The following is a 56,909-nucleotide window of genomic DNA, read 5'->3' on the forward strand; positions in this document are numbered from 1 at the left end:
GCAACGCCGTTCCTCAACGAGCTGCGCGAAGCCGTCGGCCTGCGCTCCTTCGTCAATCAGGTTCAGGTTGCTGCGACGACCAAAAAGAAAGCCGCGAAAGCCGCGCGTTTCGTCAGCTTCCGCGAAGACGACGGCAGCTTCCGTTTCCGTCTGCTGGCAGCCGATGGCGAGCAACTGTTGCTGTCGCGCAACTTTGCTGACGGCAAAGCCGCAGGGCAGGTGACCAAACAGCTGCAATCCGGCCAGCCACTGGACGTGCGCAGCGAAGACCTGAGCTTCAGCGTCTGGCTGGACCGCGAGTGCGTTGGCGACAGCCCGGCATTCGCCGACGCTGCTGCGCGGGACGCGGCCATCGAGGCTCTGCGCGTCGCGCTGACCCCGGTTCAGGACTAATCGGCGGCACGGTCCGACCAAGGGCCGATTGCCATTCCCACGGGCCGTCGCTACAGTGACGGCCCGTTTTTGTTGCCTTGCTAACGAATTATGACGCCCCTAGAACGATACCAAGCTGATCTGAAACGCCCGGACTTCTTCCATGACGCCGCGCAGGAGACTGCTGTGCGTCATTTGCAGCGTCTGTACGACGATCTGATCGCCGCCGATCAAAACAAGCCGGGCCTGCTGAGCAAGCTGTTCGGCAAGAAGGATCAGACGCCGGTCAAGGGCCTGTATTTCTGGGGCGGCGTGGGTCGCGGCAAAACTTACCTGGTCGACACCTTCTTCGAAGCGCTGCCGTTCAAGGAAAAGACCCGAACCCACTTCCACCGCTTCATGAAGCGCGTGCACGAAGAGATGAAAACCCTTGGCGGCGAGAAAAACCCGCTGACCATCATCGCCAAGCGTTTTTCCGACGAGTCGCGGGTGATCTGCTTCGATGAATTCTTCGTTTCCGACATCACCGACGCGATGATCCTCGGCACGCTGATGGAAGAGTTGTTCAAGAACGGCGTGACCCTGGTCGCGACCTCGAACATCGTCCCGGACGGTCTGTACAAGGACGGGCTGCAACGCGCGCGCTTCCTGCCGGCCATCGCGCTGATCAAGCAGAACACCGAGATCGTCAACGTCGACAGCGGCGTCGACTACCGTCTGCGTCACCTCGAACAAGCGGAGCTGTTCCACTATCCGCTCGACGAAGCTGCTCACGAAAGTCTGCGCAAGAGCTTCAAGGCGCTGACGCCGGAATGCACGGCTGCGGTCGAGAACGATGTACTGATGATCGAGAACCGCGAGATCCGTGCCCTGCGTACTTGCGACGACGTGGCCTGGTTCGACTTCCGCGAACTGTGCGACGGTCCGCGTAGCCAGAACGACTACATCGAATTGGGCAAGATCTTCCACGCCGTGCTGCTCAGCGGTGTCGAGCAGATGAGCGTCACCACCGACGACATCGCTCGTCGCTTCATCAACATGGTCGACGAGTTCTACGACCGCAACGTCAAGCTGATCATTTCCGCTGAAGTCGAGCTGAAGGATCTCTACACCGGCGGCCGTCTGAACTTCGAATTCCAGCGTACGCTGAGCCGTCTGCTGGAAATGCAGTCCCACGAATTCCTGTCGCGGGCGCACAAGCCTTAAGCAGAATCGCGAAACAAAAAAGGGCCTGCAATTGCAGGCCCTTTTTTATGTCCAGAATTCACCGCAATACCCTGTAGGAGTGAGCCTGCTCGCGATAGCGGTGGATCAGTCACATAAATGCTGCATGGACGGACGCAATCGCGAGCAGGCTCACTCCTACATCGGTTTGTGTAGGGGCAGAGGGTTACGCAGCCTGCTGAAACTGCTGCCGATACTGATTCGGCGACAGCTCGGTGTGCTGACGGAACAACCGCGCAAAGAAGCTCGCATCGTCGTAACCGACCTCATAACTGATGGTCTTGATGCTCTTGCGGCTGCCGGACAGCAAGCCTTTTGCCGTCTCGATGCGCAGGCGTTGCAGGTAATGCAGCGGCTTGTCGCCAGTCGCAGTCTGGAAGCGTCGCATGAAGTTACGAATGCTCATACCGTGCTCGCGGGCGACGTCTTCGAAGCGGAACTTGTCGGCGAAATGCTCTTCGAGCCAGTGCTGGATCTGCAGGATGATCACGTCCTGATGCAGTTTCTGCCCGCCAAAACCGATGCGACCCGGCGCGTAGCTGCGCTGCACTTCATAGAGAATATCGCGGGCCACGGCTTGTGCGACGTTGGCCCCGCAGAAGCGCTCGATCAAGTAAATGTAGAGGTCGCAGGCCGAGGTGGTGCCGCCGGCGCAGTACAGGTTGTCGGCATCGGTCAGGTGCTTGTCCTGATTGAGATAGACCTTTGGAAAGCGCTCGGCGAAGGCATTGAAGAAGCGCCAGTAGGTGGTCGCTTCCTTGCCGTTGAGCAGGCCGGCCTCGGCCAGCCAGAACACCCCGGTGGCTTCGCCGCATAACACCGCACCGCGGGCATGCTGTTCACGCAGCCAGGGCAACACTTGCGGATAACGGCCGCACAGCGTGTCGAAATCGTCCCAGAACGCCGGGAGGATAATGACATCGGCGTTTTCCAGGCCGCCGTCGACCGGCATCACGACGTCACTGAAACTGTTCACCGGTTTGCCGTCGGGGCTGACCAGGCGTGTTTCGAATGCCGGTGTCAGGCCATGGCCCAATTGTTTGCCATAACGCAGGCTGGCCAGATGGAAGAAATCCTTGGCTTGCATGAGAGTGGAGGCGAAAACCCGGTCGATTGCCAGGATGCTGACGCGCCGCAAGGGCGTGGAGACTTGCTTGGACATAATTCAACTTTTGTTTTGTTTTTATAAGGGAAAGTGGTCACCAGACGGCTGGATCGTCTTATTTTTTGTCGGATGTGTCCAGTGTCCTGTGTCAGAGGGGAGGCTTAGTCTCTGAAGGTCATCTCCCACCAACAACAAAGAAAGGTGCCGCATGATCCCCAGAACCTTGTTCAGCTCCGAGCACGAATTGTTTCGCGACAGCGTACGAACCTTCCTCGAAAAAGAGGCGGTGCCGTTTCATGCGCAATGGGAGAAGCAAGGCTATATCGACCGCAAACTCTGGAACAAGGCAGGCGAGGCGGGGATGCTCTGCTCGCACCTGCCGGAAGAGTATGGTGGGTTGGGGGCGGATTTTCTTTACAGCGCGGTGGTGATCGAGGAGGTCGGTCGATTGGGTTTGACCGGTATTGGTTTCTCGCTGCATTCGGACATTGTCGCGCCGTACATCCTGCATTACGGCAGTGAAGCGCTGAAACACAAATACCTGCCTAAACTGGTTTCGGGCGAGATGGTCACGGCCATTGCCATGACCGAGCCGGGCGCCGGTTCCGATCTGCAAGGCGTGAAGACCACCGCTGTTCTGGACGGTGACGAATATGTCATCAACGGTTCGAAAACCTTTATCACCAACGGCTTTCTGGCGGATCTGGTGATCGTGGTCGCCAAGACCGACCCGAAGGCCGGCGCCAAGGGCACCAGCCTGTTTCTGGTCGAAGCCAATACGCCGGGCTTCGACAAGGGCAAGCGCCTGGAGAAGGTCGGCATGAAGGCCCAGGACACCTCCGAGTTGTTCTTTCAGGATGTGCGCGTGCCCAAGGAAAACCTGCTGGGGCAGGCCGGGGCAGGGTTTGCTTATCTGATGCAGGAGTTGCCGCAAGAGCGTCTGACGGTGGCCATTGGCGGTTTGGCCTCAGCCGAAGCGGCGTTGCAGTGGACGTTGGACTACACCCGCGATCGCAAGGCCTTCGGCAAAGCGATTGCCGACTTTCAGAACACGCGCTTCAAGCTGGCAGAAATGGCCACCGAGATTCAGATCGGCCGAGTCTTCGTCGACAAATGTCTGGAACTGCACCTGCAAGGCAAGCTGGATGTGCCAACTGCGGCGATGGCGAAATACTGGGGCACTGACCTGCAATGCAAGGTGCTCGACGAGTGCGTGCAGTTGCATGGCGGTTACGGCTTCATGTGGGAGTACCCGGTGGCCCGGGCGTGGGCGGATGCGCGCGTGCAGCGGATTTATGCCGGCACCAATGAAATCATGAAGGAGATCATTGCGCGCTCGCTTTGATCTTCGCTGCATTGGCTGGCCTCTTCTTGAGCAGGCTCGCTCCCACAGGGGATCACCGTACCTGTGGGCGCGAGCCTGCTCGCGAAGCTTTTAACGGTCGATCAAGGCGCAGGATTCGGATGATCCTTGTGAATCGCCTCAATCCCTGCCAGCACTTCATCGGAAAGCTTCAGATCGAAACTGGCAATGTTGCTGTCCAGTTGCTCAAGCGTCGTTGCCCCAATGATATTGCTGGTGACAAACGGTTGCTGAGTCACAAAAGCCAAAGCCATCTGCGCCGGATCCAGGCCATGTTCATGGGCCAGCGCCACATAGCGGCTGCACGCTGCTTCCGACTGCGCATTGAAATAGCGGCTGAAGCGGCTGTAGAGACTCAGACGACCTTTCGGCGGGCGAGCGCCACCCTCGTACTTGCCTGAGAGGAAACCAAACGCCAGCGGCGAATAGGCGAGCAAGCCGCATTGTTCGCGGATGGCGATTTCCGCCAGACCCACCTCGAAGCTGCGGTTGAGCAGGTTGTACGGGTTCTGGATCGACACCGCACGCGGCCAGCCACGGGCTTCGGCCAGCGCCAGAAAACGCATGGTGCCCCACGGGGTTTCGTTGGACAGGCCAATGTGGCGGATCTTACCGGCCTTTACTTGCTCGTCGAGCGCCTCAAGGGTGTCTTCGAGCGGGGTCAGGTTGGCTTCGATCTTGTGTTTGTAGCCCAGCTGTCCGAAAAAGTTGGTGCTGCGCTCCGGCCAGTGCAGTTGATACAGATCGATGTAGTCGGTCTGCAGGCGCTCGAGGCTGGCATCCACCGCTGCGGTGATGTGCTGCCGGTTGTGACGCAGGTTTTTGTCGCGAATGTAGTCGATGGTGTTGCCGGGTCCGGCAATCTTGCTGGCGAGGATCCAGTCGGCACGGTCGCCGCGACTTTTGAAGTAATTGCCGATATAGCGCTCGGTGGTGGCGTAGGTTTCGGCTTTCGGCGGCACCGGGTACATCTCGGCGGTGTCGATGAAATTGATCCCGGCCTCTTTGGCCCTTTCTATCTGCGCGAAGGCTTCAGCTTCAGTGTTTTGCTCGCCCCAGGTCATGGTGCCGAGGCAGATTGCACTCACGTTCAGGTCGGTACGGCCTAGCTGGCGATAGTCCATCGGGTGCTCCTTGGGCAAAACAATCATAAAAGCAGGTTGAAATATTTTTCGCAATCTGCATAATTGCCGACCTCTTTCTGCAGTGGAAGTGATGCGCCGCCGCCGAAGAATCTTGCCGTTGAACGGACGCGCCGACCCGAGCCCCCGAAAGCGTCTGTATCCGGCTGCCTTTGACTTGTCAAAGTACGCACTATTCAGTAAGATCCGCCGTCTAATTTACAGGGCGGCCCCTGAGGCTATAAAGAATGAAAACTTTTACTGCTAAACCGGAAACAGTAAAGCGCGACTGGTTTGTCGTCGACGCTGCTGGTCAGACCCTGGGTCGTCTGGCCACCGAAATCGCGAGCCGTCTGCGTGGCAAGCACAAGCCTGAGTACACTCCTCACGTTGACACCGGCGACTACATCGTCGTAATCAATGCTGAGCAGATTCGTGTTACCGGTGCTAAAACCACTGACAAAATGTACTACTCCCACTCCGGTTTCCCGGGCGGCATCAAGTCGATCAACTTTGAAAAGCTGATCGCTAAAGCCCCTGAGCGCGTGATCGAGACCGCGGTTAAAGGCATGCTGCCTAAAAACCCACTGGGTCGCGACATGTACCGTAAGCTGAAAGTCTATGCGGGCGCTGCACACCCACATACTGCTCAGCAGCCCCAAGAACTGAAGTTTTAACGGAATAGTACATTATGTCGGCGACTCAAAATTACGGCACTGGCCGTCGCAAGACCGCAACCGCACGCGTTTTCCTGCGTCCGGGTACTGGTAACATCTCCATCAACAACCGTTCGCTGGAAAACTTCTTCGGTCGTGAAACTGCCCGCATGGTAGTTCGCCAGCCGCTGGAGCTGACTGAGACTGTCGAGAAGTTCGACATCTACGTCACCGTGATCGGCGGTGGTGTAAGCGGTCAAGCTGGCGCAATCCGCCACGGCATCACTCGCGCTCTGATGGACTACGACGAAACCCTGCGTGGCGCTCTGCGCAAAGCTGGCTTCGTTACTCGCGACGCCCGTGAAGTTGAACGTAAGAAAGTTGGTCTGCGTAAAGCGCGTAAGCGTCCGCAGTACTCGAAGCGTTAATTTCGCTTTCGCGTTCAAAAAGAACGCCCGCCTCCTCACGGAAGCGGGCGTTTTTTTATGCCTGTGATTTATCAAAGAATTGCGCTGCGACAACTTGCCACTTCCGTAGACCCCCTATACTGCAAGGCTTGAGGGTACGAGCTCCGGGTAATTCCCTTGTCAGAATTGGGGCTTTTCATTACCATCTCGGCAAAATTTTTATAAGTAACATTGATTTATTTAGTAGATGCCTGATTTAACAGGCCACAAAAGCTGATGGGAGAGGACTGAATGAGCAATGACGGCGTGAATGCAGGCCGGCGTCGCTTCTTGGTAGCAGCCACATCCGTGGTGGGTGCTGCAGGAGCGGTGGGGGCTGCGGTCCCGTTCGTGGGGTCATGGTTTCCCAGTGCCAAGGCGAAAGCCGCTGGTGCACCGGTGAAAGTGAATGTCAGCAAAATCGAGCCAGGACAGCAGATGATTGCTGAATGGCGCGGCCAGCCGGTGTTCATTGTTCGTCGTACCGAGGAAATCCTGGGGAATCTCAAGAAGATCGAAGGCCAGCTCTCCGATCCAACCTCCAAAAACTCCACGCAACCTACCTATGTCGACCCTGAAGTGCGCTCGATCAAGCCGGAAATTCTGCTGCTGATCGGGATCTGCACACACCTGGGTTGCTCACCAACTTTCCGTCCCGAAGTGGCACCTGCGGATCTGGGTAAAGACTGGGTCGGTGGCTATTTCTGCCCTTGCCACGGTTCTCACTACGATCTGGCTGGCCGCGTCTACAAGTCGCAACCCGCGCCTTTGAACCTGCCAGTTCCCCCGCATTCCTATGAGACCGATGACCTGATTGTCATTGGCGTCGATACGGAGAAAGCGTGATGAGCAAGTTCATGGATTGGGTTGATGCGCGCTTCCCTGCGACCAAAATGTGGGAAGACCATCTCAGCAAGTATTACGCTCCAAAAAACTTCAACTTCTTCTACTTCTTCGGCTCCCTGGCGCTGCTGGTGCTGGTGAATCAGATCGTCACCGGTGTCTGGCTGACGATGAGTTACACGCCGTCGGCAGAAGAAGCCTTCGCTTCCGTTGAATACATCATGCGTGACGTCGAGTACGGCTCGATCCTGCGTCTGCTGCACTCGACCGGTGCTTCGGCGTTCTTCATCGTGGTTTATCTGCACATGTTCCGTGGTCTGCTCTACGGCTCCTATCAGAAGCCGCGTGAGCTGGTCTGGGTCTTCGGCATGCTGATTTATCTGGCGCTGATGGCCGAAGCCTTCATGGGGTATCTGCTGCCGTGGGGCCAGATGTCGTACTGGGGTGCCCAGGTGATCATCTCGCTGTTCGGTGCGATTCCGGTGATCGGCAACGACCTGACCCAGTGGATTCGTGGTGACTATCTGATCTCCGGGATCACCCTGAACCGCTTCTTCGCCTTGCACGTTGTTGCGTTGCCGATCGTGATTCTCGGTCTGGTGGTGCTGCACATTCTGGCGCTGCACGAAGTCGGTTCGAACAACCCTGACGGCGTCGACATCAAGAAGCACAAAGACGAAAACGGCATCCCGCTGGATGGTATCGCCTTCCACCCGTACTACACCGTGAAGGACATTGTCGGTGTCGTAGTGTTCCTGTTTATCTTCTGCTTCATTGTGTTCTTCTTCCCGGAAATGGGCGGTTATTTCCTCGAAAAGCCAAACTTCGAGCAAGCCAACCCGTTCAAGACGCCAGAACACATTGCCCCGGTCTGGTACTTCACGCCGTTCTACGCAATCCTGCGTGCGATCCCGGACAAACTCATGGGTGTTATCGCCATGGGCGCGGCGATTGCGGTGCTGTTCGTACTGCCGTGGCTGGATCGCAGCCCGGTCAAATCGATGCGCTACAAAGGCTGGATGAGCAAGATCTGGCTGGTGGTGTTCTGCATTTCGTTCGTGATTCTCGGCATTCTCGGTGTGCTTGCGCCGACGCCGGAGCGAACCTTGCTGTCGCAGGTCTGCACCTTCCTGTACTTCGCCTACTTCATTCTGATGCCGTTCTACACCAGGCTCGAGAAGACCAAACCGGTTCCGGAAAGGGTGACTGGCTGATGAAAAAGTTATTTTTTGCTCTGATTTTTGCTGCGTTGCCTGTGCTGTCTTTCGCTGCTGAACACGGTGGTCCAGAACTGGAAAAAGTCGACATCGACGTTTCCGACAAGGCCGCTCTGCAGGACGGTGCGCGTACCTTTGCCAACTATTGCATGGGTTGCCACAGCGCCAAGTTCCAGCGTTACGAACGGGTTGCCGATGACTTGGGCATTCCTCACGAAATGATGCTGGAGAAGGTGGTGTTCACCGGTGCCAAGATCGGCGATCACATGAACATCGGCATGCAGCCGGCGGATGCCAAGACCTGGTTTGGCGCAGCGCCGCCGGACCTGACCCTGGTGGCTCGCGTGCGTGGCACCGACTGGCTTTACGGTTACCTGCGTTCGTTCTACGAGGATCCTGCACGTCCATGGGGCGTGAACAACAAGGTCTTCCCGAACGTCGGCATGCCTAACGTGCTGGTCGGCCTGCAAGGTCGCCAGGTCGTGGGTTGCAAACAGGTGCAGATCGTCGAGGATGGCAAGAAGCAATATGATCCGCTGACCGGCACGCCTCTGACCCATGAAGCGTGCGATCAACTGACCATCGTGCCGAAATCCGGTGCTCTGAACGAAGAGCAGTTCGATGAGAAGGTCAAGAATCTGGTAACCTTCCTGGCTTACTCGGCTAACCCGGTTAAGCTGCAACATCAGCGCATCGGTACTTATGTCTTGCTGTACCTGGCGTTCTTCTTTGTGTTCGCCTACCTGCTCAAGCGTGAATACTGGAAAGACGTGCACTGATACGCTTCAAGCATTGCTGTTAATCGCGCGCGCCCAAGGGCGCCTCCGATAGCGCAACTCTGGTCAGCCAGACGTTGCGGGAGGCGCCCTCTGGGCGCGCGCGTTTTTCCGGTTCCGACAAATTCAACAAGCGAGGAGGATCGCCATGGGCGTGACCAATCGGTTGGCCTGTTACTCCGACCCCGCCGACCACTATTCCCACCGAGTGCGCATCGTGCTTGCAGAGAAGGGTGTCAGCGCCGAGATCATTTATGTGGAAGCTGGTCGCCAGCCGCCTAAACTGATTGAGGTAAACCCTTACGGCAGTCTGCCGACGCTGGTCGATCGTGACCTGGCGTTGTGGGAGTCGACCGTGGTGATGGAATATCTGGATGAGCGTTACCCGCATCCGCCATTGATGCCGGTTTATCCGGTGGCGCGTGCCAACAGTCGTCTGCTGATTCACCGTATTCAGCGTGACTGGTGTGGTCTGGTGGATCTGATCCTGGATCCGAAGAGCAAGGAGGCCGCGCGAGTCGTGGCGCGCAAGGAATTGCGTGAAAGCCTGACGGGCGTGTCGCCGCTGTTTGCCGACAAGCCGTTTTTCCTCAGTGAGGAACAAAGTCTGGTGGATTGCTGCCTATTGCCAATACTCTGGCGTTTGCCGATTCTGGGTATTGAACTGCCGCGGCCAGCCAAGCCGCTGCTTGATTATATGGAGCGCTCGTTTGCGCGTGAGGCTTTCCAGGCGAGTCTGTCTGGTGTCGAACGCGATATGCGCTAAGGCTTAAGGAGCCGCTATGAACTCCAGTCGACCTTATCTGGTCCGCGCGCTCTACGAGTGGATTGTTGATAACGATTGCACCCCGCACATGCTGGTCAATTCCGAATACCCGGCGGTGCAGGTACCGCAGGGTTTCGCCAGTGACGGGCAGATCGTCCTGAACATCTCCCCCAGTGCCGTGCGTCATCTGCACATGGACAACGACGTGGTGACCTTCGAAGGTCGCTTCGGTGGCGTCCCGCACAGTCTGTACGTGCCGATCAGCGCGATCCTGGGGATCTACGCCCGGGAGAACGGTCAAGGCATGGTGTTCGATCTCGAGTCGCCCATGGATGACGAAGAAGAGATCGAGTCGGATGACGACTTGCCGCCACCGGACAGTGAGCCACCGCGCCCTAGCGGCCGGCCTAGTTTGAAAGTGGTGAAGTAATAAAAAAGGCGATCCGGTTGGATCGCCTTTTTTGTGCGCGCGTTTCGGCTGTCAGTCGATGTACTCGAACAGCTTGACGATTTTCTGTACGCCAGAAACACCCTGTACCAGATTGGTCGCCTGAGTGGCTTCCTGTTTGGTCAGCAGGCCCAGCAGGTAGACGATGCCGTTCTCGGTCACGACCTTGATGCGCGAGCCAGGAATGCTGGCGTCGGTGAGCATCTGGGTCTTGATCTTCGATGTCAGCCAAGTGTCATTCTGGCGCGCCAGGAAACCGGACGGCGGTATGACCTGCAGTTCGTTATGAACGGTTTTTACCCGTTGCACAGCGGCTGCGGCCTGCTCAGCCTTGGCTTTCAAATCTGCGCGAGGGGTTTGACCAGCAAGCAAGACAACGCCGTTGAAACTGGTCACAACGATGTGCGAATCGTTGTCCAGGGCCGGGTCGGCCTTGGCCACGTTCACGCCCACTTTGGTTTCGATCAACGAGTCGTCGATCTTGCTGCCGAAGGTGCGGGTGCCGCGGTCGTCGTCGATCGGTGCTTCACGGCTGGCATTCACCACCGAGGTGCAGCCGCTGATGCCGAGGCACAGGGTCAAGGCCAGAAGGCCAAGGCGATTAGGGGTCATTCTTCACTCCCGAACAGTTGGCTGTCGATCAGATCGCAAAGGCAATGGATCGCCAGCAAGTGGACTTCTTGAATACGTGCAGTGACATTGGCCGGTACGCGAATCTCGACGTCCTCGGGCAACAGCAGCGACGCCATGCCGCCGCCATCGCGTCCGGTCATAGCTACGACAATCATTTCGCGATCATGTGCGGCCTGGATCGCTTGAATAATGTTCGCCGAGTTGCCGCTGGTCGAAATCGCCAGCAAGACATCGCCTGGCTGACCCAGTGCGCGGATCTGTTTGGAGAACACTTCGTTGTAGCTGTAGTCGTTGGCGATCGAGGTGATCGTCGACGTGTCGGTGGTCAAGGCGATGGCCGGCAGGCTCGGGCGCTCGCGCTCGAAGCGGTTGAGCAGTTCCGAAGAGAAGTGCTGGGCATCGCCGGCCGAGCCGCCGTTGCCGCACGAAAGCATTTTGCCTTCGTTGAGCAGGGCGTTGACCATGATCTGGCTGGCTTGCTCGATGTGCGGTGCAAGTACGTCCATCGCCTGTTGCTTGGTGTCGATACTGGCCTGGAAAAGCTGGCGAATTCGGGATTGCATGTCCATCTGTGTGACCTTAAGTAGCGCGGCTGTCCGGCACATGAATGTGCAGCCCGCAAAGCAAAGAGCAAAATTTGTCGGTGGGATTGTCCGGGTCGCAACGCCGGCGATCAACTGTCGAAAGCATTCTGCAACCAGTTCAGCTGATCCGGATGGCTGTCGATGGCCACCACGTCGAAGCGGCAAGGGGAATTGGCCCAACGCGACTCGCGCTGAAGAAAATACTGTGCAGCGAAAATCAGTTTCTGCTGCTTGCGCCCATCGATGCTAGCGAGCGCGCCACCCCATTGGGTGTTTTTTCTGTAGCGAACTTCAACGAATACTACTGTATCGCCATCAAGCATGACCAGATCAAGCTCGCCGCGTTTACAAAACCAGTTCTGCGCCAGCAGGCGCAGACCTTGTTGTTGCAGATGCTCGAGCGCCTGGCGCTCGGCATCCTTACCGCTTTGCGAGCGTGACCTGTCAGGCATCAGCGTGGGGTGTCCGGCAGGCGCTGAACCTGACCGCTGACGAACTGCGCCCAAGGCAGCTGACGCACAACACGCTGGGTCTGGGTCATGCCGAGGCTGCCCGACTCACCGTCAATGCGGCTGTCCGGCAGCGCCTTGAGTTGACCCAGGCGCGGTGCCAGGCGGTAGGCATCCACACCCATCGCGTACAGGCGACCGAGACTACCGGCGGCTTGCGGCCATTGCGCAACCACTTGCTGACGCAGTGGATCGCTGTTGTCCAGCAGCCATGGGGTTTCGCAGAAGCGAATGCCGTTCATGTCGTTGTACTGATTCACGTCGCCGCTGGCGCTGTAAACGTGCGAGGTCGCGTAAACCGGAACGTCACCGGCGTACTGGAAGTTCAGGGTTGGCTTGATCTGCTGCGCCTGTTGCGGCGTGGCGGCGAGGAAGATGAATTCGATGTCCTGACGACGCGACGGCTGCGCGGCAACGTTGGTACCGGCAGCATTCTGCAGGCTCTTGGCGCGGGCTTCGCTTTGGCGCAGCTGGAACATGTCGGCGATTTGCTGGGCCAGTTGCACCGGCTGATCAACCCGTTCAGTGGCGACGATGCTGCCACCATTGGCTTGCCAGTCCTGGCTGAAAGCGCGCAGTACGCGGTCGCCCCATTCGCCTTTCGGCACCATGATCGCGGCGCGGTGCAGGCCATCGGCACGGGCGCGGCGCGAGACTTCGCGGGCTTCATCTTCAGCGGCCAGACCAAACTGGAACAATTGCGCCGGGCCTTGATCACCTTCGCTGTAGTTCAGCGCGAGGGTGGTGATCGGCAGTTGCGGGCGAGTGCTCAGCTGTTTGACCAGTGGTTTTTCCAGCGGGCCAACGACCAGTTGCACGCCGTCAGCCTGAGCCTTGCGATAGAACTCGTCCATCGAGGTCAGCTTGGAGCTGTCGTAGAACTCGATCGCTGGCGGTTTCTGCCCGGCCTGTTGAGCCTGGTAGTGCGCAGCCATGAAGCCTTCGCGCAGTGCTTTACCGACCGCTGCCAGTTGACCATCTTGCGGCAGCAGCAGGGCGATTTTGCTCAGAGGCTGGCTGGCCAGTTCCTTGAGTTTGGTCAATGGCAACGGCAGGTTGATTGCGGCCGGGTGCTTTGGATTCTGCGCGCGCCAAGTGTCGATCGCGGCTTGCTGCTGTTCCAGGGTGCCGGCGGATTTCACTGCCAGTGCCAGGCCCATCCAGCCGCCGAGATCGTCGCTGGTGTTGGGTTGCAGCTGGTCGGTCGGCAGCGAGCCAATCAGTGTCCAGATGGCTTCGTGGTTCTTGCTCGCGGCTTCGCCTTGCAGCATCGGTGCGATGAACACGCGCTCGCGAGCGGCAGCCAGGGTCTGGCCGTCGGCCTCAAGGGCGCGGGCGTGAACGGTGCCGGTGCGCACTTGCTGCTCTTCAGGCATCTCGCCCAAGTGTTGCAGGCTTGGATGGCTCAGGGCGGTCAGCGCGGCTTTCGGCTGATTGCGGGTCATGGCCAGTTCGGCATTCAGCGTGCTGGCGAAAATCTGCTGGCCTGGCTTGAGTTGCTCCATCGGCACTTGCTGCAGGATTTGCGCGGACTGACCGGCGTTGCCCTGGCGATAAGCCAGATCTGCAGCGCTGAGGCGCAACAGAGCGGCTTTTTCCGGGGTTTTCGCCTGGCTAGCCTGTTCGAGCAGTTGCTCGATGCTGGCATCCGGAGTCCGTGGAAGTTCGCCAAGGCTGGAGGAAGGGGAGCTGGCGCAAGCCGCCAACAGGGCAGCGAGGCAGAGGGCAGTGAACAGCCGCAGGCAAGCGATCATGTAAGTGTTCCTGATACTCGATCAAATTAGCGTCGAATTGTACCCAAGCACTGGCCGGGGCGCGATGTTACTGGCGTGAATCGGACAATTTAGCTGGAGTAAATGTTGCGGCGGCGCACAACTGCGTACAAATCCGGGCTCGGCTTGAACGCATCGCAAGCCTCGGGTCGCGCTACAATGGCCGCTTTTACCGATCACGAGGTGTGCGCTTTGACTGCTCCAGGTTCCCTGAATTCCGCTGCTGGCTCGCTTTATGTGGTGGCGACGCCCATCGGCAACCTGGACGACATCAGCGCCCGGGCCTTGAAGATCCTCCGCGAAGTGGCATTGATCGCTGCCGAGGACACCCGCCACTCGGCGCGCCTGATGCAGCACTTCGGGATTGGCACGCCGCTGGCCGCGTGTCACGAACACAATGAACGAGATGAAGGTAGCCGCTTTATTACCCGCTTGCTGGCGGGTGATAACGTCGCGTTGATCTCCGATGCCGGCACGCCGCTGATTTCCGATCCGGGTTATCACTTGGTGCGACAGGCTCGTGCGGCTGGAATCAATGTGGTGCCGGTGCCGGGTGCCTGCGCCCTTATCGCCGCACTGTCGGCGGCCGGTCTGCCGTCCGACCGCTTCATCTTCGAAGGTTTTCTGCCGGCCAAATCGGTCGGGCGCAAAGCGCGACTGGAAGCCGTCAAGGAAGAGCCGCGCACATTGATCTTCTATGAAGCACCGCACCGCATTCTTGAATGCCTGCAGGATATGGAAGCAGTGTTCGGCGGTGAGCGTCAGGCATTGCTCGCCCGGGAAATCACCAAAACCTTCGAGACGCTAAAAGGTCTGCCGCTGGCTGAGCTGCGCGCGTTCGTCGAATCCGACAGCAACCAGCAGCGCGGTGAATGCGTAGTGTTGGTGGCAGGCTGGACGGCGCCGGAGTCCGAAGACGCCGTCAGCAGCGAAGCGATGCGCATCCTCGATCTGTTGCTTGAAGAGATGCCGCTCAAGCGTGCCGCCGCGCTGGCAGCGCAGATCACTGGCGAACGCAAAAACGTGCTGTATCAGGTCGCGCTGGATAAACAGAAAGGCGTGTAAGCCGTCGCCCATAGCGGTCTTGAGGCTTTTAGCGCTTGTTCTTCGGGCGCTCTGCCGTTAACCTTCGCGGCGGAGAGTCGATCGGACAGTCGCTGCCCTCTATGAAAATTAGGGGGGGGAGGAAAGTCCGGGCTCCATAGGGCGAAGTGCCAGGTAATGCCTGGGAGGCGTGAGCCTACGGAAAGTGCCACAGAAAATAACCGCCTAAGCGCTTCGGCGCCGGTAAGGGTGAAAAGGTGCGGTAAGAGCGCACCGCACGTCTGGCAACAGTTCGTGGCTAGGTAAACCCCACTTGGAGCAAGACCAAATAGGGTCCCAAGGCGTGGCCCGCGCTGGGACCGGGTAGGTTGCTAAAGATGTCCAGTGATGGCCATCGTAGACGAATGACTGTTCAAGACAGAACCCGGCTTACAGATCGACTCTCCACCTTTTTCTTTCCCTGCTTGAATCATTGGCAGCAGGGCTGTGTAATATCAGCAGGCCTGGGCTGAAAGTCCGGCAGCGGCAAACGCGGTAATAGCCATTTCCCACCTCGCTTCAATCAACAGCAGAAGCGCCTTTGTAATACCGAAAAAATCTTACTCTTAACAAATCACTTTAACTTTCGAGCGCAGTTATCAGTGCTGCATCAAGTTATGGGTCGAAAGTCTGCGCCAGATTGTCGTTACACCTCCTTTTAAGCTCCTAAATCTCCGTTCTGTAAGGGTTTTCCTTTAATCCGCGCCTTGACGGTGTGGTGGGCGCATTCCTATAGTGTGCGCAAGTGGCGGAAAGTGGCATGAAGTGGGTTTTTTGAGCTCAAAACGATAAAAATTGGAGAAACGCAGACGTGTTTCGCGGAGCTAACGCTATCAGTCTCGATGCAAAGGGCCGTCTCGCCATGCCGAGCCGGTACCGTGACGAGCTCGATTCGCGTAGTTCCGGCCAATTGATCGTCACCATTGATGCCGTTGATCCGTGTCTGTGTGTCTATCCGCTCGACGAGTGGGAAATTATTGAAACCAAGTTGCGCGCACTCCCTTCGCTTCGCGAAGAGAACCGCCGCTTGCAGCGTTTATTGATCGGCAACGCCGTCGACCTTGAACTCGATGGCAGTGGCCGTTTTCTGGTTCCACCGCGTCTGCGCGAATACGCCAAGCTCGATAAGCGCGCGATGTTGGTAGGCCAACTGAACAAGTTCCAATTGTGGGACGAGGATGCATGGAACGCGGTTTCTGCCGCTGACCTTGCTGCCATTCAACAACCGGGCGCGATGCCTGATGAACTGCGTGATTTGATCCTGTGACTATTGATAGCGGCTTTAACCACATCACCGTACTGCTTGACGAAGCCGTCGAGGCTCTCGCCGTACGTCCTGATGGCTGCTATCTGGACGGCACGTTCGGGCGCGGCGGACACAGTCGGCTGATCCTCAGCCAGCTCGGCACGGACGGTCGGCTCATCGGATTCGACAAAGATCCACAAGCGATTGCCACCGGGCAAACGCTAGCGGCCGAAGACGGCCGCTTTGTCGTTGTGCAGCGCAGCTTTGCCGAGCTCGGTTCCGTCGTCGCTGAACAAGGTCTGAGCGGCAAGGTCAGCGGCATTCTGCTCGACCTGGGCGTGTCTTCGCCGCAGCTCGACGACGCAGAGCGCGGCTTCAGTTTCCTCAACGACGGCCCGCTCGACATGCGCATGGATCCGTCCCGTGGCATCAGCGCTGCCGAATTCGTCAACACCGCGCCGGCTGAGGAAATCGCTCGGGTGTTCAAGGAATACGGCGAAGAACGTTTCTCCGGGCGTATGGCTCGCGCCGTCGCCGAGCGTCGCGATATCAAGCCGTTCGAGCGCACCGCCGATCTGGCCGAAGTATTGAAAGTCGCCAACCCGGCATGGGAAAAGGGCAAGAACCCGGCCACCCGTGCATTCCAGGGTTTGCGTATTCACGTCAACAACGAATTGGGTGATCTGGAAGCCGGCCTCGAAGCCGCGCTGGACGCGCTGGAAATTGGCGGTCGTCTGGTCGTGATCAGCTTCCACTCGCTGGAAGACCGCATCGTCAAACTGTTCATGCGCAAGCTGGTGAAAGGCGAAGCCGACAACCTGCCGCGCAACCTGCCGGTTCGCCACGTCGCGTTCGAACCGAAAATCAAAGTCCATGGCAAAGCGCAGACGGCCTCCGACGCCGAACTCAAAGCCAACCCACGTTCCCGTAGCGCCGTCATGCGCGTCGCGGAGAAGTTGCGGTGAGCAAGCTTTTCGCCAAGCCACTGCCCGGCGGCAGCTTTCTGATGCTGCTGCTGTTCATCGGCGTGCTCGTCTCGGCCATCGCCGTGTCGTACAGCGCGCACTGGAACCGGCAGTTGCTCAACACCCTTTACAACGAACTCAGCGTGCGCGACAAGGCGCAGGCCGAGTGGGGTCGTCTGATTCTTGAGCAAAGCACCTGGACCGCGCACAGCCGCATCGAAGTGCTGGCCACCGAACAACTGAAAATGCACATTCCCGGCGCGGCTGACGTGAAGATGGTGGCGCCATGATGAAACTCGAAGGCGCACTGTTCCCATGGCGCTTCCGCCTGATGGTAGCGCTGCTCGGCGTGATGGTCGCAGCGATCTGCTGGCGCATCATCGACCTGCAAGTGGTTGACCGTGACTTCCTGAAAGGTCAGGGCGATGCACGCAGTCTGCGTCACATCCCGATTCCGGCTCACCGTGGTCTGATCACCGACCGTAACGGCGAGCCTTTGGCCGTGAGTACTCCAGTGACCACGCTGTGGGCCAACGCCAAGGAAATGCAAACGGCGAAAGAGAAGTGGCCGGCACTCGCTGCCGCCCTGGGTCAGGACCCGAAAGCCCTGACCGAACGCCTCGAAGCTCAGGCCAACAAAGAATTCATTTACCTGGTGCGCGGGTTGACCCCCGAGCAGGGCCAGTCGGTGCTCGATCTGAAAGTGCCGGGCGTTTACGGCATCGAAGAATTCCGCCGGTTCTATCCGGCCGGTGAAGTCACCGCACACATGGTCGGTTTTACCGACATCGATGACCACGGTCGTGAAGGTGTCGAACTGGCTTATGACGAATGGCTGGCCGGGGTGCCGGGTAAACGACAGGTCATCAAGGATCGGCGCGGTCGGCTGATCAAGGATGTCCAAGTCACCAAAAACGCCAAGGCCGGCAAGCCCTTGGCGTTGTCCATTGACCTGCGTCTGCAATATCTGGCCAACCGCGAGCTGCGTAACGCGATCATCGAGAACGGCGCCAAGGCCGGCAGCCTGGTGATCATGGACGTCAAGACTGGCGAGATTCTGGCCATGGTCAATCAGCCGACCTACAACCCGAACAACCGTCGCAACCTGCAACCGGCGATGATGCGTAACCGCGCGATGATCGACGTGTTCGAACCGGGTTCGACCATGAAAGCCATCTCGATGAGCGCCGCGATCGAAACCGGCCGCTGGAAACCGAGCGACACCGTCGAGGTGTATCCGGGTTCCCTGCAGATCGGCAAGTACACGATCAAGGACGTTTCCAGGACCGAAGGCCCGGTGCTCGATCTGACTGGCATTCTGATCAATTCCAGTAACGTGGGGATGAGTAAGGTCGCGTTCGACATCGGCGGCGAAACCATTTTCCGCCTCGCGCAGAAAGTCGGTCTTGGCCAGGACACCGGCCTCGGCTTCCCGGGCGAGCGTGTCGGCAACCTGCCGAACTATCGCGAGTGGCGCAAGGCTGAAACTGCGACGCTGTCTTACGGCTACGGTATTTCCGTGACCGCGATTCAGCTGGTTCACGCGTTCTCGGCGTTGGCCAACAACGGTCGTCTCGCACCGCTGACCCTGATCAAAACCGACAAGCCGCCGCAGACCACGCAAGTGCTGCCGGAAGCCGTGGCGAAAACCATGCAAGGCATGCTCACCCAGGTGATCGAAGCGCCGCGCGGCGTGTTCCGTGCGCAGGTGCCGGCGTATCACGTGGCGGGCAAGTCGGGTACCGCACGCAAAACCTCGGTGGGCACCAAGGGCTACGCCGAAAACTCTTATCGCTCGCTGTTCGCCGGTTTCGGCCCGATGAGCGATCCGCGTTACGCGATTGTGGTGGTGATCGATGAGCCGTCCAAGGCCGGTTACTTCGGTGGTCTGGTTTCCGCGCCGGTGTTCAGCCGTGTGATGTCCGGCACCCTGCGCCTGATGAACGTTACGCCGGACAACCTGCCGACGACGCAACAAGCCAACGCTACCCCGGTCGTTCCGCTGAAAGCCAATGGAGGGCGCGGCTGATGTCATTAAGTCTGAACAAGATATTCCCCCACGCCGGCCACGATCTGTTGATCCGTGAATTGGCGCTGGACAGCCGCAACGTACGCGCAGGCGATCTGTTCCTCGCCGTGCCTGGCGGCAAATTCGATGGCCGTGCGCACATCGCCGATGCCCTGCAACGCGGCGCGGCGGCTGTAGCTTATGAAGTCGAAGGAGCCACCGTGCTACCGATCACTGACGTGCCGCTGATTCCGGTCAAAGGCCTGGCAGCGCAGCTGTCGGACATCGCCGGGCGTTTCTACGGTGAGCCAAGCCATCATCTGAACCTGATCGGCGTGACCGGCACCAACGGCAAGACCAGCGTAACCCAATTGGTTGCGCAGGCACTCGATCTGCTCGGTCAGCATTGCGGCATCGTCGGTACTCTCGGTTCCGGCTTCTATGGCGCACTGGAAAGTGGTCTGCACACCACGCCGAATCCGATCGCCGTACAAGCAACCCTGGGCGACCTGAAAAAGGCCGGCGCCAAAGCCGTGGCCATGGAAGTCTCGTCCCACGGTCTGGATCAGGGCCGCGTCACCGCGCTGGCGTTCGACGTCGCGGTGATGACCAACCTGTCCCGCGATCATCTGGATTATCACGGCACCATGCAGGCGTACGCCGAGGCCAAGGCCAAGCTGTTCGCCTGGAATGATCTGAAGTGCCGCGTGGTCAACCTTGACGACGATTTCGGCCGGCAACTGACTGCGGAAAAACGTGAATCGCGGCTGATCACCTACAGCCTGCTCGACAGCAGCGCCTACCTGTATTGCCGCGAAGCGCAGTTCGACGACCACGGTGTGCGCGCCACGCTGGTCACGCCGCAGGGCGAACATCATCTGCGCAGCACGCTGCTCGGTCGCTTCAACCTGAGCAACGTACTGGCAGCCGTCGGCGCCTTGCTCGGTCTGGATTACGCGCTCGACGAAATTCTCAAAGTACTGCCGAAACTCGAAGGCCCGGCCGGACGCATGCAGCGTCTGGGTGGTGGCACGCAACCGTTGGTGGTCGTCGATTACGCCCACACCCCGGATGCGCTGGAAAAAGTCCTGACCGCGCTGCGCCCGCACGTCAAAGGTCAGCTGATGTGCCTGTTCGGCTGCGGCGGTGACCGTGATCGCGGCAAGCGTCCGTTGATGGCGGAAGTGGTCGAGCGTCTGGCCGATCAGGTACTGGTCACCGACGACAACCCGCGCACCGAAGATCCAGCGGTGATTTTCGACGACATCCGCGCCGGTTTCACGGCTGTGGATAAAGTCACTTTCGTCGCCGGCCGTGGCCAGGCGATTGCGCAGCTGATCGCCGGTGCTTCGGCGGATGACGTGATTGTCCTGGCCGGTAAAGGTCACGAGGACTATCAGGAAATCAACGGTGAGCGCCACGCTTTCTCCGATCTGGTCGAGGCTGATCATGCCCTGACCGCTTGGGAGGTGGCCCATGCTTAAGGCCCTGAAACTCAGCGAACTGACCAACGCGCTCGACGCACGTTTGATCGCCGCCGATGCCAGCTTCGACGGCGTCAGCATCGACAGTCGTGCAATTCAGCCTGGACAACTGTTTATTGCGTTGACCGGCCCGCGTTTCGACGGTCATGACTACTTGAACGATGTTGCCGCCAAAGGCGCCGTCGCTGCGCTGGTCGAGCGTGAAGTCGCCGACAGCACCTTGCCGCAACTGCTGGTGAAAGATACCCGTCAGGCCCTCGGCCAATTGGGCGCGCTGAACCGTGCTGCATTCACTCAGCCAGTCGCAGCGATCACCGGCTCCAGCGGCAAGACCACGGTCAAGGAAATGCTCGCGAGCATCCTGCGTACGCGCGGACCGGTGCTGGCGACCCGTGGCAATCTGAACAACGACCTCGGCGCGCCGCTGACCCTGCTCGAACTGGCCCCGGAACACACTTCGGCGGTGATCGAACTGGGCGCCTCGCGCCTCGGCGAAATCGCTTACACCGTTGGCCTGACCAAGCCACACGTAGCGATCCTGAACAATGCCGGCACCGCGCACGTTGGTGAGTTTGGCGGTCCGGAAAAAATCGTCGAAGCCAAAGGCGAAATCATCGACGGCCTCGCGGCTGATGGCGTCGCCGTGCTCAACCTCGATGACAAGGCCTTCGGTATCTGGAAGACCCGTGCCGGCGCTCGCAAAGTACTGACGTTCGCCCTGAGCAACACTCAGGCGGATTTCCATGCCAGCGATCTGACCACCGATGCGCGTGGTTGCCCGGCTTTCAATCTGCACACACCTGAAGGTGTCGAGCGCGTTCAACTGAACCTGCTCGGCACGCATAACGTCGCCAACTCCATGGCTGCCGCCGCTGCCGCACACGCCTTGGGCGTGTCGCTGTTCGGCATCGCCACCGGGCTTGGCGCCGTGCAACCGGTCAAGGGGCGCACCGTCGCGCAACTGGCGAAAAACGGCATGCGCGTGATCGATGACACTTACAACGCAAACCCCACCTCAATGTGCGCGGCCGTTGATATACTCGCCGGCTTTTCCGGCCGCACCGTCCTGGTGCTCGGAGATATCGGCGAGTTGGGCGATTGGGCGGAGCAGGGGCACCGCGACGTGGGCGAGTACGCCCGGGGCAAGGTTTCCGCGCTTTATGCCGTTGGGCCAAACATGGTTCACGCCGTAAACGCTTTCGGTGAACAGGCGCATCACTTCGGCAGCCAAGCCGAACTGATTCAGGCCCTCGACGCCGAGCAGGACACAAACACCACCATTTTGATCAAGGGTTCGCGCAGTGCAGCGATGGAAAACATCGTTGCGGCTCTGTGCGGGTCCAGTCTGGAGAAACATTAATGCTGCTGCTGCTAGCGGAGTATCTGCAACAGTTCTACAAAGGCTTCGCGGTCTTTCAGTACCTGACCCTGCGCGGGATCCTCGGTGTGCTGACCGCGCTGGTTTTGTCGCTGTGCTATGGACCGTGGATGATCCGCACTTTGCAGAACCGTCAGATCGGCCAGTCCGTTCGTAACGATGGTCCGCAATCGCACCTGTCCAAGTCGGGCACCCCGACCATGGGCGGCGCGCTGATCCTGTCTTCGATCGGCGTCAGCACTCTGCTTTGGGCTGACCTGAGCAACCGCTACGTCTGGACTGTTCTGTTGGTGACTCTGTTGTTCGGCGCCATCGGCTGGGTCGACGATTACCGCAAAGTCATCGAGAAGAACTCCCGTGGCTTGCCGAGCCGCTGGAAGTATTTCTGGCAGTCGGTGTTCGGCCTCGGCGCGGCGATCTTCCTTTATATGACCGCTTCCACCCCGGTGGAAACCACGCTGATCCTGCCGATGCTCAAGGACTACAGCATTCCGCTGGGCCTCGGTTTCATCGTGCTGACCTACTTCGTGATCGTCGGTTCAAGCAACGCGGTCAACCTGACTGACGGCCTCGATGGCCTGGCAATCATGCCGACCGTGATGGTCGGCGGTGGCCTCGGCATCTTCTGCTACCTGTCGGGTAACGTGAAATTCGCTGAATACCTGTTGATCCCTTACGTGCCGGGTGCGGGCGAACTGATCGTGTTCTGCGGTGCGCTGATCGGTGCCGGTCTGGGCTTCCTCTGGTTCAACACTTATCCGGCGCAAGTGTTCATGGGCGACGTCGGTGCCCTGGCACTCGGCGCGGCACTGGGCACCATCGCGGTGATCGTCCGTCAGGAAATCGTCCTGTTCATCATGGGCGGCGTGTTCGTGATGGAAACCCTGTCAGTCGTCATTCAGGTTGCGTCCTTTAAGCTGACCGGTCGCCGTGTGTTCCGCATGGCACCGATACACCACCATTTTGAACTCAAGGGCTGGCCCGAGCCGCGCGTGATCGTCCGTTTCTGGATCATCACCGTGATTCTCGTGCTGATTGGCCTTGCCACCCTGAAGCTGAGGTAGAACGAGTGTCTCTGATCGCTTCTGACCACTTCCGCATCGTTGTCGGCCTCGGCAAGAGCGGCATGTCCCTGGTTCGCTTCCTGGCGAACCGGGGCACGTCGTTTGCCGTGGCGGACACGCGGGAAAATCCACCGGAACTGGCCACGCTCAAGCGTGACTATCCGCACGTGGAAGTGCGTTGTGGCGAGCTGGACGTCGAATTCCTGTGCCGTGCCGACGAGCTCTACGTGAGCCCCGGCCTGGCGCTGGCGACCCCGGCCCTGCAAGCCGCTGCGGCCCGTGGCGTGAAACTGTCCGGTGACATCGAGCTGTTCGCGCGTAACGCGCAGGCGCCGATCGTGGCCATCAGCGGTTCCAACGCGAAAAGCACCGTCACCACCCTGGTCGGCGAGATGGCGGCTGCGGCGGGCAAACGCGTCGCCGTCGGCGGCAACCTCGGCACCCCGGCGCTGGATCTGCTCAGCGACGACGTCGAGCTGTACGTCATGGAGCTGTCGAGCTTCCAACTGGAAACCACCGACCAGCTCAACGCTGAAGTGGCCACCGTGCTGAACATCAGCGAAGACCACATGGATCGCTACAGCGGTCTGCCGGCGTACCACCTGGCCAAGCACCGGATCTTCCGCGGTGCCAGGCAGTTCGTGGTCAATCGTCAGGATGCGCTGACCCGTCCGTTGATGGGCGAGGGCCAGCCGTGCTGGACCTTCGGTCTGACCAAACCGGATTTCAAAGCCTTCGGTATCCGCGAAGAAGATGGCGAGAAGTACCTGGCCTTCGAATTCCAGAATCTGATGCCGGTACGTGAGCTGAAAATTCGCGGCGCACACAACCAGTCCAACGCCCTCGCGGCGCTGGCGCTCGGTCATGCCGTGGGCCTGCCGTTCGACGCCATGCTCTCGGCGCTGCGTACATTTGCCGGCCTCGAACATCGCTGCCAGTGGGTACGCGATCTCGACGGCGTGGCGTACTACAACGATTCCAAAGCCACCAACGTCGGCGCCGCTCTGGCCGCCATCGAAGGCTTGGGCGCGGATATCGACGGCAAGGTCATCCTGATCGCCGGTGGCGATGGCAAGGGTGCCGAATTCAACGATCTGCGTGATCCGGTGGCGGTCAACTGCCGCGCCGTGATCCTGATGGGCCGCGACTCCGACAAGATCGGCGCAGCCATTGGCGATGCGGTTCCGCTGATTCGCGCGACCTCACTGGTCGACGCTGTTGCGCAATGCCGCGCCGCTGCCCAACCGGGTGATGTGGTGCTGCTGTCGCCGGCCTGCGCCAGTTTCGACATGTTCAAGAATTACGAAGACCGTGGTCACCAGTTCGTCCGCGCTGTGGAGGAATTGGCATGAGCCTGCGCAATATCATCAAACCGTATCCGTCGCCGATCATCACCGGGCGCGGCATTGACCTCGACTTCCCGATGCTCGCCGGTTGCCTGGCTTTGCTCGGTCTCGGTTTGATCATGATCGCCTCGGCGTCCACTGAGGTGGCAGCCGCGCAGTCGGGCAGTCCGCTGTACTACATGATTCGCCACCTTATTTATGTGGTGCTGGGCCTGGGCGCGTGCATCGTCACCATGATGATCCCGATCGCCACCTGGCAACGCCTCGGCTGGCTGATGCTGATCGGTGCGTTCGGCTTGCTGGTGATGGTGATCATTCCCGGCATCGGTCGCGAAGTGAACGGTTCGATGCGCTGGATCGGGTTCAGCTTCTTCAACGTGCAGCCGTCGGAAATCGCCAAGGTGTTCGTGGTGATCTACCTCGCCGGTTATCTGGTGCGGCGTCAGAAGGAAGTGCGCGAGAGCTGGATGGGCTTCTTCAAGCCGTTCATCGTGCTGCTGCCGATGGCCGGTCTGTTGCTGATGGAGCCGGACTTCGGTGCCACCGTGGTGATGATGGGCGCTGCGGCGGCCATGCTATTCCTCGGCGGGGTCGGGCTGTTCCGCTTCTCGCTGATGGTGGTGTTGGCGGTCGGGGCCGTGGTCTTGCTGATTCAAATGCAGCCTTACCGTATGGCGCGTCTGACCAACTTTGCTGACCCATGGGCTGACCAGTTCGGTGCCGGTTATCAGTTGTCGCAAGCCTTGATCGCCTTCGGTCGCGGTGAGTGGCTCGGCGTAGGCCTGGGCAACAGCGTGCAGAAGCAGTTCTACCTGCCGGAAGCGCACACCGACTTCGTGTTCTCGGTATTGGCCGAAGAACTCGGCGCGGTGGGTTCGCTGTGCACCGTCGCGCTGTTCGTGTTCGTGTGTATTCGCGGCATGTACATCGGCCTGTGGGCGGAGAAAGCCAAACAGTTCTTCGCCGCTTATGTTGCGTACGGTCTGTCGTTCCTGTGGATTGGTCAGTTCCTGATCAACATCGGTGTGAACGTCGGCCTGCTGCCAACCAAAGGTCTGACCTTGCCGTTCCTCAGTTATGGCGGTAGCTCGTTGGTGATCTGCTGTGCCTGCCTCGGTTTGTTATTGAGGATTGAGTGGGAGAGTCGAACCCACCTGGGCAGTGAAGAGATGGAATTCCATGAAAGCGACTTCGCTGAGGAGCCGAATCATGGGCGCTAACGTATTGATCATGGCCGGCGGAACCGGCGGCCACGTATTCCCGGCGCTGGCTTGTGCCCGCGAGTTTCAGGCGCGCGGCTACACCGTGCACTGGCTCGGCACGCCACGCGGAATTGAAAACGAACTGGTGCCGGCGGCAGGTCTTGAACTGCACCGCATCAACGCCACCGGCCTGCGCGGCAAGGGCAAGCTGTCGCTGCTCAAGGCGCCGTTCATGCTGTTGAAGTCGGTGTGGCAGGCGCGGGCGATCATCCGTCGCTTGAAGCCGGTGTGTGTGGTCGGCTTCGGTGGATATGTGACTGGCCCCGGTGGCCTCGCCGCGAAACTGGCCGGCGTGCCGGTGATCGTTCACGAGCAGAACGCCGTGGCCGGCACCGCCAATCGGTTGCTGGTGCCGTTCGCCGCCCGAGTGTGTGAAGCGTTCCCCGACACCTTTACTCTGTCGGACACCCGCCGTACCACCGGAAACCCGGTGCGCAGCGAGCTGTTCCTCGACACATCGCGACCTGCTCTGGCAGGGCGCAAAGCGCGTTTGCTGATCCTCGGCGGAAGCCTTGGCGCAGAACCGTTGAACAAGTTGCTGCCTGAAGCCCTGGCCCAAGTCGCTGCCGATTTGCGCCCGGAAGTGTTTCATCAGGCCGGCAAAAACCACGATGAAGTGACTGCAGAGCGCTACCGCGCCGCCGGCGTGGAAGCGCAGGTGCAGCCGTTCATCAAAGACATGGCCCAGGCCTATGGCTGGGCTGACCTGGTGGTGTGCCGTGCAGGCGCGTTGACCATCAGTGAGCTGGCTGCCGCCGGTCTGCCCTCGATGCTGGTGCCTTTGCCCCATGCGATCGACGATCACCAGACCCGCAACGCCGATTATTTGGCCCGTGAAGGCGCTGCCTTCCTGATGCCGCAAAGAACGACTGGTGCCGCGGACCTTGCCGCGCGCCTGACAGAGGTCTTGATGCAACCGCAACGACTCGAAGATATGGCCCAAGCGGCCCGCCGTCTGGCGAAACCCGATGCCACCCGTAGCGTGGTCGATACCTGTCTGGAGGTGGCCCATGGTTGAGAATCAGAAAGCCATGCCGCAACCGGAAATGCGCCGCATCCGTCGCATCCACTTCGTCGGCATCGGCGGCGTGGGCATGTGCGGGATTGCCGAAGTGCTGTTGAACCTGGGCTATGAAGTCTCCGGTTCCGACCTGAAAGCTTCGCCGGTGACCGAGCGTCTGGAATCGTTCGGCGCGCACATCTTCATCGGCCACCGTGCCGAGAACGCCGCTGCTGCCGATGTGCTGGTGGTGTCGAGCGCTGTGAATACCTCGAACCCGGAAGTGGCGAACGCGCTTGAGCGTCGTATTCCGGTGGTGCCGCGTGCGGAAATGCTCGCCGAACTGATGCGCTATCGCCACGGCATTGCCGTCGCCGGTACGCACGGCAAAACCACTACTACCAGCCTGATCGCTTCGGTGTTTGCCGCTGGTGGTCTGGACCCGACGTTCGTCATCGGTGGTCGTCTGAATGCGGCGGGCACCAATGCCCAGCTCGGCACCAGCCGTTACCTGATCGCCGAAGCCGATGAAAGCGATGCGAGTTTCCTGCACCTGCAACCGCTGGTGGCCGTGGTCACCAACATCGACGCCGACCACATGGCGACCTACGACGGTGACTTCAACAAACTGAAGAAAACCTTCGTCGAGTTCCTGCACAACCTGCCGTTCTACGGTTTGGCAGTGATGTGCCTGGACGATCCGGTCGTGCGTGAAATCCTGCCGCTGGTGAAACGTCCGACCGTGACTTACGGCTTCAGCGAAGACGCTGACGTACGTGCGATCAATATTCGCCAGCAAGGCATGCAGACGTTCTTCACCGTGCTGCGCCCGGATCGCGAGCCGCTGGACGTGTCGGTGAACATGCCGGGCAACCACAACGTACTCAACTCGCTGGCAACCATTTGCATTGCCACCGACGAAGGCGTCAGCGATGAAGCCATCGTCCAGGGCCTGTCGGGTTTCCAGGGCGTTGGTCGGCGCTTCCAGGTCTACGGCGAACTGCCGGTGGACGGCGGCAATGTGATGCTGGTCGACGACTACGGTCACCACCCGACCGAAGTCGCTGCAGTGATCAAAGCCGTGCGCGGTGGCTGGCCGGAGCGCCGTCTGGTGATGGTTTACCAGCCGCACCGTTACAGCCGCACCCGCGATCTGTACGACGACTTCGTCAATGTATTGGCCGATGCCAACGTGCTGCTGCTGATGGAAGTCTATCCGGCCGGCGAAGAGCCGATCCCGGGCGCCGACAGCCGCAAGTTGTGCAACAGCATCCGCCAGCGCGGTCAGCTCGACCCGATCTACATCGAGCGTGGCGTCGATCTGGCGCCACTGGTCAAGCCGCTGCTGCGTGCCGGTGACATCCTGCTGTGCCAGGGCGCCGGTGATATCGGCGGTCTCGCGCCGAAGCTGTTGAAAAGTGAATTGTTCGCTGGCGCCGTGGCGGCGTTGGTCGAGGGGAAGTTGAAATGACTGCTGCCTACGCCAAGCTGTTTTCCACGATCGCGCCGAAAGACTTCGGCCGTGTCGCCGTGCTCTTCGGCGGCCTGAGTGCCGAGCGTGAGGTGTCGCTGAAATCCGGTAACGCCGTGCTCGAAGCGCTGCAAAGTGCTGGCGTGGACGCATTCGGCATCGACGTTGGCGACGACATTCTGCAACGTCTGCTCAGCGAAAAGATCGACCGCGCCTTCATCATTCTTCACGGCCGTGGCGGTGAAGACGGCTCCATGCAGGGCCTGCTCGAAGTGGCGGGTATTCCGTACACCGGCAGCGGCATTCTGGCTTCGGCACTGGCGATGGACAAACTGCGCACCAAGCAGGTCTGGCACAGCCTCGGGATTCCGACGCCGCGTCACGCCGTGCTGTGCAGCGAAGCTGATTGTATTTCGGCAGCGACGGAACTGGGCTTCCCTTTGATCGTCAAACCGGCGCATGAAGGTTCAAGTATCGGGATGGCCAAAGTGAGTTCTGCGTCCGAGTTGATCGACGCATGGAAAGCGGCCAGTACCTACGATTCGCAAGTCTTGGTTGAGCAATGGATTCAAGGTCCTGAGTTCACCATCGCCACCCTGCGTGACCAGGTGTTGCCTCCTATCGCCCTGGGTACACCGCACACGTTCTACGACTACGACGCCAAGTACATCGCCAACGATACCCAGTACCGCATTCCGTGCGGGCTGGATGCCGCCAAGGAAAAGGAACTCATGGATCTCACGGCCAAGGCCAGTGAGGCGCTGGGGATTGCCGGTTGGGGCAGGGCGGACGTGATGCAGGACGCCGACGGGCAGTTCTGGTTCCTGGAAGTGAACACCGCTCCGGGCATGACCGATCACAGTCTGGTACCGATGGCCGCGCGTGCGGCCGGTCTGGATTTCCAGCAACTGGTTCTGGCCATTCTGGCCGCCAGTGTTGAAGACGCTCGAGGTTAAGACGATGCAAGGCGCTCAGCTCCGACATCAGCCTCCCGCACCCGGCCGCAAGCCGGTGCCACGGGGTGCCAGCCGCATGGTGGCGAAAGAGCCGATGTCCGCGCGCCTGCCGAAAGCCAATTTCAGCTTTCTGAAAAGTCTGTTCTGGCCGGTGCTGCTGGTGGTGCTGGGCTTTGGTACTTACGAAGGCGCGACGCGTCTGCTGCCGTACGCCGACCGGCCGATCACCAAGATCGCCGTGCAGGGCGACCTGAGCTACATCAGCCAGCAAGCGGTGCAGCAGCGTATCGCTCCGTATGTGGCGTCGAGCTTCTTCACCATCGACCTGGCCGGTATGCGCACCGAGCTTGAGCAGATGCCGTGGATCGCCCACGCCGAAGTACGTCGGGTGTGGCCGGACCAGGTGGTGATCCGCCTCGAAGAGCAACTGCCAGTGGCGCGTTGGGGCGACGAGTCGTTACTGAACAACCAGGGCCAAGCGTTTACGCCAAAGGAGCTGGCGAACTACGAACACCTGCCACAGCTGTTCGGCCCACAACGGGCCCAGCAGCAAGTGATGCAGCAGTATCAGGTGCTGAGCCAGATGCTGCGGCCGTTGGGCTTTTCGATTGCACGCCTGGAACTGCGTGAACGCGGAAGCTGGTTCCTGACCACCGGTGCCGGCAGTTCTGGCCCCGGCATCGAGTTGCTGCTGGGACGCGGCAACCTGGTGGAAAAGATGCGCCGCTTCATCGCCATCTATGACAAGACACTTAAAGACCAGATTACGAACATTGCGCGCATCGATCTGCGCTATGCCAACGGCCTCGCTGTTGGCTGGCGGGAACCAGTAGCGCCGACGACAGCCCAACCCGCTGTCGCAAAGAATTAAGAAGAGGCAGGACCCATGGCAAACGTGCAAAGCGGCAAAATGATCGTCGGTCTCGATATCGGCACCTCCAAGGTGGTGGCGCTGGTCGGCGAGGTCTCCGACGACGGCTCGCTGGAAATCGTCGGGATCGGTACCCATCCGTCCCGTGGCCTGAAGAAGGGCGTGGTGGTCAACATCGAGTCCACCGTGCAATCGATCCAGCGCGCGATCGAAGAAGCCCAACTGATGGCGGGCTGCCGCATTCACTCGGCGTTCGTCGGCGTGGCGGGCAATCACATCCGCAGCCTGAACTCCCACGGCATCGTCGCGATCCGCGATCGTGAAGTCAGCTCGGCTGACCTTGAGCGCGTCCTCGACGCTGCTCAGGCTGTGGCGATTCCGGCAGACCAACGCGTGCTGCACACCCTGCCGCAGGATTACGTGATCGATAACCAGGAAGGCGTTCGCGAACCACTGGGCATGTCCGGCGTACGTCTGGAAGCCAAGGTTCACGTGGTCACCTGCGCCGTCAACGCCGCACAGAACATTGAAAAATGCGTGCGTCGCTGCGGTCTGGAAATCGACGACATCATTCTCGAGCAATTGGCCTCGGCCTACTCGGTATTGACCGATGACGAGAAAGAGTTGGGCGTGTGCCTGGTCGACATCGGCGGCGGCACCACCGACATCGCGATCTTCACCGAAGGCGCGATCCGTCACACCGCAGTGATCCCGATTGCCGGTGACCAGGTGACCAACGACATCGCCATGGCGTTGCGCACTCCGACCCAGTACGCCGAAGAAATCAAGATCCGCTACGCCTGCGCTCTGGCCAAGCTGGCCGGTGCCGGTGAAACCATCAAGGTGCCAAGCGTCGGCGATCGTCCACCGCGCGAACTGTCGCGTCAGGCCCTGGCCGAAGTGGTCGAGCCGCGTTACGACGAACTGTTCACGCTGATTCAGGCCGAGCTGCGTCGCAGCGGCTACGAAGACCTGATCCCGGCCGGCATCGTCCTGACCGGCGGTACGTCGAAGATGGAAGGCGCCACTGAACTGGCCGAGGAAATCTTCCACATGCCGGTCCGCCTCGGTGTGCCGCATGGCGTGAAGGGCCTGGATGACGTGGTGCGTAACCCGATTTATTCCACTGGCGTTGGCTTGTTGATGTACGGCCTGCAAAAGCAGTCCGACGGGGTTTCGTTCTCCGGCATCGGCAGCCGCGACAGCTACAGCAACGAAGAGCCACAGGCGCCGTTGCTGGACCGATTGAAGAAGTGGGTTCAAGGCAACTTCTAAAGCTTTACCGCAACACCGCAACAAAAAAGCAGTAGGCGAAAAAACTAGAGAATGTAAGGAGAGGGAAAATGTTCGAACTCGTAGACAACATCCCCGCAAGCCCGGTAATCAAAGTTATCGGTGTTGGCGGTGGCGGCGGCAACGCTGTCAATCACATGGTCAAGAGCAACATCGAAGGCGTTGAATTCATCTGCGCCAACACTGATGCTCAAGCGCTGAAAAACATCGGCGCGCGCACCATTCTGCAACTGGGCACCGGCGTGACCAAAGGTCTGGGCGCTGGCGCCAACCCTGAAGTAGGTCGTCAGGCCGCTCTCGAAGACCGTGAGCGCATTGCCGAAGTCCTGCAGGGCACCAACATGGTGTTCATCACCACTGGCATGGGCGGCGGTACCGGTACCGGTGCTGCGCCGATCATCGCCGAAGTGGCCAAGGAAATGGGCATTCTGACCGTTGCGGTCGTAACGCGTCCGTTCCCGTTCGAAGGCCGCAAGCGTATGCAGATCGCCGACGAAGGCATCCGCATGCTCTCGGAAAGCGTCGACTCGTTGATCACCATTCCCAACGAGAAGCTGCTGACCATCCTCGGTAAAGACGCAAGCCTCTTGTCGGCTTTCGCCAAGGCTGACGATGTACTGGCCGGTGCCGTTCGCGGTATCTCCGACATCATCAAGCGTCCGGGCATGATCAACGTCGACTTCGCCGACGTGCGTACCGTGATGAGCGAAATGGGCATGGCGATGATGGGCACTGGCTGCGCCAGCGGTCCGAACCGTGCACGTGAAGCCACCGAAGCGGCGATCCGCAACCCGTTGCTGGAAGACGTGAACCTGCAAGGCGCACGCGGCATCCTGGTGAACATCACCGCCGGTCCTGACCTGTCTCTGGGTGAGTACTCCGACGTGGGTAGCATCATCGAAGCCTTCGCTTCCGAGCACGCCATGGTCAAGGTCGGTACCGTTATCGATCCGGACATGCGCGACGAGCTGCACGTAACTGTAGTTGCCACGGGTCTGGGCGCGAAAATCGAGAAGCCTGTCAAGGTCATCGACAACACCGTTCACACCTCCATGGCTTCCGCCCAGGTGCAACAACCGGCTCCGGCCCGTCAGGAAGCGCCAGCGGTGAACTACCGTGATCTGGACCGTCCGACCGTCATGCGCAACCAGGCTCAGGCCGGTGCTGCGGCTGCCGCGAAGATGAATCCGCAAGATGATCTGGACTACCTGGACATCCCGGCTTTCCTGCGTCGTCAGGCCGATTGATGGAATGTATCAGGGCTATGAAGGTGATTGGTGTTCAGCAAAGGCATGGTCTGCTATCATCGCCAGCCTTTGTTGATACCAGTTCGCAATTTGCGCTGAAGCGGCCCAAGCCATGATTAAACAACGCACACTGAAAAATATTATCCGTGCCACAGGTGTAGGCCTGCACTCCGGTGAGAAGGTCTATCTGACCCTCAAGCCTGCGCCTGTCGACACTGGCATTGTGTTTTGTCGCGCTGACCTCGACCCTGTGGTGCAGATTCCTGCCCGCGCGGAAAACGTCGGTGAAACCACTATGTCGACGACGCTGATCAACGGCGACGTCAAAGTGGACACGGTAGAGCACTTGCTCTCGGCCATGGCTGGCCTGGGCATCGATAACGCCTACGTCGAGCTCTCCGCGTCCGAAGTCCCGATCATGGATGGCAGCGCTGGACCCTTCGTATTCCTGATTCAATCGGCAGGCCTGGAAGAACAGGACGCCGCCAAGAAATTCATCCGCATCCTGCGTGAAGTGACAGTGGAAGACGGCGACAAGCGCGCCACTTTCGTCCCTTTCGAAGGGTTCAAGGTGAGCTTCGAGATCGATTTCGATCACCCGGTATTCCGGGACCGCACCCAAAGTGCAAGCGTGGATTTTTCCAGCACTTCGTTCGTAAAAGAAGTCAGCCGCGCCCGTACCTTTGGTTTCATGAGTGATATCGAGTACCTGCGCAAGCACAACCTCGCACTCGGCGGCAGCGTTGAAAACGCAATCGTGGTCGATGCTGATGGCGTGTTGAACGAAGATGGTCTTCGCTATGAAGACGAATTCGTGAAGCACAAGATCCTCGATGCGATTGGCGACCTGTACCTGCTGGGTAACAGCCTGATTGGTGAGTTCAAGGGCTTCAAGTCCGGTCATGCACTGAACAACCAGCTGCTGCGCAAGTTGATTGAGCAGACAGATGCGTGGGAAGTGGTGACGTTCGAAGACGCCAGCACCGCACCAATCTCTTACATGCGCCCTGTTGCGGCAGTGTAAGTAAAAAACCTCTCTAGTTTTTTGAAGGCCATCCTCGGATGGCCTTTTTTTATGCCTGCGGTTTTTGTGTTGCCTGGGCCGGCCTCATCGCGAGCAGGCTCACTCCTACAGGGGCACGCATTTCAAATGTAGGAGTGAGCCTGCTCGCGATAGGGCCGGTGAGGCCCCAGCAAACCTATCAGGCAGCCACCACCACCCGATTGCGCCCACCTTCCTTGGCCTGATACAACGCCTTGTCCGCCGCAAACAGCAACTGCTCCAGGGTCATCTCACTCGCCGCCGTCCACGTCGCGATGCCAATACTCACGGTCATCGGCCGCTCGGCTCCGTCGACCAATGGCAACTGCTCCACCGCCTGACGAATATGCTCGGCAAGCTGCTGTGCGCCGTGACCGTCGGTCTCGGCGAGAATCACCGAAAACTCCTCACCCCCATAACGCGCCACCAGATCCGCCGGTCGCCGCACACTTTCAGTAATGACCCTGGCCAGCGTCTTCAACGCCTGATCCCCGGCCTGATGCCCATGGCGGTCATTGAAGGCCTTGAAGTGATCGGCATCGATCATCATCACCGACATCGGTTTACCCGAGCGCTGAGCGCGGAACCACTCGTGACGCAATGCCTGATCAAGCATTCGACGATTGGCCACCCCCGTCAGCGCGTCGGTGGCGGCCAATTGCGCCAGTTCGTGCTCGGCACGCTGACGTCGGCGCAACTCGCGGGCCAGCAACCAGGTCAGCCATAACAAACCCACGCACAGCACGCCGGTGGCCCCACTGATCAACAGCGCGGTGCGGCGCCAGGTGCCGAACACCTCGTCGCTGGACAGCGCGACCATCACGATCAACGGCAGATTGCCGACCCGCGAATAGGTATACAGGCGTTGTTGATGGTCGATGCTCGAAACGCTGTTGAAACTGCCATTGCCACTCTTGTCGCGCAGAATTCGTATGACGTTGGGCCGGTTGCCGAAGCTTTTGCCGATGGAATCACTTTGCAGATAAGGCTTCTGCGCCAGCAGGACGCCGTCGTTGTCGATGATGTTCAACGTGCTGTCTTTACCGATGTCGAGGCTGTTGAACAACTGGTCGAAGTAGTCGAGCTTCATCGACGCCACGGCCACGCCTGCAAACTCACCGGTCTGCGAGGAAATCCTTCGGCTGAAACTGATCCGCCATTGATTGGCTTCGTCGCAGTCGCAGCGGGTCTTGAACGGCCGGCTGATAAACATACCGACATCGCGGTTGAACGCGTGGGCAAGGAAGTAATCGCGGTCGGCAAAGTTGCCCGGTTTCGGCTCGATTCGCGAAGAGTCGGCGACCACATCGCCGTGTTTGTCGAGCAACAGAATGTCGCCCTTGAAGCGCGCCGTGGTGGAGCGGTCGAACAGCGCCAGATGACGGATCTGCGGTGAGACAGTTTGCAGATCATCGCGTTGGGCGGCAGCGATCAGGCCTTGCAAGGTCAGGTCGTACAGCTCGACCGTGCGCAGCACATCAGCGTCGATCAGTTGCGCGATAGTGGTGGCGCTGCGGGTGGCCGATTCCTGAGCGTTGGCGTGCTCGCGGATCAGCAGGAACGTGACGATGCACAGAATCGCGATCACGGTCAGCAAGCTGCCGCAGATCAGCAGCAGTTCGGGGCGTCCGGTCTTGCCCGCAACGGGTGGGGTACGGCTCGCGATCATGATTGGGCTGTCGGTTGGGAGAGTCTTATAAGCGTAGTTGCACAACACCACCGAAGCGTTTGACGCAAAATACCTGTGGGAGCGAGCTTGCTCGCGAATGCGTTGTGTCAGCCAACATCAATGTTGCTGAAAGATCGCTTTCGCGAGCAAGCTCGCTCCCACAGGTTTGGTCATTGCTTGAGCTATCGGAGTCAGTCTGCAGTCAGCTTAGCGCCGATCTTAGAAGACGTTGATCGGGTAGTCGATGATGACGCGGTATTCATCTGTGTCTGAATCAATCGCGCCGTAACCATTGCCACCGCGGTTGGTCGCCCATTGCAAGTGCACCGCCAGATCCTTGGCCTGACCGCTTTGCACAACGTACTGCAAATCGAGATCGCGCTCCCAATGCTTGGCGTTGCGGCCGTCGGCGCTGTACCAGTTGGAATAGCCTTTGCTGTTCGGATCCACCTTGGTCAGGTCCACCGTACCGCGCGAATAGGAGACTGCCGAGGTCAGCCCCGGCACGCCGACACCGGCGAAGTCGTAGGCGTATTTGAGTTTCCACGAGCGCTCGTTCGGGCCGTTGAAGTCGGAATACTGCTGGGAGTTGTCGAGGTAAACGCTGTCGCCCTGGCTGATGTAGTCGAACGGCGTGTTGCCGTTGACCCGCTGATACGCGGCGGTGACGCTGTGATTACCGACGCCAACGGTGAAATGCAGGCTGTAGGTGTTGTTGTCAATGTTGCCCAGCAGCGCATCACCGGTGTCTTGCGTGTGATAGAAGTGCAAACCCGGGTTGAGGCTGACCAGATCGCTCAACTGCCAGGTGTAGTCGAGATCGTAGTAGTACTGGTTCCAGATGTCTTTGAGCTCAGAGGCGTACAGGCTGCTGGTCAAGCCTTCGACACCGCTCCAGGCCACACCGGCCCAGTTCAGGTGCTGACTTTCATCGCCATCGGCCAATGTCCCGTAGGAAGTGCCAATGCGCGTGTGACCACTCTGGTTGTAAGGCTTGGTGAAACTCGCCTGGCCGCCTTCGATCAACCAGCCATCGAAGCTGTGGTTGGTCAGGCTCACACCACGGAAAGTCTGCGGCAGCATGCGTGTTTCACCGCCAGCAATGACCGGGTTGGTGAGGAACAGGTCGCCGGCCTTCAATTCGGTATCGAACGCACGCATTTTCAACGTGCCCCCGGCGGTGGAGAACGCTCCCGGTGCTTTGCCGCCATTCTCTCGGACCGGCAGGATGCTCGAACCGTCGGTGCCGCCACCGCCATCCAGCTTCAGCCCGAGCATGGCGTGGGCATCAATGCCGAAACCGACCGTGCCTTCGCTGTAACCCGACTTGAAAATCCCAAGAAAGCCTTGGCCCCACTCGATGTTGTCGTCCGCTTTCTGCAAGCGGTTGCGATTCATGTAGTAGTTGCGGGCGTTGATGTTGAGGCTCGAACCCTCGACGAAGCCCTCTTTAGCGGGTTCTTCAGCGTGAGCGGCAGGGGCAATCGTTGCGGCAATTGCAATGAACAGCGGAGTGAAACGGACTGGGTAACGCACGTGCAATGGAGCTCCTTGGGTCAACTGGCACCTCTATATTTTGAGGCGCTCAATGTTTCTTGTTGTTACAGACGAACCAAACGGCTTTCAGACCACAACGAAAAAAGGCCGCTGAAAGGCAGCGGCCTGGAATGACGACAGTTGAACGGGAAGAGCCAAACAACCGCGTCGAGGGAAAGGGGGCTGTGTGTGACTCAGCTGTCTTTTTCCAGCGATTGAGCCTGGGAAGTTGCAGCCTGAGGGGCCTGCGTCGCGTCTTTGGCCTTGGCCATCATTTCTGCCTGATGCTGGTCATACGCTTGAGCGCGCGCGGTGTTCTGCGCCACGAACGCGTGGGATTCTTCAGCCATCGCCATCGGCGACAGGATCAATGAGGACAAAACAAAAGCGCTGGCAATACCCATACTGTTGGACATCTTGAAAACCTTCTCGCTTGGCGAGTGCTGTTTGGTGCGGGCAAAGATAAGGTTGCCGGGCGTTGGGAAACAGCGTGATTTTCATAAATGACTGTTACAGCAGGAGCAAAAGTCACCCCCTCACCCCAACCCTCTCCCGGAGGTAGAGGGAGCTGACCGAGGTGTCTGGCGTTGTACATCGACCTGAAAGATCGAGTCGATTATGGATTCGGTGAATCAAGATCAGGTCGGTGCACATTTGCAGCATCCCCCAATCAGTCCCCTCTCCCTCCGGGAGAGGGTTAGGGTGAGGGGCTTTTCAAACCGGCAAATAAATCCCGAAGGTATTCATCCCCCGATCACTGCGCACAAACACATCCCCACCATGCATCAGCGCAATCGCCTTGACGATCGCCAGCCCCAACCCATGGTTGTTGCCACTGTTACTGCGCGACGCATCGACCCGATAAAAGCGCTCGAACAAGCGTGGCAAATGCTCACTGGCAATCGGCGAACCGGGGTTGGCCACGCCGATACTCACCTGATGCTCCTCGACCTCGATGCATACCTCGATCACCTGTCCCGGCCCGGTGTGCTGCACCGCATTGCTCAGCAAATTAATCAACGCCCGACGCAAATGCGCGACCTCGATCTGCACCAGCGCATCACCGGTGACCTGCACCTGAACCTGCGCGTCCTCGAGAATGAAATCCAGATACTCCAGCGTCGTCGCCACCTCATCAGCCAGCGAAGTGGAGGTGAGTTTGGTCGCCTTGTTGCCCTGATCGGCACTGGCGAGAAACAGCATGTCGTTGATGATCGAGCGCAACCGTTCCAGCTCTTCAAGATTCGATTGCAGCACTTCGAAATAGTGTTCGGCAGAGCGCCCACGGGTCAGTGCCACTTGCGTCTGGCCGATCAGATTGGTCAGCGGCGAACGCAGTTCATGGGCGACGTCGGCGTTGAACGACTCCAGTCGCGAGTAGGCCTGTTCGACCCGTTCCAGCGTCGAGTTGAACGAGTCGACAAACTGCGCAAGCTCCGGTGGCAGCGGCGACAAACGCAAGCGCCCGGCCCTTAATGGGGGCGCCAAGCGCTGAGCTTCGTGGGACAGTTTGATCAACGGCTTGAGACCAATCCGCGCGACCCAATAACCCAGCGCCGAAGCCATCAGCACGCCGACAATCGCCAGCCCGATCAGCGCGATCAACAGGTTGTGTTGAGTCTCGTGGAAGGTCTCGGTATCGATGCCGATCATGAAGCGCAGCGGCGGGCGCTGATCCTTGGCCGGCAACTCGGTCAGCAGCACCTTCAGCGGATACGGCTGGCCGGGCAACTGCAAGTCATGCATGCCCACTGGCCTTTGGGCGAAAGCGCGGATCGCGGCATCCGGCTGGCCGAATTCATAACCCGGATCATTACTTACCACCCAGAAACGAATGCGTTTGTCTTCTTCGCCGAGCAGCTTCAACTTGGCGTTGATCTTCAGCCAATGCTCCGGCGTGCCGAAGCGATTGAGCGCTGATTCAAGCACGCTGTAGCGCGCATCCAGCTCGGCTTCCGGGAGCAATCCCAGGCCTTTGTCGACCTGCTGATACAGCGCGCCGCCGATCAACAGAAACACCACTAACGCCACCAGCGTGAACATCCCGCTCAAGCGCAGCGCGATCGAGTTACTGGACACCACGGCTCTCCAGCACATAACCCATGCCGCGAATGGTGTGCAGCAGTTTCTCGTCGAACGGCCCGTCGAGCTTGGCGCGCAGGCGTTTGATCGCCACTTCGACAACGTTGGCATCGCTGTCGAAATTGATGTCCCAGACCATCTCGGCAATGGCAGTTTTCGAGAGGATTTCACCTTGGCGGCGGGCGAGAACACTGAGCAGAGAAAATTCCTTGGCCGTCAGATCCAGTCGGGTGCCGGCGCGGGTGGCCTTGCGGCTGATCAGATCTATCCACAGGTCGGCGATGCTCACTTGCACCGGTTCATGGCCGCCGCTGCGCCGGGTAAGCGCTTGCAGGCGCGCGACCAGTTCGAGGAAGGAAAACGGTTTGCCGAGGTAATCGTCGGCACCGTCGCGCAGGCCTTTGATGCGGTCTTCGACGCGCTCGCGGGCGGTGAGCATGATCACCGGGGTCTGCTTGCGTGCACGCAACGCGCGCAGTACGCCGAAGCCGTCGAGGCCCGGCAACATGACGTCGAGGACGATCACCGCGTAGTCGCTTTCCAGCGCCAGATGCAGACCCTCGACGCCGTCGCGGGCCAGATCCACGGTGTAACCCTGTTCCGTCAGACCGCGGTGCAGATAGTCCGCGGTTTTTTCCTCGTCTTCGATAATCAGAACGCGCATGACCCTGCCTCAGTCTGTGGTCGCCAATGCCGGTGAGGGCATCGGTTTGGGCCGGTGGAACAACCGCTCAAGCCACAAGTATATGACTGGAGTGGTGAACAACGTCAGCATCTGGCTGACCAGCAAACCGCCCACCACCGCGATCCCCAGCGGTTGGCGCAGTTCGGCGCCGGTGCCGTAACCGAGCATCAGCGGCAGCGCGCCGAGCAGAGCGGCGAGGGTGGTCATGATGATCGGCCGGAACCGCGTGATGCACGCCTCGAAAATTGCATCCTGCGGTGACAGGCCTCGGTGGCGCTGGGCTTCGAGGGCGAAGTCGATCATCAGGATGCCGTTCTTCTTGACGATACCGATCAGCAACACCAGCCCGATCAGCGCCATGATCGAAAAGTCCTGGCCGCAGATCCACAGCATGATCACCGCACCCAAGCCTGCCGCCGGCAGAGTCGAAATGATCGTCAGCGGGTGCACGAAGCTTTCATAAAGCACGCCGAGAATGATGTACACCGCCACCAGCGCCGCAAGAATCAGCCACGGCTGGCTGGCCAGCGAACTCTGGAACGCCTGCGCCGCACCCTGGAAATTGCCGCTGATCGCGGTTGGCATGCCGATCTCGGCCTTGGCCTGATTGAGCAGAATCACCGCATCACCCAACGCCACACCGGGCGCCAAGTTGAACGACAGGTTGGCCGCCGGGAACATCCCGTCATGGGCAATCGACAACGGGCCAATGGTCGGCGCATCGAATTTGGCCAGCGCCGACAGCGGCACCATCTCGCCACTCAGCGGCGAACGCAGGTAGAAATAGTTGAGGCTTTCAGCCTTGCCGCGCTGTTTGGTGTCCAGTTCCAGAATCACGTTGTACTGATTGACCTGGGTCTGGAATTCATTGATCTGGCGTTGGCCGAAAGCGTCGTACAGCGCCTCGTCGACATCGCTGGCGGTCAGGCCGAAACGCGCGGCGGCGCTGCGGTCGATGCTGATGTGGGTGATGCTGCCGCCCAGTTGCAGGTCGTTGGAAATATCTCGGAACGCCGGGTTGCTGCGCAGTTTTTCGGTGAGACGTTGCGTCCACGTGGCGAGGGTCGCGCCGTCGTTACTCTTCAGCACGTATTGATACTGCGCGCGGCTCGGGCCGGAGCTGAGGTTGATGTCTTGGCCGGCGCGCAGATAGAGGACGATGCCGGGGACTTTCATCAGTTGCGGACGGATGCGGTCGATGAACTGGCTGGCGCTGACGTCACGGTCGCCGCGTTTTTTCAGGGCGATCCAGAAACGGCCGTTGGCGATGGTTTGGTTGCTGCCGGAAACGCCAACTGAGTGGGAAAACGCCTGCACGGCTGGATCAGCAGCGACGATTTCGGCCATCGCCAAGTGTTTTTTCACCATGTCGCCGTAGGAAATATCCGCAGCGGCTTCAGTGGTACCGAGGACGAAACCGGTGTCCTGCACCGGGAAGAATCCTTTTGGGATAAAGATGTAACCGCCGATGGCCAGCGCCAGCGACAGACCGAACACGCCAATCATCAATTTCTGATGGGCGAGGGCGCGGCGCAAACCTTTCTCATACCAGCCGAGCAAACGCTCGCTGAAGCCCGGTTTGTCGTGGGCGTGATGCTCCGGTTTGCGCATGAACAGCGCTGCCAGCGTCGGCGCGAGGGTCAACGAGACCACCACGGAAATCATGATGGTCGAGGTCGCAGTCAGGGCGAATTCCTTGAACAGTCGCCCAACCACGCCGCCCATGAACAGCAGCGGAATAAACGCCGCCACCAGCGAGAAACTGATCGAGACCACGGTGAAACCGATCTCGCCCGCGCCCTTGATCGCCGCTTCGCGCATGTCGTCGCCGGCCTCAAGGTGCCGGTGGATGTTTTCCACCACCACGATCGCATCGTCGACGACGAACCCTACCGCGACGACGATCGCCACCAGCGTCAGGTTGTTCAGGCTGAAACCGAGGATGTACATCAGGGCGAAACTGGCGATCAACGACACGCCGAGCACTGCCGAGACAATCAGGGTCGCCGACAACTGGCGCAGGAACAGCGCCATCACCGCGACCACCAGCATGATTGCGATCAACAGGGTGATTTCGACTTCGTGCAGCGAGGCGCGAATGGTCTGGGTGCGGTCGATCAGGGTTTTGACTTGCACCGAGGCCGGCAACATCGCTTCGAGGCCGGGCAGGGCGGCTTGAATGCGGTCAACGGTTTCAACGATGTTGGCGCCCGGCTGGCGAGAGATCACCAAGTTCACCCCCGGCTGATCACCGGCCCAGGCTTGCACGTAGGCATCTTCCGAACCGTTGACGACTTTGGCGACATCGCGCAGGTGAACCGGGGCGCCATCCTTGTAGGAAACGATGAGTTGGCTGTAGTCCTCGGGGTGGAACAACTGGTCGTTGGTCGACAGCGTCGAGATGCTCGATTCGCCGTACAGCGCGCCTTTGGCGAGGTTGAGGCTGGTCTGCTGAATCGCCAGTCGGATGTCGGCGAGGGTCAAGCCGATCGCCGCGAGCTTGTCCGCCGAGGCTTGTACGCGGATCGCCGGACGTTGCTGACCGGTGATGTTGATTTGTCCTACGCCGTCGATCTGACTGATCTGACGCGAGAGCAGGGTTTCCACCAGGTCGCTGAGTTCGGTGCCGGGCATTTGCGTCGAGCTGACGCTGAGGATCAGCACCGGGCTGTCGGCCGGGTTGACCTTCTTCCAGGTTGGCAGCGTCGGCATGTCCTTGGGCAGTTTGCCGGCGGCGGTGTTGATCGCGGCTTGGACCTCTTGCGCGGCAGTGTCGATGCTTTTATCGAGGGTGAATTGCAGGGTCAGCAGGCTTGAGCCCAGCGCACTGCTGGAGGTCATCTGGGTCATGCCGGGGATGGCGCTGAATTGCACCTCCAGCGGCGTGGCCACGGACGAGGCCATGGTGTCGGGGCTGGCACCGGGCAACTGCGCGGAGACCTGAATCGTCGGAAATTCCGCTTCCGGCAGTGGGGCGATTGGCAAGCGCGGGAAGGCAATCAAACCGACCAGCACCAAAGCGATGGTCAGCAGAATGGTTGCCACCGGATGATCGATGCACCACGTGGAGACACCTTTGTGCGCCTTCATGGTTTCGGCTCCGCTTGCACCACCTGCGCCGGCTCGGTCATGACTTGCACGGTCGAGCCGGGCTTGAGCCGCGACTGGCCGTCGGTGACCAGCACGTCACCGGCCTTCACGCCTTTGATGATGTCCTGGCCGCTGCCTTGGTAAACCATCTGTACTTGCACGGCTTCGACCTTGTCGCCGTTGACCCGGTAAACGAAGTGTTGGTCGAGGCCACGTTGTACGACGGTGGGCGGTACGACCAGAGCATCTTTGTCGAGGGCTGTCTGAATTTTTACCGTGACCAGCAGGCCGGGCCAGAGCTTCTGGCTGGCGTTGTCGAATTCGGCCTTGGCGCGGATGGTGCCGGTGTTGGCGTTGATCTGGTTGTCGATCAGGGTCAGGTGCCCTTCGCCGAGCAGGTTGCCGGTTTCGCCATCAGTGTCAGCGCCGATGTAGGCCTTGACCGGTGCGCGTTGCGGGTCGTTGATCAGGCCTTGCAGGGTCGGCAGCATTTGCTGCGGCAGGGAGAACTCGACGGCGATCGGGTCGATCTGGGTGACGGTGAACAGGCCGGCGGTGTCGGTCATGCGCAGGAAGTTGCCTTCATCGACTGTGCGAATACCGACGCGGCCGGTGACTGGGGAGCGAATCTGCGTGTAGGACAGCTGAACTTGGGCGGCGTCAATCGACGCCTGGTTGCCTTGGGCGGTGGCTTTGAGTTGGTTGACCAAGGCTTGTTGCTGGTCGTAGGTCTGCTTCGAGATGCCGTCGTCGACGGTGAGCAGTTTGTAGCGTTTGAGGTTGACCAGGGCGACTTGCAGTTGCGCCTGGCTTTCGCCGAGTTGGGCGCGGGCCTGGTCGAGGCTGGCGCGGATGGAGCGGTCGTCGATGGTGGCCAGCAGGTCGCCTGCTTTGACGAGTTGGCCTTCTTTGACGAGGATTTTGGTGAGGATGCCGTCGATCTGGGGGCGTACTACGACGCTGTGTAATGAGAGTACGGAGCCGATGCCGCTGGTGTAGCGGGGGACGTCTTTTTCGCTGACCGCTATGACTCGCACCGGGATGGCGGTGGGGGTGGCGAGTTTGGTCGGGGCGGGTTTCAGGGTGTACCACAGACCTGCGCCTGCGAGGACGATCAATAGGGTGGCGAGCAGGGCTTTGTTCTTTTGGATTCGCATGCGGGGTGGGCGCCGGACGGAGTTTGGGCAGGGTTAGGGTCTTTATAAACTTGTTTGGGGGTCAGGAGGGTGACGGCTAGCTGTCGGCGCTGTCAGTTTCGTTGGGTACATATCCGTTGCTGCGGGTGTGGCTGATTACGGTTCCGCCCTTACGGCGGGTCACTTTTTACAAACGCCTAAAAAGTAACCAAAAACGCTTGCTCCTACGTGCGGCCCGCTCGCTGGGGCTCGGGGTTCCTTCGCTGCGGGATCGATCCGGGCGCAGCGTCTACGGTTTGCTTCGCTGCACCTCCTCTCGCTGTGTTTGGCTGCGCCAAACGGTCGCTGCGCTCCCACGCCCGGATCAATCCCTCCACTCAGCCTTCCGACGTCGCCCGTGGATCAAGATCAAGAGCAGGCGAGCTGACACTCGGCCTATTGAGTGGTGAAGAGCACGGCGCGCACGGCTTTGGTTTTTGTGGTGCTCTTGCCCCTCACCCCAGCCCTCTCCCGAGGGAGAGGGGGCCGATTTGTGGTCTTTTCAAGATCTGAGTTCAACGCGGTATTTCACGTCGGCGTAGCTCTCCCAAACAACTCGGTCAGTCCCCTCTCCCTCCGGGAGAGGGCTAGGGTGAGGGGCTTTTGATCTGTTTCAAAACCTGAGTTCAACACGGTATCGCACGTCGGCGTAGCTCTGCCAAACACCTCGGTCAGTCCCCTCTCCCTCTGGGAGAGGGCTAGGGTGAGGGTTGGCTTTTGGCTGTTTAAATTTGTGTCAAATAACCAGAACCTTCCCACAAGGTTTTCAGGTTGTCCGTCGGACGTGCGCTCTCTAGTCTTGGGTTGTCGCCGAAAACTCGGTGATCGGGTGTGAGAACCCTGAAAAATTAGTGAATCAGTCCATCAGTCCGCATAATTGCCGGCGGCTTGTCCGCTGCTTGCAAATGCTTCATGGCGGCTGTGTGCGGGCAGACTTCGGTCTGGCCGGTTTCCTATTTTTCCGGTTTCTCACCCCGCACATAGCTGCCACCCACTTCGCCGCGTGAGAAACGGCAAGGGATGGCTCCCATTTGCAAAATAGGGTTTCCAATGACTAAGCCAGTTCCAGATCCACCCATCGATCCCACAACCCCACTCGAAGACGCCATCCGCGCCGACGACCAGATCAAAACCCGCGAAGCCATCAAGCGCGCCCTCGACTTCTATCTCTGCCCCGAGCCGGTCAAACCGCGTCAGCCCAGTACGATGTTCCTCATCCACCCGAACATCGACACCGAAAGCCTGCTGGCCCATGCCTGCGAATCACTGGCTTCAGCCAATGTCATGGCCGGTGATCTGGCCGATCAGCTCAGTCGTCCGCAGCGCAGTACGGCGCTGGCGATCCAGCAGATCGTCATGCTTGCCGAGCTGGCGGTGAACCGGGCGCTGGATCGGGTTGATCCACAAACGTAATCCGTCTGAACACCGCGTCATCGTTCTTCGCGAGCAGGCTCGCTCCTACAAGGGGATCGCAATCCAAATGTAGGTGTGAGCCTGTTTGCGATGGCGATTGTTCTGTGGCCGCTGTCTCTGGAAATATCCGCAAGTTGATAAGTCCCAAAAAGGGACCTATCGTTCCCTTTTTGGGACTCTTTGGCCTTCACAGTGGAAACTATCTCTCTAAGCGAAGCGCTGTTTACCACCACTCAACAAAAAGTGTTGGGTCTGCTGTTCGGTAAGCCTGACCAGACTTTCTATGCCAATGAGATCGCGCGCTGGGCGCGTGTTGGCAAAGGCAGTCTCATGCGTGAACTCGACCGTCTGCAGCGAGCCGGTGTGTTGCGCATGACAAGGGTGGGCAATCAGAACCATTACCAGGCCAATCCCACCTGTCCCATCTATGCCGAACTGCTGGGCATCGCTCGCAAGACGTTTGCCATCGCCGAGCCTCTGCGTCAGGCATTGCAGCCGTTTACCGAGCAGATCAGCTGGGCGTTTGTCTATGGCTCCATCGCCAAAGACACAGCAAACACACTCAGTGACATTGATCTCATGCTGATCGGCGAAGGCCTGCACTACAGTGACGTCATGGAACGGCTCATGCCCATGGAGGAGCAATTGGGTCGTCCCATCAACCCGACGCTTTACACCCCGCAAGACTGGGCGGCGAAACTGGCTGCGCAAAACAGCTTTGTCGTGCGGGTGGTGCGGCAGGAAAAAATCGATCTGTTAGGGGCAAACCCTTTGGAGTCCAAGGATGGGCAACAACGAGAGTCTGGAGAATCTTCTACGTAGCGGTGGGCTGAAAGCGGAGCCGCCGGATCGCAAGGAGTGTGAGGGCTTGATGCGCTCGGCGGTGGATCGGCTCAAGGATGCGCAAACTTCTACGTTGTCTTTTTCCAGCCGTTTCGACTTGGCCTATAACGCAGCGCACGCATTGGCGCTGACGGCGCTTCGATTGAGTGGTTATCGATCGGATAAACGCTATCTGGTCTTTCAGTGTCTGGTGCATACGGCGCATATCAGCAAGGTTCAGGTGCGATTGTTCGCGTTGTGTCATGAGCGGCGCAATCTCGCGGAATACGAAGGGTATATGGATGAGGATGACGCTCTTCTGGCGCAGTTGTTGGCGCCTCGCAATTGTTGAGTAACGTCCAGCAACGAATGAACTGACATCCGGCATGGCTTGCGATCCTGATTAATCTCCTAAAGATCCGCCTCTATGAGCGGATACAGCTTGTATGGCTCAGGCCGCGCACGGCGCATATCTCTCTGGGCCGCTCACCCCGGGAGTGTCTTGAAATGAAGCTGAGAACCGCTCTGCCGTCTGTGCTTCTGTTGCTTCCACTCATAGCCTCCGCCGCGCCTGCCAGTCAATCCGGCGAGATCCGCTTTACCGGGCAAATCGTCGATTCGGGCTGTCAGGTCGGACCGGTCGGGGCGTTTGCGTCTCGTGAGTCTCGCCAGATCGAAATCAAGCCCGGCGTGAAAGTCGACGTCGACACTGAGCGCAACGCTTGCAGTCATCAGGCGCTGCCGATTTCCATGCGCTACGAAGCGCTGAACACCTCAACCGACAAAGGCATCGTCATCATCAGTTACCTGTAAAACCGTTCGGCGTGCGCTGAAAAATCTTCAGGTGCCGAGTCAGGGCGCACAGGTATACTGCGCGCCTTCGCGGCTCACTGATCGGGCCCGACTTTTTGCTTTCCGGAGCTTTTATGACTTCCCCGACCCTGCCGCCGGTTGACGACGCTGTGAGCGATGTCCCGGCTGAACTGGCCGACACCAGCGAAACCAAAGCCGATATCCCGGCGTTCAAATTTCCGTTCAAGCCGGGCGAGCTGGCCTCTGCCAAAGGCTCGAACCAGCCGTGGTACAAGAACGGCGCCAAGAATGGCCACACCAAGACCCCGGGCATGGCGCCGCCGGGCACCCGTCGGTCGATGGGCAAGCGCTGATCTGTTCTTGAGGTAATCGCACCAAGACGCAGAATATTCCCACAGAGATAGCAGATTCGCCCTCTGGGAATCCAAGCGACCTTTCGTCAAAGATTCATGCCCCGTGAACGCTTTGATAAAGGTCGCTTCCATGTCTCTGGCAAAAGTACTGTCCGCTTTGTCGCTGTTAGCCCTGACCACCGGTTGTGTGTCGTCGACGGTCGAGCCGACGCTGCGGTTTGGCGTCGAACCTCTCGTACCCCCCTTTGAGAGTCGCAACGATAAAGGTGAACTGGTCGGACTCAACATCGAGTTGGGCAATGCCTTGTGCGCCGAACTGCAAAAACGTTGCGTGTGGGTCGATCAGGATTACGCGACCAATGTCGTGGCGCTTGAGGCCAATCGTTTTGACGTGATCATGCCGATGACGGCCACCCCGGCGCGACGGGAACGCATGGATTTCACCGACAACCTCTACCCGTTGAGCAGCCAGTTGGTCGCGCGCAAGGGGACGCATCTGCAACCTGATGCCAAATCACTCCAAGGCAAACGTATTGGTGTGTTGGCTGGCACCAGTCGCGAGGCGTTCGCCAAGGCACGCTGGGCTGAGTCGGGTGTGACGATTCGTAGCTTTCAGTTCAACGATCAACTGATTGCGAGTCTGCAAAGCGGTGAAATCGATGCCACCTTGCAGGATTCCATCGAAATTACGCACGCATTCTTGAGCCGACCGCAGGGTCAGGCGTTCGGTTTTGCAGGGCCGGCGCTCAAGGATCCGATGCTGGGCACGGGCGTGGCCATGGCTTTGCGCAAAACCGACAGCAAACTGCGTGATGATCTCAATGCGGCCCTTGAGCGTTTAAAACAGAGCGGCCAGTATCAGGCGATCACTGAACGCTATCTGTCGCCTGCTATCAGCGACTTCCCGCGCTATCGAGCCAAGGCGCAGGGTTTGCCGTTTTCCGATTCCGTACAGATTGGTGAGACGATCTATTTGTCCGGTGTGCTCGGGCTGGATGTCGATGGCCAACTGGCGGCGGGCGGGATTCGTCCGCAGATGGTTCAGGTCATGGAGAATCTGCGTAGCGCGCTGGACCGAAGTGGCTCATCTCTTGCGCACGTAGCCAAGTGCACCGTGATTCTCACCGACGTCGGGGATTTCACCGGGATGAACGAGGTTTATCGCCGCTATTTCCCTGCCGACCGGTTACCTGCCCGCACGACGTTCGCGGGCAAGCAACTGGTGGTGCCGGGAGCTAAAGTAGAGCTTGAGTGTCTGGCAGTGGCTGCCAGTTGAAAAAGTCGCAAGCATTCCCGTCAGCCGTCGCTGCGTTGTGCGTGCGGTTGATGGCTGAGTGCATGCCGGCGCAGGCGCTTGCGCATATGTGGCAAGCGCTCAAGCGCGGACGGTCGTGGATGGGCCTGGTGAAAAATCCTCGGGATGAGGCCCGTGCAGACGCCAAAGAATCTGGATCAAGCCGCGCGCAACGAGATAAACGCATACGTCTGCGCCGGCTCCGTCACCACCTGAGCCCCGGCCGCCAACACCTGCCCGGCAACATCATCGCCCGACAGATGAAACACCCACTCACTCGGCGCAGTCGTCAACGGTTGCGCTGTCACCTGATCAATCACTGCCGCAAACGCATCCATATTCGGTAAGTACGCAGTAAATCCGTCGCCCTTCAACGCTGTGGTGCGAATCCCCAGCATCGCGCAGATCGCGTCCTTGATGCCGATGTCATCGCGATCGGCCTGGCGCGAACGTTGAATCAATTCGACCAGTTCCTGATCAACCAACTCGCCGCCAGCGATCAATACCGGCCCCTGTTGCCAGGACTCCGGCGGGCAATCCTTGGCGGCAGGGGTGAGCGGGATATGCGGATTGATTTCCGCCGGATAAATGCGGCAGACCAACGGCCGTCGCTCGTAGATCCGGCACAACTTGTTTTCGTCAAGATTCCGACAAGGGCCTACGTTGTACGCGGCGAAGGTGATTGCCACATGGGCGTCGGTTGCGCCGCTGCGAACGATCGCTGAGCGACGTTCGGCATGTTCTCGCTGCTGCGCCGGCAGACCCAGGCCATTACCGAGAAAAGCCTCCACCAGCACAATCACCTGACCGCCATCCGCCGCCCACATGCGGGCTTCGGCCAGGGTCAGGGGGACATGATGGTCGGTGCAGCACTTGCCGCAGCCTACGCAGGAAAACGTTGTATTCATTGAGCGATCTGTCTTCAATCAGGGTGTGAAACGGTGGCGGAAAACCACCGCACAGGCGCGGATCGAAGCAAGTTATGCGCCACTCACCGGGCTTTGGAGGTCGGGCGGATCGAGTCCCACTCGGTGACGAAGGCGGTTTTCGACTGTTTGTTGTACAGACACAGTTCGGTGCCTTGCTGGCCTTTCATGTGTTTTTGCGGGTATTGGCCTTGCAGCAGGACGGCGGTGTAGCCGACGCGGTCATCGAATTGTGCGGGCGTGCCGACCGGTTTGGCGTTTTTCAGGCCGCTGGCTTTGGTGCAGCTGGCGAGCACGGTTTTGTCGTAGGCGGCCCAGGCGTCCGGGCTGGAGGCGTAGGCTTGGGAAGCCAGGGCGATGAGGCAGAGCAGGCTTGCGGTGATGGCTTTCATGGTGGGCGTCCTTGGTTGTGAGTGGCCAAGGTTGGAGTCGGTGTGAGAAGGGAAGTTGCCTGCTCGCGAAGACGCTCGATCAGTCCGGCACCCGTTCCCGGCGGACCACATACATCCCGGCACTTTCATACAATCGCTGCGCCCGCCGGTTGTCTTCCAGCACCTTCAGATCAACAAACCCTTCGCGGCGTTGCTGAAACACCTTGAATGCCTTGAGCAACAACGCCCGGCCCAATCCTCGGCCCTGCATGCGCGGATGCACCACCAGATTCTTGATATAGGAACTGGTCCAGCATTGCGCCACGCCGACAACGCCTTCGCCATCACGGGCAATAAAGCACAGGGTCGGATCGTATTCAGGATCGGTCTCGAACTGCTGCTGCCAAGTGTCCAGCGCCGGTACCCGGCCACCACCTTCGTGGTAGCCGAGTTGCATCAGGTCGTGCACGTCCGGCGCGAGTTCGACGGAGTACGTGCCCAGTTCAATGCCTTTAGGCCAAAGCGCATCCAGCGCGTCCTTACCGAGGTCGCGCCGCATCAAAAAACAGTACGTCTCAGCCAAGACTCAGTGCCCGTGTGCCGCGACGTGTTTGGCCGCTTCGATCAGACAGTGGGTCAGTTCCGGCGAGGAGAACTTGGTCAGCACACCGTTCGCCCCGGCCAGACGCGCTTTTTCGCTGTTCATCGCGCTGTCGAGCGAGGTGTGCAGCAGCACGTACAGATGGGCGAAGTCCGGGGTCTCGCGCAGGGTGCGGGTGAAGGCGTAACCGTCCATTTCGGACATTTCGATGTCGGAGACGATCAGGTTGATCTGCTGCGCGGTGCCTTGCAGGTCGAGCAGGCAATCGATGGCTTCCTTGGCACTGCGTGCGGTGTGGCATTGCAGGCCGAGGTTGCGCAGGGTGTGCACCGATTGTTGCAGCGCCACCTGGCTGTCGTCGACCACCAGGATGCGTGCGTTGCCGAGCACATCAGCGTCTTCCATGCTCAGATCGGTCGGAGCCATTTCGATCTGCGCCGGGGCGATGCTGTGGATAACTTTTTCGATATCCAGCACCTGCACCAGTGTGCCGTCCACCGAGGTCACGCCGGTGATGTAGGCGCGCGAACCACCGGAGCCGAACGGCGGTGGTTTGATGTCGGTGGTCAGGCAGTGGACGATTTTGCTGACCGCCTGCACGTGCAGGCCCTGCTTCGAGCGGCTGACGTCAGTGACGATCAGGCAGCCGCCGTTCGGATCTTCCAGCGGACGCTCACCGATCGCGCGGCTAAGGTCGATGACCGACAGCGAGGCGCCGCGCAACGTGGCGATGCCTTTGACGTGCGGATGCGACTCCGGCAGCTTGGTCAGCGGCGGGCAGGGAATGATTTCACTGACTTTCAGCAGGTTGATCGCCATCAGCTTGCCGCTGCGCAAGGTAAACAGCAGAAGCGAAAGTGAGTCTGCGCGGGCTTTGGTGGAGGACATATAAACCTTCTGTGGAAAGGTGGTGGGCGAGGGTGGAAATCGCCAGAAACTATTGATGCCGGGTTATCGGCGTTAAAGGGGTGGGCTTTAGGTTAGTTGTCGGATGGCATTTCGATCAAAAGCCAAAGCCCCTCACCCCAGCCCTCTCCCAGAGGGAGAGGGGGCCGACCGAGGTGTCAAACGTTGTACATCGACCTGAATGACCGAGTCGATTATGGATTCAGTAAAGATCGATCACGTCGGCGGAATTCTGCAATATCCCCCGATCAGTCCCCTCTCCCTCAGGGAGAGGGCTAGGGTGAGGGTGTGCTTTTAGCTCTTCATCCCCAACCGCTTGGCCATCCGCCCAAGGTTCGCCCGATCCAGCCCCAACTCCCGCGCCGCACTCGCCCAGTTATCCTGATTGCGCTCCAGCGCCGCACTGATCAAACGCCGCTGATACTGCTCGGTCGCACTGCGCAAATCCCCACTGATCAGCGGCATCTCAGCCACGACACCGGCAACCGCCTCAACCGAGTTATCCACAACCTCATGCGGCAGATCCAGATCCGCCGCACTCAGGCTGAGAATCTTCGGCCGCACCTTGCAGTTGCCCAGCGCCTTCAGCGCACTGCGGCCAATCAAGTGTTCCAGCTCACGCACGTTGCCCGGCCAAGTGTAGGCGAGCAGTGCTTCCTGGGCGTCGCTGTTCAGGCGCAGGCTGTTGAGGCCCATGCGTGAACGGTTCTGTTCGAGGAAGAAGCCGCTGAGCAACAACACATCGCGGCCGCGATCGCGCAGTGCCGGCACGCGCAGCGGGTAGACGCTGAGGCGATGGTAGAAGTCGGCACGATAGCGACCGCTGCGCACTTCTTCGGCGAGGTCGCGGTTGGTCGCGGCGATCAGGCGCACATCGACTTGATGCTCCTTGTCCGAACCCAACCGTTGCAATTGACCGCTCTGCAGTACGCGCAACAACTTGGCCTGCACGGTCAGCGACAGTTCGCCGACCTCATCGAGAAACAGCGTGCCTCCATTGGCCAGTTCGAACTTGCCACGCCGGTCGCTGGTGGCACCGGTGAAGGCGCCGCGCACGTGACCGAACAATTCGCTTTCTACCAGCGTGTCGGGCAGGGCGGCGCAGTTAAGGCTGATGATCGGTTTGTCGGCGCGCGCTGATGCGGCGTGAATCGCCTGGGCGACCAGCTCTTTGCCGACCCCGGTTTCGCCAGTGATCAACACGGTCAAATCGCTGCCGCCGACCAGATTGATTTCTTCCACTAATTTCTTCAGAGCCTTGCTCTGGCCGATCATTTCGCGGTTGTGCTGGCCGCTGGCTTGGCGATAAACCTCGGCGCGCTGATGTTCGTCTTCAGCGCGATTGGCCAGGCGTTGAATGCGCTCGGCGGCGTTGACCGTGGCTGAGGCGAGGCTGGCGAAGGCTTGCAAGGCGTCGAGTTCGATCGGTTCGAATCGCTCAGGGTCGAGGGCGTCGAGGGTGATCAACCCCCAGAGTTTTTCATCGACGAAAAGAGGGCAGCCGAGGCAGTCGTGAACTTCGAGGTGCTCGTCGAGGCCATCGACCAGACCGTCATAAGGATCGGGCAAGTCGCTGTCGGCGGCGAAGCGTGTGGGTCCGGCACCGCTCAGCAAAATTTCAAAGCGCGGATGTTCGCTGACTTTAAAGCGTCGGCCGAGGGTGTCGGTGCTTAGACCGTCCACCGCCAGCGGCACCAGCGCTTCGCCGTCGAGGCGCAACAACGCCGCCGCATCACAGGGCAGCAGGGCGCGCATGGCTTCGAGCAGGCGTCGATAACGCTCGCCCTCGGGCAATTCGCGGGACAGATCGGAAACCAGAGGCAGCAGAGCAGTCAGCAGGGATTTGGCGGTCATGGGCTTGTAGTCAAAGAGACAAGATGTAGTCGGGATGACTATAAAGGTCTTTGAGTCTTTATGACTACTATGTTTTCAATCTATTGATTTATATAGAAAAAATAGTTGGCATGAAACCTGATAAGCCTAAGGTAACTTTTCAAAGAAGCTCAGGAGTCTATCTTATGCTTAGCGTCCAGGATCGTGCCATCGTCAAGTCCACCGTGCCTCTGCTGGAAAGCGGCGGTGAAGCGCTGATCACTCACTTCTACCGCATGATGCTCTCCGAATACCCAGAGGTCCGCCCACTCTTTAACCAGGCGCACCAGGCCAGCGGTGACCAGCCGCGCGCCTTGGCCAACGGCGTGTTGATGTATGCGCGGCACATCGATCAGCTCGACCAGTTGGGCGATCTGGTGGCGAAGATCATCAACAAGCACGTCGCCCTGGAGATCCTCCCGGAGCACTACCCGATTGTCGGCGCCTGTTTGCTGCGCGCCATCTCCGAAGTGCTCGGCGAAGAGATCGCCACGCCAGAAGTGATGAGCGCCTGGGGCGCGGCGTACGGGCAACTGGCGGATATTCTGATCGGCGCCGAAACCGCGATCTACGACCAGAAAGAACAAGCCGTCGGCGGCTGGCGCGGTGGGCGTGAATTCATCGTCGCGGCCAAGGTCGAGGAGAGTGCGGAAATCATTTCGTTCTACTTCGAACCGGCAGACAAAGGCCCGATCCTCGCGGCCGAGCCGGGTCAGTACATCGGCATGAAGCTGATCCTCGATGGCGAAGAAATCCGCCGCAACTACTCGTTGTCGGCCCTGGCCAACAACGGTCAGTACCGCATCAGCGTCAAACGCGAACCGGGTGGCCGTGCGTCCAATCATTTGCACGATCAATTGCATGTCGGCGCGAGCATTCAGCTGTTCCCGCCATCGGGTGAGTTCACCTTGACCGCGAGCGATAAGCCATTGGTGTTGATCAGCGGCGGCGTCGGCATCACGCCGACTCTGGCGATGCTGGAAGCGGCGCTGGAAACCGAGCGTCCGGTGCACTTTATCCACTGCGCGCGCAATGGCAGCGTGCATGCGTTCCGCGACTGGATTGATGAGTTGGCTGAGCGTCATCCGCAACTCAAGCGTTTTTACTGCTACGCCGAAGATGACGGTGTCAGCCCGGCGGCGGACAAGGTCGGGATGCTGGATCAGGCACTGCTTGGCGAATGGCTGCCGCAGCAGCGTGATGTCGATGCATACTTCCTTGGGCCGAAGGGCTTCATGGGCGCGATCAAGCGTCATCTGAAAGCGCTGGGTGTGCCGGAGAAGCAGAGTCGTTATGAGTTCTTCGGGCCGGCTTCGGCTTTGGAATGATCTAAGACCGAGGCGCCACCTTCGCGAGCAAGCTCGCTCCCACAGGATTTGTGTTTGACGCAAATTCAAAGTGGGAGCGAGCTTGCTCGCGAAGGCCGTTATGGGTCCTGAATTTGTGAACCGAGTTTAAGAGGTTAATCGTTTCTTAACCGCCTTATCGTTTATTCCCCCGGTGTAGACTTGCGACAACCTTCAGCCGCGAGCCGGTTGAACCATGGACATATAAAGGAAACGCGATGAGCGAGGAAACGATTCGACTGGGACGTGAGCGGCGCTTTCTGGTGCTGTTGGGCATCATCTGCCTGGCACTGATCGGTGGTGCGCTGTACATGCAGATCGTACTTGGCGAGGCACCGTGCCCACTGTGCATCTTGCAGCGCTATGCGTTGCTGCTGATCGCGCTGTTCGCGTTCATCGGCGCGGCGATGCGCAGCCGTCGCAGCATTACCGTGTTCGAAGTGCTGGTGGTGCTTTGCGCGCTTGCCGGGGCGGCTGTGGCCGGGCATCACGTGTACACCCAGTTCTATCCGGCGGTGAGCTGCGGCATCGATGTACTGCAGCCGATTGTCGATGATCTGCCGCTGGCGAAGATCTTCCCGCTGGGCTTTCAGGTCGACGGTTTCTGCTCGACGCCGTACCCGCCGATCCTCGGCCTGTCGCTGGCACAGTGGGCGCTGGTGGCATTCGTGCTGGTGGTGATTCTGGTGCCGCTGCTGACCTCGCGTAACCGAAAAGCACTGCGCTGAGTCAACTATTCGGCTGTCTGGCCGATACAGAAAACGCCCCGATTTGCGGATCAGCCAATCGGGGCGTTTTTGCATTTCAGAGTGTTTGTGAAAACACCGTGACGGACGACAAGGCAGGGTGTGGCAGGTGTGCGACATGTTGTCACACGCGCGGTGTCGCAGGACGCTTCAGCGATGCGGAATCGGGCGTTGTTACAAAAAAGGATTGGTCTGTTTCGGAGTTTTTCGGCTTTAGCACGCGGGTGCCAGAGCAGGCAGTTTTAACAAGCGCTGGCATATGGCCAAAAGCCTTGGGTTATCGGGGCTTGCGCTGTTCCAGCGTTCGGAAAAAGCCGTCAGAGCTGTCTGAACTGACGCGGGTACACGTACAATTTTTGGTGTTTTTGTTGAGAAATGTTTTCGATAACATGCGGAACTTTTGCAAAAATGGCGATGGATTGTTGCTCGAACGGATAAAAATTATTTCGGGATAAGACATGGTGTATAGGGCGCTACCTATCTACAATCGCCCGCACTGAATTCCCGGCACTGTTCAGCCTTTATTAAGGAGGCGAGCAGGAAGTCGGGTGTCGAGTGAGTCGAGAGGCTTTCAAGACACCCAGGTGTCGGTGCCTTCCAACTTTCCGCACCAAATGGAATTGGTCTGTAACAAGGCCTTTGACCACGAATTCGAATAAGAACTGACCGCTGTCCCAGGTTTTGTCGAGCGTCTGACGCGCGACGGGCGGCCCTTATTCAATCCAAAGAAAATGCCAACCCTTGGCAGGGTGAAGTGTTGGCGATCAAAACCCAACTGCATTGCGCAAGCTGCTTTAGAGGTCGTGAGATGAGTAAAAACAGGTACCCCAGATTACTAGGCCTAGTGCCGCTGCTCGGCACGTTGTTGCTGGGAGGCTGCAACATGACCTTGCTCAATCCAACGGGCCAGGTCGGCCTGGAACAGCGCAACCTGATCATCACCGCGACCCTGCTGATGCTGTTGGTCGTTGTGCCGGTTATCGTCATGACCTTCCTGTTCGCCTGGAAGTACCGCGCGTCGAACAAGAACGCCGTCTACACCCCGAAATGGTCGCACTCGACCAAAATCGAAGTGGCAGTCTGGACAATCCCGGTTCTGATCATCATTGCCCTGGGTTACATCACCTACATTTCGACCCACGAACTGGACCCGTATCGTCCGATCCAGTCCGACGTCAAGCCTGTGACCATCGAAGTGGTCGCGCTGGACTGGAAGTGGCTGTTCATCTACCCGGAACAAGGCATTGCCACGGTCAACAAGATCGTGTTCCCGGCGCACACGCCAATCAACTTCAAGATCACCTCTGACGCTGTGATGAACTCGTTCTTCATCCCGGGTCTGGGCGGCCAGATCTACGCGATGGCGGGCATGCAGACCAAGCTGCACCTGATCGCTGACCGTAACGCTGAAATGGACGGTATCTCCGCCAACTACAGCGGCGCGGGTTTCACCGGTATGAAATTCAAGGCTATCTCCACCACTCAGGAAGATTTCGACGCCTGGGTAAGTGAAGTCAAGAAGTCACCTAAACAGCTTGATCAAGCTGAATACGCGGCCCTTGCCAAACCGAGCCAGAACAACCCAGTCGAGCTCTACTCCTCGGTCACGCCGAACCAGTTCCAGATCATCGTCGACAAGTACGAAGGTATGAAGCCGG

At 59.3% G+C, this 56,909-nt stretch carries 54 protein-coding genes and 1 other RNA gene (2 of these 55 running past the window's edge); 37 read left to right on the forward strand and 18 right to left on the reverse strand.

The features are described from left to right. Both HUW52_RS06740 and zapE read left to right on the forward strand, forming a co-directional pair. Positions 1–393, forward strand: the end of a protein-coding gene (locus tag HUW52_RS06740; RefSeq protein WP_175553238.1) for a tryptophan--tRNA ligase. 963 nt of this gene lie to the left of the window's left edge; 393 of the gene's 1,356 nt are visible here — the last part of the coding sequence; its start codon lies off the left edge, out of view; the stop codon is at positions 391–393. Between the two features lie 90 nt (positions 394–483). Next, a complete protein-coding gene (gene zapE, locus HUW52_RS06745; RefSeq protein WP_016985150.1) occupies positions 484–1,578 on the forward strand; it encodes a cell division protein ZapE in 1,095 nt (364 codons plus the stop codon). Positions 1,579–1,762: 184 nt separating this feature from the next. Here the strand turns inward: zapE and HUW52_RS06750 are convergent, their stop codons facing one another. Next, positions 1,763–2,659, reverse strand: a complete 897-nt coding sequence (locus HUW52_RS06750) for a GlxA family transcriptional regulator (protein WP_175555647.1) — start codon at positions 2,657–2,659, stop codon at positions 1,763–1,765. A 250-nt stretch (positions 2,660–2,909) separates the two neighbouring features. Here HUW52_RS06750 and HUW52_RS06755 point away from each other — a divergent pair, with 250 nt between their 5' ends. Beyond that, positions 2,910–4,046 (forward strand): acyl-CoA dehydrogenase family protein, encoded by a 1,137-nt coding sequence (locus tag HUW52_RS06755; RefSeq protein ID WP_007917034.1) that lies wholly within the window; start codon positions 2,910–2,912, stop codon positions 4,044–4,046. 101 nt (positions 4,047–4,147) lie between these two features. Here the strand turns inward: HUW52_RS06755 and HUW52_RS06760 are convergent, their stop codons facing one another. After that, a complete protein-coding gene (locus tag HUW52_RS06760) occupies positions 4,148–5,188 on the reverse strand; it encodes an NADP(H)-dependent aldo-keto reductase (protein WP_016985148.1) in 1,041 nt (346 codons plus the stop codon). 245 nt (positions 5,189–5,433) lie between these two features. On the opposite strand from HUW52_RS06760, the gene rplM reads away from it, so the two are divergent. From rplM to HUW52_RS06795, 7 genes are all read left to right on the forward strand, one after another. Next, positions 5,434–5,862, forward strand: coding sequence for a 50S ribosomal protein L13 (rplM, locus tag HUW52_RS06765; RefSeq protein WP_007917032.1), 429 nt, complete (start codon positions 5,434–5,436; stop codon positions 5,860–5,862). A 14-nt stretch (positions 5,863–5,876) separates the two neighbouring features. Beyond that, positions 5,877–6,269 carry a 30S ribosomal protein S9 gene (gene rpsI, locus HUW52_RS06770; RefSeq protein ID WP_008080273.1) on the forward strand — a complete coding sequence of 131 codons (393 nt, stop codon included), beginning with the start codon at positions 5,877–5,879 and terminating at the stop codon, positions 6,267–6,269. A 270-nt stretch (positions 6,270–6,539) separates the two neighbouring features. Continuing rightward, positions 6,540–7,133, forward strand: coding sequence for a ubiquinol-cytochrome c reductase iron-sulfur subunit (gene petA, locus HUW52_RS06775; RefSeq protein WP_007917031.1), 594 nt, complete (start codon positions 6,540–6,542; stop codon positions 7,131–7,133). Continuing rightward, a complete protein-coding gene (locus tag HUW52_RS06780; RefSeq protein WP_016985147.1) occupies positions 7,133–8,344 on the forward strand; it encodes a cytochrome bc complex cytochrome b subunit in 1,212 nt (403 codons plus the stop codon). The genes petA and HUW52_RS06780 overlap by 1 nt, the downstream gene beginning before the upstream one ends. After that, on the forward strand, positions 8,344–9,126 hold the full coding sequence (locus tag HUW52_RS06785) for a cytochrome c1 (protein WP_064120488.1): 783 nt from the start codon (positions 8,344–8,346) through the stop codon (positions 9,124–9,126). The genes HUW52_RS06780 and HUW52_RS06785 overlap by 1 nt, the downstream gene beginning before the upstream one ends. Positions 9,127–9,271: 145 nt before the next feature. Next, positions 9,272–9,889, forward strand: coding sequence for a glutathione S-transferase N-terminal domain-containing protein (locus HUW52_RS06790; protein ID WP_007917025.1), 618 nt, complete (start codon positions 9,272–9,274; stop codon positions 9,887–9,889). A 16-nt stretch (positions 9,890–9,905) separates the two neighbouring features. Next, positions 9,906–10,319: a ClpXP protease specificity-enhancing factor gene (locus HUW52_RS06795; RefSeq protein ID WP_007917024.1), complete on the forward strand. Its 414-nt coding sequence runs from the start codon at positions 9,906–9,908 to the stop codon at positions 10,317–10,319. A gap of 51 nt (positions 10,320–10,370) precedes the next feature. On the opposite strand, the gene HUW52_RS06800 is transcribed toward HUW52_RS06795, so the two are convergent. From HUW52_RS06800 to HUW52_RS06815, 4 genes are all read right to left on the reverse strand, one after another. After that, positions 10,371–10,949 (reverse strand): BON domain-containing protein, encoded by a 579-nt coding sequence (locus tag HUW52_RS06800; RefSeq protein ID WP_007917023.1) that lies wholly within the window; start codon positions 10,947–10,949, stop codon positions 10,371–10,373. Next, the gene (locus tag HUW52_RS06805) at positions 10,946–11,539 is read right to left on the reverse strand and encodes a phosphoheptose isomerase (protein ID WP_007917022.1); all 594 of its coding nucleotides are present in this window, start codon (positions 11,537–11,539) and stop codon (positions 10,946–10,948) included. The genes HUW52_RS06800 and HUW52_RS06805 overlap by 4 nt, the downstream gene beginning before the upstream one ends. Before the next feature lie 104 nt (positions 11,540–11,643). Then, positions 11,644–12,006 carry a YraN family protein gene (locus tag HUW52_RS06810; RefSeq protein WP_034156479.1) on the reverse strand — a complete coding sequence of 121 codons (363 nt, stop codon included), beginning with the start codon at positions 12,004–12,006 and terminating at the stop codon, positions 11,644–11,646. Beyond that, positions 12,006–13,817 (reverse strand): penicillin-binding protein activator, encoded by a 1,812-nt coding sequence (locus HUW52_RS06815; protein WP_108226037.1) that lies wholly within the window; start codon positions 13,815–13,817, stop codon positions 12,006–12,008. The genes HUW52_RS06810 and HUW52_RS06815 overlap by 1 nt, the downstream gene beginning before the upstream one ends. A 177-nt stretch (positions 13,818–13,994) precedes the next feature. On the opposite strand from HUW52_RS06815, the gene rsmI reads away from it, so the two are divergent. From rsmI to lpxC, 18 genes are all read left to right on the forward strand, one after another. Beyond that, complete coding sequence (gene rsmI / locus HUW52_RS06820) at positions 13,995–14,900, forward strand: 16S rRNA (cytidine(1402)-2'-O)-methyltransferase (protein ID WP_034156477.1); 906 nt, start codon at positions 13,995–13,997, stop codon at positions 14,898–14,900. Between the two features lie 73 nt (positions 14,901–14,973). After that, positions 14,974–15,327, forward strand: an RNA gene (rnpB, locus tag HUW52_RS06825) — RNase P RNA component class A. 402 nt (positions 15,328–15,729) lie between these two features. After that, positions 15,730–16,185, forward strand: coding sequence for a division/cell wall cluster transcriptional repressor MraZ (gene mraZ / locus HUW52_RS06830; RefSeq protein WP_007917012.1), 456 nt, complete (start codon positions 15,730–15,732; stop codon positions 16,183–16,185). Then, positions 16,182–17,129: a 16S rRNA (cytosine(1402)-N(4))-methyltransferase RsmH gene (gene rsmH / locus HUW52_RS06835; protein WP_008082779.1), complete on the forward strand. Its 948-nt coding sequence runs from the start codon at positions 16,182–16,184 to the stop codon at positions 17,127–17,129. Before mraZ ends, rsmH begins: the two co-directional genes overlap by 4 nt. Further along, positions 17,126–17,419, forward strand: coding sequence for a cell division protein FtsL (gene ftsL / locus HUW52_RS06840; RefSeq protein WP_007917008.1), 294 nt, complete (start codon positions 17,126–17,128; stop codon positions 17,417–17,419). Before rsmH ends, ftsL begins: the two co-directional genes overlap by 4 nt. Next, the gene (locus HUW52_RS06845; protein WP_175555648.1) at positions 17,419–19,158 is read left to right on the forward strand and encodes a penicillin-binding protein 2; all 1,740 of its coding nucleotides are present in this window, start codon (positions 17,419–17,421) and stop codon (positions 19,156–19,158) included. Before ftsL ends, HUW52_RS06845 begins: the two co-directional genes overlap by 1 nt. After that, entirely contained in the window at positions 19,158–20,621 is a 1,464-nt protein-coding gene (locus HUW52_RS06850) for a UDP-N-acetylmuramoyl-L-alanyl-D-glutamate--2,6-diaminopimelate ligase (RefSeq protein ID WP_175553239.1), read from the forward strand. The genes HUW52_RS06845 and HUW52_RS06850 overlap by 1 nt, the downstream gene beginning before the upstream one ends. Next, entirely contained in the window at positions 20,614–21,981 is a 1,368-nt protein-coding gene (murF, locus tag HUW52_RS06855) for a UDP-N-acetylmuramoyl-tripeptide--D-alanyl-D-alanine ligase (protein ID WP_175553240.1), read from the forward strand. The genes HUW52_RS06850 and murF overlap by 8 nt, the downstream gene beginning before the upstream one ends. Next, on the forward strand, positions 21,981–23,063 hold the full coding sequence (gene mraY, locus HUW52_RS06860) for a phospho-N-acetylmuramoyl-pentapeptide-transferase (RefSeq protein WP_007917000.1): 1,083 nt from the start codon (positions 21,981–21,983) through the stop codon (positions 23,061–23,063). Before murF ends, mraY begins: the two co-directional genes overlap by 1 nt. Positions 23,064–23,068: 5 nt before the next feature. Next, on the forward strand, positions 23,069–24,415 hold the full coding sequence (murD, locus tag HUW52_RS06865; protein WP_175553241.1) for a UDP-N-acetylmuramoyl-L-alanine--D-glutamate ligase: 1,347 nt from the start codon (positions 23,069–23,071) through the stop codon (positions 24,413–24,415). After that, positions 24,412–25,629: a putative lipid II flippase FtsW gene (gene ftsW / locus HUW52_RS06870; RefSeq protein WP_007916996.1), complete on the forward strand. Its 1,218-nt coding sequence runs from the start codon at positions 24,412–24,414 to the stop codon at positions 25,627–25,629. Before murD ends, ftsW begins: the two co-directional genes overlap by 4 nt. Further along, positions 25,619–26,689 carry an undecaprenyldiphospho-muramoylpentapeptide beta-N-acetylglucosaminyltransferase gene (murG, locus tag HUW52_RS06875; protein ID WP_007916994.1) on the forward strand — a complete coding sequence of 357 codons (1,071 nt, stop codon included), beginning with the start codon at positions 25,619–25,621 and terminating at the stop codon, positions 26,687–26,689. Before ftsW ends, murG begins: the two co-directional genes overlap by 11 nt. Continuing rightward, a complete protein-coding gene (gene murC / locus HUW52_RS06880) occupies positions 26,682–28,142 on the forward strand; it encodes a UDP-N-acetylmuramate--L-alanine ligase (RefSeq protein ID WP_175553242.1) in 1,461 nt (486 codons plus the stop codon). Before murG ends, murC begins: the two co-directional genes overlap by 8 nt. Next, on the forward strand, positions 28,139–29,098 hold the full coding sequence (locus HUW52_RS06885) for a D-alanine--D-alanine ligase (protein ID WP_175553243.1): 960 nt from the start codon (positions 28,139–28,141) through the stop codon (positions 29,096–29,098). The genes murC and HUW52_RS06885 overlap by 4 nt, the downstream gene beginning before the upstream one ends. A 4-nt stretch (positions 29,099–29,102) precedes the next feature. After that, positions 29,103–29,969, forward strand: coding sequence for a cell division protein FtsQ/DivIB (locus HUW52_RS06890; RefSeq protein ID WP_007916989.1), 867 nt, complete (start codon positions 29,103–29,105; stop codon positions 29,967–29,969). 15 nt (positions 29,970–29,984) lie between these two features. Further along, complete coding sequence (gene ftsA / locus HUW52_RS06895) at positions 29,985–31,244, forward strand: cell division protein FtsA (protein WP_007916987.1); 1,260 nt, start codon at positions 29,985–29,987, stop codon at positions 31,242–31,244. Between the two features lie 68 nt (positions 31,245–31,312). Continuing rightward, entirely contained in the window at positions 31,313–32,509 is a 1,197-nt protein-coding gene (gene ftsZ, locus HUW52_RS06900) for a cell division protein FtsZ (protein WP_016986475.1), read from the forward strand. A gap of 112 nt (positions 32,510–32,621) precedes the next feature. Beyond that, positions 32,622–33,533 (forward strand): UDP-3-O-acyl-N-acetylglucosamine deacetylase, encoded by a 912-nt coding sequence (gene lpxC, locus HUW52_RS06905; protein WP_007916984.1) that lies wholly within the window; start codon positions 32,622–32,624, stop codon positions 33,531–33,533. A 178-nt stretch (positions 33,534–33,711) separates the two neighbouring features. Here the strand turns inward: lpxC and HUW52_RS06910 are convergent, their stop codons facing one another. The 7 genes from HUW52_RS06910 to HUW52_RS06940 all read right to left on the reverse strand — a co-directional run bounded on the left by HUW52_RS06910 (position 33,712) and on the right by HUW52_RS06940 (position 43,770). After that, entirely contained in the window at positions 33,712–35,220 is a 1,509-nt protein-coding gene (locus HUW52_RS06910; RefSeq protein WP_175553244.1) for a sensor domain-containing diguanylate cyclase, read from the reverse strand. A 219-nt stretch (positions 35,221–35,439) separates the two neighbouring features. Continuing rightward, positions 35,440–36,756, reverse strand: coding sequence for an OprD family porin (locus HUW52_RS06915; protein WP_175553245.1), 1,317 nt, complete (start codon positions 36,754–36,756; stop codon positions 35,440–35,442). Positions 36,757–36,950: 194 nt separating this feature from the next. Then, on the reverse strand, positions 36,951–37,172 hold the full coding sequence (locus HUW52_RS06920) for a hypothetical protein (protein ID WP_016986472.1): 222 nt from the start codon (positions 37,170–37,172) through the stop codon (positions 36,951–36,953). Between the two features lie 298 nt (positions 37,173–37,470). Continuing rightward, entirely contained in the window at positions 37,471–38,835 is a 1,365-nt protein-coding gene (locus HUW52_RS06925; protein ID WP_016986471.1) for a heavy metal sensor histidine kinase, read from the reverse strand. Next, the gene (locus HUW52_RS06930; protein ID WP_007916978.1) at positions 38,825–39,502 is read right to left on the reverse strand and encodes a heavy metal response regulator transcription factor; all 678 of its coding nucleotides are present in this window, start codon (positions 39,500–39,502) and stop codon (positions 38,825–38,827) included. Before HUW52_RS06930 ends, HUW52_RS06925 begins: the two co-directional genes overlap by 11 nt. Positions 39,503–39,511: 9 nt before the next feature. Continuing rightward, a complete protein-coding gene (locus tag HUW52_RS06935) occupies positions 39,512–42,613 on the reverse strand; it encodes a multidrug efflux RND transporter permease subunit (RefSeq protein ID WP_175553246.1) in 3,102 nt (1,033 codons plus the stop codon). After that, positions 42,610–43,770 carry an efflux RND transporter periplasmic adaptor subunit gene (locus tag HUW52_RS06940; protein ID WP_175553247.1) on the reverse strand — a complete coding sequence of 387 codons (1,161 nt, stop codon included), beginning with the start codon at positions 43,768–43,770 and terminating at the stop codon, positions 42,610–42,612. Before HUW52_RS06940 ends, HUW52_RS06935 begins: the two co-directional genes overlap by 4 nt. Positions 43,771–44,838: 1,068 nt before the next feature. Between HUW52_RS06940 and HUW52_RS06945 the strand changes: the two genes are divergently transcribed. The 6 genes from HUW52_RS06945 to HUW52_RS06970 all read left to right on the forward strand — a co-directional run bounded on the left by HUW52_RS06945 (position 44,839) and on the right by HUW52_RS06970 (position 48,465). Continuing rightward, on the forward strand, positions 44,839–45,201 hold the full coding sequence (locus HUW52_RS06945; protein WP_016985602.1) for a DUF6124 family protein: 363 nt from the start codon (positions 44,839–44,841) through the stop codon (positions 45,199–45,201). 192 nt (positions 45,202–45,393) lie between these two features. Beyond that, positions 45,394–46,023, forward strand: a complete 630-nt coding sequence (locus HUW52_RS06950) for a nucleotidyltransferase domain-containing protein (protein WP_175553248.1) — start codon at positions 45,394–45,396, stop codon at positions 46,021–46,023. Continuing rightward, the gene (locus HUW52_RS06955) at positions 45,986–46,375 is read left to right on the forward strand and encodes a hypothetical protein (RefSeq protein WP_256667939.1); all 390 of its coding nucleotides are present in this window, start codon (positions 45,986–45,988) and stop codon (positions 46,373–46,375) included. The genes HUW52_RS06950 and HUW52_RS06955 overlap by 38 nt, the downstream gene beginning before the upstream one ends. Positions 46,376–46,530: 155 nt before the next feature. Further along, entirely contained in the window at positions 46,531–46,836 is a 306-nt protein-coding gene (locus tag HUW52_RS06960) for a type 1 fimbrial protein (protein WP_175553249.1), read from the forward strand. Between the two features lie 113 nt (positions 46,837–46,949). Then, positions 46,950–47,189: a hypothetical protein gene (locus tag HUW52_RS06965; protein WP_016985604.1), complete on the forward strand. Its 240-nt coding sequence runs from the start codon at positions 46,950–46,952 to the stop codon at positions 47,187–47,189. 130 nt (positions 47,190–47,319) lie between these two features. Continuing rightward, positions 47,320–48,465, forward strand: coding sequence for a transporter substrate-binding domain-containing protein (locus tag HUW52_RS06970; RefSeq protein ID WP_175553250.1), 1,146 nt, complete (start codon positions 47,320–47,322; stop codon positions 48,463–48,465). Between the two features lie 176 nt (positions 48,466–48,641). On the opposite strand, the gene HUW52_RS06975 is transcribed toward HUW52_RS06970, so the two are convergent. The 5 genes from HUW52_RS06975 to norR all read right to left on the reverse strand — a co-directional run bounded on the left by HUW52_RS06975 (position 48,642) and on the right by norR (position 53,141). Further along, positions 48,642–49,391: a YkgJ family cysteine cluster protein gene (locus HUW52_RS06975; RefSeq protein ID WP_175553251.1), complete on the reverse strand. Its 750-nt coding sequence runs from the start codon at positions 49,389–49,391 to the stop codon at positions 48,642–48,644. Positions 49,392–49,474: 83 nt separating this feature from the next. Beyond that, a complete protein-coding gene (locus tag HUW52_RS06980; RefSeq protein ID WP_175553252.1) occupies positions 49,475–49,801 on the reverse strand; it encodes a hypothetical protein in 327 nt (108 codons plus the stop codon). A gap of 79 nt (positions 49,802–49,880) precedes the next feature. After that, a complete protein-coding gene (locus HUW52_RS06985) occupies positions 49,881–50,339 on the reverse strand; it encodes an N-acetyltransferase (RefSeq protein WP_175553253.1) in 459 nt (152 codons plus the stop codon). A 27-nt stretch (positions 50,340–50,366) separates the two neighbouring features. Next, positions 50,367–51,269 carry a chemotaxis protein CheV gene (locus HUW52_RS06990; protein WP_007916955.1) on the reverse strand — a complete coding sequence of 301 codons (903 nt, stop codon included), beginning with the start codon at positions 51,267–51,269 and terminating at the stop codon, positions 50,367–50,369. 312 nt (positions 51,270–51,581) lie between these two features. Then, the gene (gene norR / locus HUW52_RS06995; RefSeq protein ID WP_016985608.1) at positions 51,582–53,141 is read right to left on the reverse strand and encodes a nitric oxide reductase transcriptional regulator NorR; all 1,560 of its coding nucleotides are present in this window, start codon (positions 53,139–53,141) and stop codon (positions 51,582–51,584) included. Between the two features lie 164 nt (positions 53,142–53,305). On the opposite strand from norR, the gene hmpA reads away from it, so the two are divergent. The 3 genes from hmpA to cyoA all read left to right on the forward strand — a co-directional run. Beyond that, positions 53,306–54,487: an NO-inducible flavohemoprotein gene (hmpA, locus tag HUW52_RS07000; RefSeq protein ID WP_175553254.1), complete on the forward strand. Its 1,182-nt coding sequence runs from the start codon at positions 53,306–53,308 to the stop codon at positions 54,485–54,487. Positions 54,488–54,723: 236 nt separating this feature from the next. Further along, the gene (locus HUW52_RS07005) at positions 54,724–55,233 is read left to right on the forward strand and encodes a disulfide bond formation protein B (RefSeq protein WP_016985610.1); all 510 of its coding nucleotides are present in this window, start codon (positions 54,724–54,726) and stop codon (positions 55,231–55,233) included. An 826-nt stretch (positions 55,234–56,059) separates the two neighbouring features. Next, positions 56,060–56,909, forward strand: partial view of a ubiquinol oxidase subunit II gene (gene cyoA / locus HUW52_RS07010; RefSeq protein ID WP_007916947.1) — the 5' portion only. The gene runs 92 nt beyond the window's last position; the window shows 850 of its 942 coding nt (coding positions 1–850); it begins with the start codon at positions 56,060–56,062; the stop codon falls past the right edge of the window.

Source organism: Pseudomonas sp. 43A (assembly GCF_013363935.1).
Taxonomy (GTDB): domain Bacteria; phylum Pseudomonadota; class Gammaproteobacteria; order Pseudomonadales; family Pseudomonadaceae; genus Aquipseudomonas; species Aquipseudomonas crudilactis.

Bases quoted from the DNA above. Each gene is read 5' to 3' on its own strand.
- zapE (WP_016985150.1), top strand. From the start codon at position 484: ATGACGCCCCTAGAACGATACCAAGCTGATCTGAAACGCCCGGACTTC.
- HUW52_RS06755 (WP_007917034.1), top strand. From the start codon at position 2,910: ATGATCCCCAGAACCTTGTTCAGCTCCGAGCACGAATTGTTTCGCGAC.
- HUW52_RS06760 (WP_016985148.1), bottom strand. From the start codon at position 5,188: ATGGACTATCGCCAGCTAGGCCGTACCGACCTGAACGTGAGTGCAATC.
- rplM (WP_007917032.1), top strand. From the start codon at position 5,434: ATGAAAACTTTTACTGCTAAACCGGAAACAGTAAAGCGCGACTGGTTT.
- rpsI (WP_008080273.1), top strand. From the start codon at position 5,877: ATGTCGGCGACTCAAAATTACGGCACTGGCCGTCGCAAGACCGCAACC.
- petA (WP_007917031.1), top strand. From the start codon at position 6,540: ATGAGCAATGACGGCGTGAATGCAGGCCGGCGTCGCTTCTTGGTAGCA.
- HUW52_RS06780 (WP_016985147.1), top strand. From the start codon at position 7,133: ATGAGCAAGTTCATGGATTGGGTTGATGCGCGCTTCCCTGCGACCAAA.
- HUW52_RS06785 (WP_064120488.1), top strand. From the start codon at position 8,344: ATGAAAAAGTTATTTTTTGCTCTGATTTTTGCTGCGTTGCCTGTGCTG.
- HUW52_RS06790 (WP_007917025.1), top strand. From the start codon at position 9,272: ATGGGCGTGACCAATCGGTTGGCCTGTTACTCCGACCCCGCCGACCAC.
- HUW52_RS06795 (WP_007917024.1), top strand. From the start codon at position 9,906: ATGAACTCCAGTCGACCTTATCTGGTCCGCGCGCTCTACGAGTGGATT.
- HUW52_RS06800 (WP_007917023.1), bottom strand. From the start codon at position 10,949: ATGACCCCTAATCGCCTTGGCCTTCTGGCCTTGACCCTGTGCCTCGGC.
- HUW52_RS06805 (WP_007917022.1), bottom strand. From the start codon at position 11,539: ATGGACATGCAATCCCGAATTCGCCAGCTTTTCCAGGCCAGTATCGAC.
- HUW52_RS06810 (WP_034156479.1), bottom strand. From the start codon at position 12,006: ATGCCTGACAGGTCACGCTCGCAAAGCGGTAAGGATGCCGAGCGCCAG.
- HUW52_RS06815 (WP_108226037.1), bottom strand. From the start codon at position 13,817: ATGATCGCTTGCCTGCGGCTGTTCACTGCCCTCTGCCTCGCTGCCCTG.
- rsmI (WP_034156477.1), top strand. From the start codon at position 13,995: ATGGCCGCTTTTACCGATCACGAGGTGTGCGCTTTGACTGCTCCAGGT.
- HUW52_RS06845 (WP_175555648.1), top strand. From the start codon at position 17,419: ATGAAACTCGAAGGCGCACTGTTCCCATGGCGCTTCCGCCTGATGGTA.
- HUW52_RS06850 (WP_175553239.1), top strand. From the start codon at position 19,158: ATGTCATTAAGTCTGAACAAGATATTCCCCCACGCCGGCCACGATCTG.
- murF (WP_175553240.1), top strand. From the start codon at position 20,614: ATGCTTAAGGCCCTGAAACTCAGCGAACTGACCAACGCGCTCGACGCA.
- mraY (WP_007917000.1), top strand. From the start codon at position 21,981: ATGCTGCTGCTGCTAGCGGAGTATCTGCAACAGTTCTACAAAGGCTTC.
- ftsW (WP_007916996.1), top strand. From the start codon at position 24,412: ATGAGCCTGCGCAATATCATCAAACCGTATCCGTCGCCGATCATCACC.
- murG (WP_007916994.1), top strand. From the start codon at position 25,619: ATGGGCGCTAACGTATTGATCATGGCCGGCGGAACCGGCGGCCACGTA.
- murC (WP_175553242.1), top strand. From the start codon at position 26,682: ATGGTTGAGAATCAGAAAGCCATGCCGCAACCGGAAATGCGCCGCATC.
- HUW52_RS06885 (WP_175553243.1), top strand. From the start codon at position 28,139: ATGACTGCTGCCTACGCCAAGCTGTTTTCCACGATCGCGCCGAAAGAC.
- HUW52_RS06890 (WP_007916989.1), top strand. From the start codon at position 29,103: ATGCAAGGCGCTCAGCTCCGACATCAGCCTCCCGCACCCGGCCGCAAG.
- ftsA (WP_007916987.1), top strand. From the start codon at position 29,985: ATGGCAAACGTGCAAAGCGGCAAAATGATCGTCGGTCTCGATATCGGC.
- ftsZ (WP_016986475.1), top strand. From the start codon at position 31,313: ATGTTCGAACTCGTAGACAACATCCCCGCAAGCCCGGTAATCAAAGTT.
- lpxC (WP_007916984.1), top strand. From the start codon at position 32,622: ATGATTAAACAACGCACACTGAAAAATATTATCCGTGCCACAGGTGTA.
- HUW52_RS06910 (WP_175553244.1), bottom strand. From the start codon at position 35,220: ATGATCGCGAGCCGTACCCCACCCGTTGCGGGCAAGACCGGACGCCCC.
- HUW52_RS06920 (WP_016986472.1), bottom strand. From the start codon at position 37,172: ATGTCCAACAGTATGGGTATTGCCAGCGCTTTTGTTTTGTCCTCATTG.
- HUW52_RS06930 (WP_007916978.1), bottom strand. From the start codon at position 39,502: ATGCGCGTTCTGATTATCGAAGACGAGGAAAAAACCGCGGACTATCTG.
- HUW52_RS06935 (WP_175553246.1), bottom strand. From the start codon at position 42,613: ATGAAGGCGCACAAAGGTGTCTCCACGTGGTGCATCGATCATCCGGTG.
- HUW52_RS06940 (WP_175553247.1), bottom strand. From the start codon at position 43,770: ATGCGAATCCAAAAGAACAAAGCCCTGCTCGCCACCCTATTGATCGTC.
- HUW52_RS06945 (WP_016985602.1), top strand. From the start codon at position 44,839: ATGACTAAGCCAGTTCCAGATCCACCCATCGATCCCACAACCCCACTC.
- HUW52_RS06955 (WP_256667939.1), top strand. From the start codon at position 45,986: ATGGGCAACAACGAGAGTCTGGAGAATCTTCTACGTAGCGGTGGGCTG.
- HUW52_RS06960 (WP_175553249.1), top strand. From the start codon at position 46,531: ATGAAGCTGAGAACCGCTCTGCCGTCTGTGCTTCTGTTGCTTCCACTC.
- HUW52_RS06965 (WP_016985604.1), top strand. From the start codon at position 46,950: ATGACTTCCCCGACCCTGCCGCCGGTTGACGACGCTGTGAGCGATGTC.
- HUW52_RS06970 (WP_175553250.1), top strand. From the start codon at position 47,320: ATGTCTCTGGCAAAAGTACTGTCCGCTTTGTCGCTGTTAGCCCTGACC.
- HUW52_RS06975 (WP_175553251.1), bottom strand. From the start codon at position 49,391: ATGAATACAACGTTTTCCTGCGTAGGCTGCGGCAAGTGCTGCACCGAC.
- HUW52_RS06980 (WP_175553252.1), bottom strand. From the start codon at position 49,801: ATGAAAGCCATCACCGCAAGCCTGCTCTGCCTCATCGCCCTGGCTTCC.
- HUW52_RS06985 (WP_175553253.1), bottom strand. From the start codon at position 50,339: ATGCGGCGCGACCTCGGTAAGGACGCGCTGGATGCGCTTTGGCCTAAA.
- HUW52_RS06990 (WP_007916955.1), bottom strand. From the start codon at position 51,269: ATGTCCTCCACCAAAGCCCGCGCAGACTCACTTTCGCTTCTGCTGTTT.
- norR (WP_016985608.1), bottom strand. From the start codon at position 53,141: ATGACCGCCAAATCCCTGCTGACTGCTCTGCTGCCTCTGGTTTCCGAT.
- hmpA (WP_175553254.1), top strand. From the start codon at position 53,306: ATGCTTAGCGTCCAGGATCGTGCCATCGTCAAGTCCACCGTGCCTCTG.
- HUW52_RS07005 (WP_016985610.1), top strand. From the start codon at position 54,724: ATGAGCGAGGAAACGATTCGACTGGGACGTGAGCGGCGCTTTCTGGTG.